Source organism: Microcoleus sp. B3-A4 (genome assembly GCF_036705385.1).
Classification (GTDB): domain Bacteria; phylum Cyanobacteriota; class Cyanobacteriia; order Cyanobacteriales; family Microcoleaceae; genus Microcoleus.
On record NZ_JAUBUI010000044.1, the window covers coordinates 1 to 51,183 of the forward strand.

At 47.2% G+C, this 51,183-nt stretch carries 60 protein-coding genes; 17 read left to right on the plus strand and 43 right to left on the minus strand.

Going from position 1 to position 51,183, the window contains the following annotated elements:
* Window positions 1–293: 293 nt before the first annotated feature.
* Window positions 294–731: a hypothetical protein gene (locus QUB33_RS17760; protein WP_333352043.1), complete on the plus strand. Its 438-nt coding sequence runs from the start codon at window positions 294–296 to the stop codon at window positions 729–731.
* Window positions 732–746: 15 nt separating this feature from the next.
* Here the strand turns inward: QUB33_RS17760 and prfA are convergent, their stop codons facing one another.
* From prfA to rplC, 31 genes are all read right to left on the minus strand, one after another.
* Window positions 747–1,841: a peptide chain release factor 1 gene (gene prfA / locus QUB33_RS17765; protein WP_333045772.1), complete on the minus strand. Its 1,095-nt coding sequence runs from the start codon at window positions 1,839–1,841 to the stop codon at window positions 747–749.
* 337 nt (window positions 1,842–2,178) lie between these two features.
* Window positions 2,179–2,487, minus strand: coding sequence for a 50S ribosomal protein L31 (rpmE, locus tag QUB33_RS17770; protein WP_333059812.1), 309 nt, complete (start codon window positions 2,485–2,487; stop codon window positions 2,179–2,181).
* A 205-nt stretch (window positions 2,488–2,692) separates the two neighbouring features.
* On the minus strand, window positions 2,693–3,106 hold the full coding sequence (rpsI, locus tag QUB33_RS17775) for a 30S ribosomal protein S9 (RefSeq protein ID WP_194067224.1): 414 nt from the start codon (window positions 3,104–3,106) through the stop codon (window positions 2,693–2,695).
* Window positions 3,106–3,561 carry a 50S ribosomal protein L13 gene (rplM, locus tag QUB33_RS17780; RefSeq protein ID WP_015178725.1) on the minus strand — a complete coding sequence of 152 codons (456 nt, stop codon included), beginning with the start codon at window positions 3,559–3,561 and terminating at the stop codon, window positions 3,106–3,108. The genes rpsI and rplM overlap by 1 nt, the downstream gene beginning before the upstream one ends.
* A gap of 139 nt (window positions 3,562–3,700) precedes the next feature.
* Window positions 3,701–4,543 (minus strand): tRNA pseudouridine(38-40) synthase TruA, encoded by an 843-nt coding sequence (gene truA / locus QUB33_RS17785; protein WP_333160331.1) that lies wholly within the window; start codon window positions 4,541–4,543, stop codon window positions 3,701–3,703.
* Between the two features lie 29 nt (window positions 4,544–4,572).
* Window positions 4,573–4,923 (minus strand): 50S ribosomal protein L17, encoded by a 351-nt coding sequence (gene rplQ / locus QUB33_RS17790; protein WP_006634978.1) that lies wholly within the window; start codon window positions 4,921–4,923, stop codon window positions 4,573–4,575.
* Between the two features lie 125 nt (window positions 4,924–5,048).
* Window positions 5,049–5,993 carry a DNA-directed RNA polymerase subunit alpha gene (locus tag QUB33_RS17795; RefSeq protein ID WP_332958426.1) on the minus strand — a complete coding sequence of 315 codons (945 nt, stop codon included), beginning with the start codon at window positions 5,991–5,993 and terminating at the stop codon, window positions 5,049–5,051.
* A gap of 174 nt (window positions 5,994–6,167) precedes the next feature.
* On the minus strand, window positions 6,168–6,566 hold the full coding sequence (gene rpsK / locus QUB33_RS17800) for a 30S ribosomal protein S11 (protein ID WP_006634980.1): 399 nt from the start codon (window positions 6,564–6,566) through the stop codon (window positions 6,168–6,170).
* Window positions 6,567–6,650: 84 nt separating this feature from the next.
* Entirely contained in the window at window positions 6,651–7,034 is a 384-nt protein-coding gene (gene rpsM / locus QUB33_RS17805; RefSeq protein ID WP_006634981.1) for a 30S ribosomal protein S13, read from the minus strand.
* 83 nt (window positions 7,035–7,117) lie between these two features.
* Window positions 7,118–7,231, minus strand: coding sequence for a 50S ribosomal protein L36 (rpmJ, locus tag QUB33_RS17810; RefSeq protein ID WP_015178722.1), 114 nt, complete (start codon window positions 7,229–7,231; stop codon window positions 7,118–7,120).
* A 373-nt stretch (window positions 7,232–7,604) separates the two neighbouring features.
* On the minus strand, window positions 7,605–7,829 hold the full coding sequence (gene infA, locus QUB33_RS17815; protein WP_006276978.1) for a translation initiation factor IF-1: 225 nt from the start codon (window positions 7,827–7,829) through the stop codon (window positions 7,605–7,607).
* A gap of 292 nt (window positions 7,830–8,121) precedes the next feature.
* Entirely contained in the window at window positions 8,122–8,697 is a 576-nt protein-coding gene (locus tag QUB33_RS17820) for an adenylate kinase (protein WP_333352046.1), read from the minus strand.
* A gap of 5 nt (window positions 8,698–8,702) precedes the next feature.
* A complete protein-coding gene (gene secY / locus QUB33_RS17825) occupies window positions 8,703–10,007 on the minus strand; it encodes a preprotein translocase subunit SecY (RefSeq protein ID WP_333215392.1) in 1,305 nt (434 codons plus the stop codon).
* Window positions 10,008–10,109: 102 nt separating this feature from the next.
* Window positions 10,110–10,556 carry a 50S ribosomal protein L15 gene (gene rplO, locus QUB33_RS17830; RefSeq protein ID WP_172190406.1) on the minus strand — a complete coding sequence of 149 codons (447 nt, stop codon included), beginning with the start codon at window positions 10,554–10,556 and terminating at the stop codon, window positions 10,110–10,112.
* A 146-nt stretch (window positions 10,557–10,702) separates the two neighbouring features.
* The gene (gene rpsE, locus QUB33_RS17835; protein ID WP_190745441.1) at window positions 10,703–11,251 is read right to left on the minus strand and encodes a 30S ribosomal protein S5; all 549 of its coding nucleotides are present in this window, start codon (window positions 11,249–11,251) and stop codon (window positions 10,703–10,705) included.
* A 162-nt stretch (window positions 11,252–11,413) separates the two neighbouring features.
* Window positions 11,414–11,776: a 50S ribosomal protein L18 gene (rplR, locus tag QUB33_RS17840; protein ID WP_006634986.1), complete on the minus strand. Its 363-nt coding sequence runs from the start codon at window positions 11,774–11,776 to the stop codon at window positions 11,414–11,416.
* 2 nt (window positions 11,777–11,778) lie between these two features.
* Window positions 11,779–12,327, minus strand: a complete 549-nt coding sequence (rplF, locus tag QUB33_RS17845) for a 50S ribosomal protein L6 (protein WP_333352048.1) — start codon at window positions 12,325–12,327, stop codon at window positions 11,779–11,781.
* A gap of 122 nt (window positions 12,328–12,449) precedes the next feature.
* Window positions 12,450–12,854, minus strand: coding sequence for a 30S ribosomal protein S8 (gene rpsH / locus QUB33_RS17850; protein ID WP_190657976.1), 405 nt, complete (start codon window positions 12,852–12,854; stop codon window positions 12,450–12,452).
* 22 nt (window positions 12,855–12,876) lie between these two features.
* The gene (rplE, locus tag QUB33_RS17855) at window positions 12,877–13,422 is read right to left on the minus strand and encodes a 50S ribosomal protein L5 (protein WP_006634989.1); all 546 of its coding nucleotides are present in this window, start codon (window positions 13,420–13,422) and stop codon (window positions 12,877–12,879) included.
* Between the two features lie 142 nt (window positions 13,423–13,564).
* On the minus strand, window positions 13,565–13,927 hold the full coding sequence (gene rplX, locus QUB33_RS17860; protein ID WP_333215389.1) for a 50S ribosomal protein L24: 363 nt from the start codon (window positions 13,925–13,927) through the stop codon (window positions 13,565–13,567).
* Window position 13,928: 1 nt separating this feature from the next.
* Window positions 13,929–14,297: a 50S ribosomal protein L14 gene (rplN, locus tag QUB33_RS17865; RefSeq protein ID WP_006634991.1), complete on the minus strand. Its 369-nt coding sequence runs from the start codon at window positions 14,295–14,297 to the stop codon at window positions 13,929–13,931.
* A gap of 127 nt (window positions 14,298–14,424) precedes the next feature.
* Entirely contained in the window at window positions 14,425–14,673 is a 249-nt protein-coding gene (gene rpsQ / locus QUB33_RS17870) for a 30S ribosomal protein S17 (RefSeq protein ID WP_015178711.1), read from the minus strand.
* 38 nt (window positions 14,674–14,711) lie between these two features.
* Window positions 14,712–15,026: a 50S ribosomal protein L29 gene (gene rpmC / locus QUB33_RS17875; protein ID WP_333352050.1), complete on the minus strand. Its 315-nt coding sequence runs from the start codon at window positions 15,024–15,026 to the stop codon at window positions 14,712–14,714.
* Window positions 15,027–15,186: 160 nt separating this feature from the next.
* A complete protein-coding gene (rplP, locus tag QUB33_RS17880) occupies window positions 15,187–15,606 on the minus strand; it encodes a 50S ribosomal protein L16 (protein ID WP_332958390.1) in 420 nt (139 codons plus the stop codon).
* A gap of 114 nt (window positions 15,607–15,720) precedes the next feature.
* The gene (gene rpsC / locus QUB33_RS17885) at window positions 15,721–16,449 is read right to left on the minus strand and encodes a 30S ribosomal protein S3 (protein WP_333352052.1); all 729 of its coding nucleotides are present in this window, start codon (window positions 16,447–16,449) and stop codon (window positions 15,721–15,723) included.
* Window positions 16,450–16,563: 114 nt separating this feature from the next.
* Entirely contained in the window at window positions 16,564–16,923 is a 360-nt protein-coding gene (gene rplV, locus QUB33_RS17890; protein ID WP_006634996.1) for a 50S ribosomal protein L22, read from the minus strand.
* Between the two features lie 97 nt (window positions 16,924–17,020).
* Window positions 17,021–17,302, minus strand: coding sequence for a 30S ribosomal protein S19 (gene rpsS, locus QUB33_RS17895; RefSeq protein ID WP_006634997.1), 282 nt, complete (start codon window positions 17,300–17,302; stop codon window positions 17,021–17,023).
* Window positions 17,303–17,415: 113 nt separating this feature from the next.
* Window positions 17,416–18,279, minus strand: coding sequence for a 50S ribosomal protein L2 (rplB, locus tag QUB33_RS17900; protein ID WP_333039612.1), 864 nt, complete (start codon window positions 18,277–18,279; stop codon window positions 17,416–17,418).
* A gap of 157 nt (window positions 18,280–18,436) precedes the next feature.
* Entirely contained in the window at window positions 18,437–18,745 is a 309-nt protein-coding gene (locus tag QUB33_RS17905; protein WP_006634999.1) for a 50S ribosomal protein L23, read from the minus strand.
* Entirely contained in the window at window positions 18,738–19,370 is a 633-nt protein-coding gene (gene rplD / locus QUB33_RS17910; protein ID WP_190657994.1) for a 50S ribosomal protein L4, read from the minus strand. Before rplD ends, QUB33_RS17905 begins: the two co-directional genes overlap by 8 nt.
* Window positions 19,371–19,560: 190 nt before the next feature.
* Entirely contained in the window at window positions 19,561–20,196 is a 636-nt protein-coding gene (gene rplC, locus QUB33_RS17915; protein WP_333039608.1) for a 50S ribosomal protein L3, read from the minus strand.
* Window positions 20,197–20,627: 431 nt separating this feature from the next.
* On the opposite strand from rplC, the gene QUB33_RS17920 reads away from it, so the two are divergent.
* The 3 genes from QUB33_RS17920 to QUB33_RS17930 all read left to right on the plus strand — a co-directional run bounded on the left by QUB33_RS17920 (window position 20,628) and on the right by QUB33_RS17930 (window position 22,386).
* Window positions 20,628–21,104 carry an NAD(P)H-quinone oxidoreductase subunit N gene (locus QUB33_RS17920; RefSeq protein WP_333142829.1) on the plus strand — a complete coding sequence of 159 codons (477 nt, stop codon included), beginning with the start codon at window positions 20,628–20,630 and terminating at the stop codon, window positions 21,102–21,104.
* Between the two features lie 118 nt (window positions 21,105–21,222).
* Complete coding sequence (locus tag QUB33_RS17925; protein WP_333352055.1) at window positions 21,223–21,828, plus strand: VWA domain-containing protein; 606 nt, start codon at window positions 21,223–21,225, stop codon at window positions 21,826–21,828.
* A 72-nt stretch (window positions 21,829–21,900) separates the two neighbouring features.
* Window positions 21,901–22,386 carry a salt stress protein, Slr1339 family gene (locus QUB33_RS17930; protein WP_333352056.1) on the plus strand — a complete coding sequence of 162 codons (486 nt, stop codon included), beginning with the start codon at window positions 21,901–21,903 and terminating at the stop codon, window positions 22,384–22,386.
* A 241-nt stretch (window positions 22,387–22,627) separates the two neighbouring features.
* Here QUB33_RS17930 and QUB33_RS17935 read toward each other — a convergent pair whose 3' ends face one another.
* The 4 genes from QUB33_RS17935 to QUB33_RS17950 all read right to left on the minus strand — a co-directional run bounded on the left by QUB33_RS17935 (window position 22,628) and on the right by QUB33_RS17950 (window position 28,923).
* Window positions 22,628–23,167 (minus strand): dCMP deaminase family protein, encoded by a 540-nt coding sequence (locus QUB33_RS17935; protein WP_333352058.1) that lies wholly within the window; start codon window positions 23,165–23,167, stop codon window positions 22,628–22,630.
* Window positions 23,164–24,693 (minus strand): thymidylate synthase, encoded by a 1,530-nt coding sequence (locus QUB33_RS17940; RefSeq protein ID WP_333352060.1) that lies wholly within the window; start codon window positions 24,691–24,693, stop codon window positions 23,164–23,166. The genes QUB33_RS17935 and QUB33_RS17940 overlap by 4 nt, the downstream gene beginning before the upstream one ends.
* Window positions 24,694–24,791: 98 nt before the next feature.
* Window positions 24,792–26,123 (minus strand): response regulator, encoded by a 1,332-nt coding sequence (locus tag QUB33_RS17945; protein WP_333352062.1) that lies wholly within the window; start codon window positions 26,121–26,123, stop codon window positions 24,792–24,794.
* On the minus strand, window positions 26,116–28,923 hold the full coding sequence (locus QUB33_RS17950) for an ATP-binding protein (protein ID WP_333352101.1): 2,808 nt from the start codon (window positions 28,921–28,923) through the stop codon (window positions 26,116–26,118). Before QUB33_RS17950 ends, QUB33_RS17945 begins: the two co-directional genes overlap by 8 nt.
* A gap of 196 nt (window positions 28,924–29,119) precedes the next feature.
* Between QUB33_RS17950 and QUB33_RS17955 the strand changes: the two genes are divergently transcribed.
* Window positions 29,120–29,269 carry a hypothetical protein gene (locus QUB33_RS17955; RefSeq protein WP_333352064.1) on the plus strand — a complete coding sequence of 50 codons (150 nt, stop codon included), beginning with the start codon at window positions 29,120–29,122 and terminating at the stop codon, window positions 29,267–29,269.
* A gap of 804 nt (window positions 29,270–30,073) precedes the next feature.
* Here the strand turns inward: QUB33_RS17955 and QUB33_RS17960 are convergent.
* Entirely contained in the window at window positions 30,074–30,697 is a 624-nt protein-coding gene (locus QUB33_RS17960) for a Uma2 family endonuclease (RefSeq protein WP_333352066.1), read from the minus strand.
* Between the two features lie 178 nt (window positions 30,698–30,875).
* On the opposite strand from QUB33_RS17960, the gene QUB33_RS17965 reads away from it, so the two are divergent.
* From QUB33_RS17965 to QUB33_RS17975, 3 genes are all read left to right on the plus strand, one after another.
* Entirely contained in the window at window positions 30,876–31,445 is a 570-nt protein-coding gene (locus QUB33_RS17965; protein WP_333352069.1) for an HD domain-containing protein, read from the plus strand.
* Between the two features lie 50 nt (window positions 31,446–31,495).
* Window positions 31,496–32,629, plus strand: a complete 1,134-nt coding sequence (locus QUB33_RS17970; protein WP_333352071.1) for an ABC transporter ATP-binding protein — start codon at window positions 31,496–31,498, stop codon at window positions 32,627–32,629.
* Window positions 32,630–32,977: 348 nt separating this feature from the next.
* On the plus strand, window positions 32,978–33,382 hold the full coding sequence (locus QUB33_RS17975) for a hypothetical protein (protein WP_333352073.1): 405 nt from the start codon (window positions 32,978–32,980) through the stop codon (window positions 33,380–33,382).
* A 75-nt stretch (window positions 33,383–33,457) separates the two neighbouring features.
* Here the strand turns inward: QUB33_RS17975 and QUB33_RS17980 are convergent, their stop codons facing one another.
* From QUB33_RS17980 to rbfA, 3 genes are all read right to left on the minus strand, one after another.
* Window positions 33,458–33,688: a DUF4327 family protein gene (locus QUB33_RS17980; protein ID WP_006635016.1), complete on the minus strand. Its 231-nt coding sequence runs from the start codon at window positions 33,686–33,688 to the stop codon at window positions 33,458–33,460.
* Window positions 33,689–34,174: 486 nt separating this feature from the next.
* Entirely contained in the window at window positions 34,175–35,797 is a 1,623-nt protein-coding gene (locus QUB33_RS17985; protein ID WP_333352075.1) for a glycoside hydrolase family 3 N-terminal domain-containing protein, read from the minus strand.
* A gap of 75 nt (window positions 35,798–35,872) precedes the next feature.
* Entirely contained in the window at window positions 35,873–36,310 is a 438-nt protein-coding gene (gene rbfA / locus QUB33_RS17990) for a 30S ribosome-binding factor RbfA (RefSeq protein WP_333352077.1), read from the minus strand.
* 191 nt (window positions 36,311–36,501) lie between these two features.
* On the opposite strand from rbfA, the gene QUB33_RS17995 reads away from it, so the two are divergent.
* Together QUB33_RS17995 and sipA are read left to right on the plus strand one after the other, a co-directional pair.
* The gene (locus tag QUB33_RS17995; RefSeq protein WP_333352079.1) at window positions 36,502–36,705 is read left to right on the plus strand and encodes a hypothetical protein; all 204 of its coding nucleotides are present in this window, start codon (window positions 36,502–36,504) and stop codon (window positions 36,703–36,705) included.
* Window positions 36,706–36,990: 285 nt separating this feature from the next.
* Entirely contained in the window at window positions 36,991–37,230 is a 240-nt protein-coding gene (sipA, locus tag QUB33_RS18000; protein WP_006635020.1) for a regulatory protein SipA, read from the plus strand.
* Window positions 37,231–37,451: 221 nt separating this feature from the next.
* On the opposite strand, the gene QUB33_RS18005 is transcribed toward sipA, so the two are convergent.
* A complete protein-coding gene (locus QUB33_RS18005; protein ID WP_333352082.1) occupies window positions 37,452–40,817 on the minus strand; it encodes an EAL domain-containing protein in 3,366 nt (1,121 codons plus the stop codon).
* 533 nt (window positions 40,818–41,350) lie between these two features.
* Between QUB33_RS18005 and QUB33_RS18010 the strand changes: the two genes are divergently transcribed.
* Entirely contained in the window at window positions 41,351–41,791 is a 441-nt protein-coding gene (locus QUB33_RS18010; RefSeq protein ID WP_333174688.1) for a pentapeptide repeat-containing protein, read from the plus strand.
* A 152-nt stretch (window positions 41,792–41,943) separates the two neighbouring features.
* Here the strand turns inward: QUB33_RS18010 and crtH are convergent, their stop codons facing one another.
* Window positions 41,944–43,488 carry a carotenoid isomerase gene (crtH, locus tag QUB33_RS18015; protein WP_333352084.1) on the minus strand — a complete coding sequence of 515 codons (1,545 nt, stop codon included), beginning with the start codon at window positions 43,486–43,488 and terminating at the stop codon, window positions 41,944–41,946.
* A 538-nt stretch (window positions 43,489–44,026) separates the two neighbouring features.
* Here crtH and QUB33_RS18020 point away from each other — a divergent pair.
* The 4 genes from QUB33_RS18020 to QUB33_RS18035 all read left to right on the plus strand — a co-directional run bounded on the left by QUB33_RS18020 (window position 44,027) and on the right by QUB33_RS18035 (window position 45,898).
* On the plus strand, window positions 44,027–44,167 hold the full coding sequence (locus tag QUB33_RS18020) for a hypothetical protein (RefSeq protein ID WP_333352086.1): 141 nt from the start codon (window positions 44,027–44,029) through the stop codon (window positions 44,165–44,167).
* A 34-nt stretch (window positions 44,168–44,201) separates the two neighbouring features.
* Window positions 44,202–44,852 carry a uracil phosphoribosyltransferase gene (gene upp, locus QUB33_RS18025; protein ID WP_333352088.1) on the plus strand — a complete coding sequence of 217 codons (651 nt, stop codon included), beginning with the start codon at window positions 44,202–44,204 and terminating at the stop codon, window positions 44,850–44,852.
* Window positions 44,853–45,076: 224 nt separating this feature from the next.
* Window positions 45,077–45,544 carry a TMEM165/GDT1 family protein gene (locus QUB33_RS18030; RefSeq protein WP_333352090.1) on the plus strand — a complete coding sequence of 156 codons (468 nt, stop codon included), beginning with the start codon at window positions 45,077–45,079 and terminating at the stop codon, window positions 45,542–45,544.
* A 60-nt stretch (window positions 45,545–45,604) separates the two neighbouring features.
* Window positions 45,605–45,898, plus strand: coding sequence for a TMEM165/GDT1 family protein (locus tag QUB33_RS18035; protein ID WP_333352092.1), 294 nt, complete (start codon window positions 45,605–45,607; stop codon window positions 45,896–45,898).
* A 564-nt stretch (window positions 45,899–46,462) separates the two neighbouring features.
* Here QUB33_RS18035 and QUB33_RS18040 read toward each other — a convergent pair.
* Complete coding sequence (locus tag QUB33_RS18040; protein WP_190658038.1) at window positions 46,463–46,969, minus strand: DUF4149 domain-containing protein; 507 nt, start codon at window positions 46,967–46,969, stop codon at window positions 46,463–46,465.
* Between the two features lie 322 nt (window positions 46,970–47,291).
* Here QUB33_RS18040 and QUB33_RS18045 point away from each other — a divergent pair, with 322 nt between their 5' ends.
* Window positions 47,292–48,548, plus strand: a complete 1,257-nt coding sequence (locus QUB33_RS18045; RefSeq protein WP_333352095.1) for an MFS transporter — start codon at window positions 47,292–47,294, stop codon at window positions 48,546–48,548.
* 172 nt (window positions 48,549–48,720) lie between these two features.
* Here QUB33_RS18045 and hisIE read toward each other — a convergent pair whose 3' ends face one another.
* Complete coding sequence (gene hisIE / locus QUB33_RS18050) at window positions 48,721–49,371, minus strand: bifunctional phosphoribosyl-AMP cyclohydrolase/phosphoribosyl-ATP diphosphatase HisIE (RefSeq protein ID WP_333352097.1); 651 nt, start codon at window positions 49,369–49,371, stop codon at window positions 48,721–48,723.
* A 332-nt stretch (window positions 49,372–49,703) separates the two neighbouring features.
* Between hisIE and hemL the strand changes: the two genes are divergently transcribed.
* On the plus strand, window positions 49,704–51,002 hold the full coding sequence (gene hemL / locus QUB33_RS18055; protein ID WP_333352099.1) for a glutamate-1-semialdehyde 2,1-aminomutase: 1,299 nt from the start codon (window positions 49,704–49,706) through the stop codon (window positions 51,000–51,002).
* Window positions 51,003–51,183 lie beyond the last annotated feature (181 nt).

Consider the following 51,183-nt stretch of genomic DNA (forward strand, 5'->3'; position numbering starts at 1 on the left):
AGGGACTTCCAAGCGTAAAAAAGCCTTCAAGAACTCGGTCTAAATCCCAATTTTTCCTCTTCCATATTTTCTTTTAGTAACTCAGCCATAGCTGAGTCAATTTATGCTGCTTAGTCTAAACACCAGTAATTACACTTGACACAGAAAATGATTGCAAGTAAACTAATAATTACAAGTTAAGTTTTGATAAACCCAGGGAGTCGCTAAACAAATGGTTCTGAGCGAGGAACCCCACATAAGGGGACAGCCCGATCAAACTTTGAAACCGAAGACAGACATCAGGGAAAGTAAAAATGACCAAGAGACGCAATCTAAAAACTCACCAGCCCAGCCACACCCGTCAAAGCCTTACAGCCTCCGGTTGGCTAAAACCCCAGTGCTGGCAAATCTCCAAAACAGAAGCCGCCGAAGCCCTGAGAATGCCCGTCAAGCGCATAGTCAAAGTCTACCCCAAACAACATCAAGTAATAGTCGTTTACCTGAACAAGAAAGGACAAAAATGCAGTTCTTTTTTCAGCTACAGACTATTTGCCAGATGGCAACAAGAGGCGATCGCAGCAGTTGCCCGTTGGCGAAACCAGCAAATCCTAGCACCCCTAGAAGTCAGTGTACAATACGACCTCGAACATTTCAAATATCCAGTGGCGATCGCCGATGCAATTTGGGAAGCCCTACTCAACCAGATCTCCCGCGTAACAAGGGAACTGAGGCTGAGCAAACAATGCGCTTAGCCCCCCATCACTCCATCAATTAGTAGAAGCCGCCAACTCAGCCAAACGTTCCTGCTGATCCTGAGAAATGCAAGTTTGAATAATCCCCTCAATATCCCCTTCCAAAACACTATTGAGCGAGAAATTTTCCCCCAAACGGTGGTCGGTAGCCCGATTGTCCTTATAGTTGTAAGTGCGAATCTTCTCCGATCGCGAACCAGTACCAACCTGAGCTAAACGCCGCGACTTCACCTCATCCTGCTGCTCCCGCAACTTCATCTCATAGAGCTTAGCCCGCAAAATCTGCATCGCCCGCTCCTTATTCTGCAACTGACTGCGCTCCTCAGTACAGAAAATCCGAATTCCCGTCGGCTTGTGAAACAAATCCGCAGCAGTTTCCACCTTGTTCACGTTTTGACCGCCAGCGCCGCCCGATCGAGCCGTACTCATCTCAATATCCTTCGGATCGATGTGAATCTCCACATCATCAACCTCCGGCATCACAGCCACCGTCGCCGTCGAAGTATGCACCCGGCCGCCAGCCTCAGTCACCGGCACCCGCTGCACCCGGTGTACTCCAGCCTCAAACTTCAGCTTGCTGTAAACGCTATCGCCTGTAATTTCCAGAATTACTTCTTTAAAGCCGCCCATTTCCGCCAGCGACTCGCTCACCAACTTCACCTGCCAGCCTTGAGTTTGAGCGTAACGCGAATACAGCCGCAGCAAATCTCCCGCCCAAATACTAGCCTCATCTCCGCCAGTACCCGCCCGAATTTCCAGCATAATATTCTTGTCATCATTCGGGTCGCGCGGCAGCAGCAAAACCTTCAAACGACTTTCCAAACTCTCCAGTTTCGACTCAAGTTCCTCAACTTCCAGCGCAGCCATTTGCTGCATTTCTCGATCGCCCGCTGCTTCCTTGAGAACCTGTCGCGCGCCCACCAAATCTTCCTGAGTGGTTTTCCACAGAGCAAAAGTATCGACCACTTCCTCCAAGGACGATCGAGCTTTCGCTACCCGTTGAAACTCTTGATTGTCCCTAGCGACATCCGGGTCAGCCATGCGGCGAGTCAACTCATTAAAAGTTTGCTCTACCGACTTCAATTTATCCAGCAAATAAGATTCAGCCATTGTCAGTTGTCCTTTGTCAATCGATTTTAGATTTTAGATTTTAGATTTTAGATTTTAGATTTGAAGAACAGTTGGGATAGAATCTCGATCAAACTCAACTGCCTGCATAGCAAGTCTTCAATCTAAACTCTCCCATCCGAGGGCGGATCGATTTTAGATTTTAGATTTTAGATTTTAGAACTCAAGAGCAGTTAGGATAGAATGTCGATCGAACTCTACTCGCTCGAAGTAAACTGCCTGCATAGCAAGTCTTCAATCTAAAATCTAAAATCCAAGGGCGGTAAGTTGCCAGTAGAAAAAACTACTCTCAACAAACTGCGGACAAATGACAATCCGGCTACTTCTTCTTTTTGCCTTTACCAGCAGCCTTAGCAGCATCTGCTTTCGGGTCTTCCATTTTCAGCGGTCCAGAGGAAGCATCTGCCTTCGGCATTTCTACCTCGGTCATGCCGTATTTCCGCATAAAGCGCTCCACACGACCTTCAGTATCAATAATCTTCTGAGTGCCAGTATAAAAAGGATGATTTCCCGACCAGACATCAACTTGAAGCTTTGGTCTAGTTGAACCCACAGTCATCACAAGTTCCCCGTTGCAATAAACCTGAGATTCGGGATACCACTCAGGGTGAATGCCATCTTTTGCCATTGTTTTTTACTCTCTAATTTTTGACTTTACAACCATTTTAGCTGCCGCAGGACTTGTACACCAACAACAGCACGAATTTTGCCTTATATCTGTTGGAACCAGGAATCAGGAATCGGAAATAAACTTCAAAAAAAGGCAGATATAATCTGGATAGATAATTTTTGCCTTTTCCTGGTTCCTGGTTCCTTCTTCCTTCTTCCCTCGATTACCGCTTCGAGTATTGAGGAGCTTTGCGAGCTTTCCGCAAACCGTACTTTTTCCGTTCTTTGGCCCGCGGGTCGCGAGTCAAATAGCCCTCAGTCTTCAGAGGCTTGCGGTTGTCCGGGTCTAATTGACAAAGTGCTCTAGCCACACCCAAGCGAATCGAGTCAGCCTGACCTGTCAAGCCACCGCCTTCGACTTTTACCAAAATGTCGTACTCATTTTCCAGACCCAAAGTTTCCAGAGGGGCCTTAGCGAGAGCCAAATAAGTAGGATTGAATTGCAGGTACAAATCCCCCTCTTTACCATTGACAGTCAGTATGCCAGTGCCGGGAACCAAGCGCACCCGCGCTACGGAACATTTGCGGCGGCCGGTACCCCAGTACACAGCGCGACCCGATGTATCTGTTGCTTGCATTACTCATTTCCTCCCGGAATCGTGTGAACAATTAATTCTTCTGGTTTTTGAGCTTGGTGCGGGTGGTTGGGGCCAGCGTACACCTTCAGTTTAGTAAACAGTTGTCTGCCCAGAGATGTGTGAGGCAGCATTCCCCGTATAGCTTCTTCGACAATTCTTTCGGGCAAACGTGCTTGTAATTTGGCAAAAGTTTCTGTTTTCATGCCGCCCGGTCTTCCAGAATGGCGGCGGTAGATTTTCTGGGTGCGTTTTTTGCCAGTAACAGCGATTTTGTCAGCATTGATGACAATTACGAAGTCGCCGGTATCCATAGAAGGAGTGTAAGTCGGTTTGTGTTTCCCCCGGAGGTACATGGCAACTTCAGTTGCCAGACGGCCCAGCCGCTGGTCGGCGGCATCGACCACGTACCACTTGTGCTCTAGGGAGTCTTGAGTAGGGACGTAAGTTTTGTTCATTGTTTGTGGTTAGTTGTCTATTAACTGTTAACTGTTGTTAGTTGTCAGTTGTCAGTTGTCAGTTGTCAGTTTTTAATTGTTAGTTGTCCTTAGTTTTTTATTAGTAGTTACCTAATGACTAATGACTAATGACTAATGACTAATGACTAATGACTAATTTTGGCTGAGTGTCGTACCAGACATCTGGAGGAAAGGGAAATTCTGAATAGCCAACCCGCAGCAGGCACAAACCTTGAGCTGGAGCGGCATATTTTACCATTTCTCGGCGTTCGTTGACCCAGATATCTGTGAAATTGTCGATCGGCCTTTCCCCGCGACCCACCTGCACCAGCAACCCCACCAGCAGCCGCATCATCCCGTACAGAAACCCGCTCGCCTGAACCTCAATATATATAAGAGGCCCAGAACGCTGACACTCGGCCGCTTGTACGTCCACCCAGGAATGGGGGCGTGCAGACCCCGCGCGGTGGAAAGCAGCCAGGTGATGCCGCCCGATTAGCGGTGTCAATGCTGTCTGAATCAAAGATTCATCCACAGGGGCGTGATAGCAGTGCCAAGCAAAAGGACGCACAAACAAATTAGGGGTCGGGTCTGTATAAAGGGTGTAGCGATAGCGCCGCCAACTGGCTGAGAACCGAGCGTGCCAGGTAGGTTCCACCTTTGCCGAAGCTCGAATTAAAATATCTTTTGCCAGTCGAGAGTTGAGAACGCTTGCCCAGCGGTGAGCCGGAATTGGGCCCGGGGCGTCAAAATGGGCTACTTGAGCAGCGGCGTGAACTCCCGCGTCAGTTCTCCCGGCAGCGTGCAGCGTTACCGGGCGTTCCAGAACAGTCGATATTGCTGTTTCAATTTCTTCTTGTACTGTACGCTGGTTCGGCTGTCGCTGCCAACCGTGAAAGTTAGTGCCGAGGTATTGGATCACCAGAGCAACGCGCTGTATCGATTGGGGATTGTCGGTTGGGGATTTTGGATTGTCAGTCATAAATCACAAATCTCCAACCCAAAATTGAATTAAACCAGTTCAACGATCGCCATTTCGGAATTGTCTCCTTGACGGGGGACAGTTCGTACTACGCGGGTGTAGCCCCCGTTGCGCGAGCCGTACCGTTCTTGTGCCGCCTCAAACAAGGCGTGTACTAACTGTTTATCGTAGATATAGCCCATAGCTTGGCGGCGAGAGGCCAAGGAGCCATCTTTGGCCAGGGTAATCATCCTGTCCGCCTCTGAGCGCAGCGCTTTGGCGCGCGCAAGAGTGGTCGTGATTTTACCGTGGCGGATTAATTCGGTGGTCAGCGAGCGCAGTAGGGCGCGGCGCTGGTCAGCCGGTTTGCTGAGTTGGGGAACGCGACAGCGGTGACGCATGGCAGTTGGTAATTGGTAATTGGTAATTGGGCGCCGGGATAGTCCGCGAGTTTTGAGCGGTGAATTCTTTAACTTAAAAACTCACCTACTTAAAATTCAGAACTTTTTTATCCGTTACCCGTTGATTAACTTTTAGCTGATTTTTCCTGTGGCAAGGTAATGCCCAAGCGTTTTTGTAAAGCTTCAATCACTTCTTCTGCGGACTTCTGCCCGAAATTCTTGATCTCGAGCAAGTCTTCTTGGGTATAATCCAATAAGTCTGCGACTGAGTTGATCTGAGCCCGCTTGAGACAGTTGTAAGCCCGGACGGACAACTGCAATTCTTCGATCGGAATTTGGCTGGTAGGATCGGCTTCACCGGGATACTCTGGTTTGAGAGAATCTTGGGTGATGTCTTTGAGAGGTGCAAATAAATCTACCAGGATGTGGGCAGATTGACTCAAAGCTTCTTGAGGCGTCACGCTGCCATCAGTCCAGATTTCCATAATCAGCCGGTCTTTTTCGACCGTGCCGCCTACCCTAGCATCTTCAACGCTGTAGTTGACTCTGCGAATCGGCATAAAGATGGCGTCAATTTGGAGAAAATCCAAAGCCGACCCATCATCGCGACTGCGGTCTACTGCTCGGTATCCGATGCCTTTTTCAATTCTGAATTCCATTTCCAGAACTGAGCCGGGCGAGAGAGTTGCAATGTACTGGGAGCGATCGATCAATTCCACCTCAGAGGGCAAATCGAATCGATCGGCCGTAACTGTGACGGGCCCCTCAATCCGCAACCTGCCGATTTGCGGCTGCTGAGAATGAGTTTTGAGGACGACCTCTTTCATGTTCAGGAGAATTTCTAGAACATCCTCACGTACCCCTTCGATCGTGGCAAACTCGTGATTGACGCCCGCGATTCGGACTGAAGTTACTGCTGTTCCTTCCAAATTTGACAGCAGAACTCGCCGAAGCGCATTCCCAACAGTTGTTCCTTGACCGCGATCGAGCGGTTCCAGAACAAATTTTCCGTACTGACTGCGGTCTTTGTCAGTGTTAGACTCTATACATTCAATTTGAAACTGCGCCACGGAGTGACCTCCCTTTTCCACTTTGGATTTTTGATTTTGGATTTTAGATTGCAGAGCATACCCCTGAACGGATTTCGGATTTTGGATGGACGGGGCAACAGTTAGAACCATTAGTTTTTGACTTTAAGCAGTTAGCCATTATCCAAAATCTAAAATCTAAAATCTCAAATCGTTTTAGACTCTACGCCGCTTGGGAGGGCGACAGCCGTTGTGAGGAATTGGGGTAACATCTCTAATCAGGGTGATTTCCAGTCCCGCCCCTTGCAGCGCCCGGATTGCAGTTTCTCTACCTGCTCCAGGCCCGCTCACCATTACTTCTATTTGGCGCATTCCTTGGTCGTTGGCTCTGCGGGCAGCACTTTCTGCTGCTGTTTGAGCTGCAAAGGGAGTCCCCTTCTTAGCTCCTTTAAAACCGCTGGAACCTGCCGATGCCCAGGATATCACTTCGCCGTTGAGGTCGGTAATAGTTACTATCGTGTTGTTAAAGGTAGACTGGATGTAGCCTACCCCATTGGGTACATTCCGTTTCTGCTTTTTTGCACCAGATTTCTTGCCTGTTTGTTGTCGCGCCATATTAGTCTCTTTAACGTTTCTCTCAACTAATGTCCCGAAGCGCTAGGAGCCAGCAGCCCCCAGCGTATTTTTCCAAAAAAGATGTTACTTCTTGGAAGGTGCCTTTTTCTTGCCCGCAACTGTTCGGCGGACGCCACGACGGGTTCTGGCGTTGGTACGGGTTCGTTGTCCCCGCACCGGCAGACCCAAACGGTGACGCCGACCGCGATAAGTTCCGATGTCCATCAGGCGCTTGATGTTCATTGACTCCCAGCGCCGGAGGTCTCCTTCGATTTGGTATGTTGTTTCTACATGAGCCCGCAGAGCTGTCACGTCGGCCTCTGTTAAATCCTTGACGCGAGTGTCAGGATTTACGCCTGTTGCAGCGATAATTTTTTGGGCCCGCGACAAGCCTATTCCGTAAATGTATGTCAGACCTATTTCGACGCGCTTATCGCGTGGAAGGTCTACCCCGGCAATCCGTGCCACACTTTTTGTCTCCCTAGTTTTCCTGTTTGGCTACAATGTTCAATTAGGATGCACCTGCGTGCAGTGCCCAATCTTCCTTTTTTCTAACCTTGGCGTTGTTTGTGTTTCGGGTTAGTGCATATCACCATCACTCGACCGCGACGGCGGATGACGCGACATTTTTCACAAATTTTTTTGACAGATGCTCGAACTTTCATCTTTCTTCCTGCCTGGAGAACCCCGCTCTAGCGGAGAACAGGCACGCTGGGACTGCCCGTAGAGCGGTGGGAGGAGAGGCTGGGCAAGGTGTAGACCTCTCCTCGATTAAATTGTATAAAGTGCGGGTTGTTTCATGAAGGAGCCCGCTTGCACCCACTCCCATTGCTGGGGTAAAGTTCGGCTGCACAGAACAAAAATGTTGGTGAGCGATACTTTTACGGTGTAACAATGACTTAACCCGGTACACCGGTGGGTTGTTGACGCCCTTCTCGGCAACACTACAAACGTAGCATTATAGCATAAATTTGACGCTTTTTACCAAATTCTCTCTAATTAAACTTAGAATTAGTTTTTAGAAAGTTTTATCTAAGCCTATTTTTTCCGAAGGCGATAAGTAATCCTGCCTTTGGTCAAGTCGTAGGGAGTCAATTCGACTTTGACGCGATCGCCAGGCAGAATTTTGATATAGTTGCGGCGGATCTTGCCGGAAATGTGAGCTAGCACGTTAAACCCATTATCTAGGTCAACGCGAAACATCGCATTAGGCAGGGATTCCGTCACTGTCCCTTCCATTTCAATTAAATCTTGCTTAGACAATTTGGTATTTACCTCAACTCTACATTTGATTAACTAGGAGTGTCCCGCTGTTTACCTCAACACCTATTTACTGGTAGGAGTGAAACGGGAAACGGGGCAAGAATTCGGGCGACTCGATCAACTTCTTGACTCAACCAACGGCTCGCTTTAGCTTTACTTGAGTAAAGTTGTGGCAATTAGTATTGAGTTCAATCCGGTCTCTAGCAACCCTCACAAAACCTAATAGCACAAAAAGCTCCTAGTTAACATATCTTAGCAAAAGCTTGCGAGTAACAAGCTGTATTGAGAGGGTTCAAGAGTCGCCCGAGAGAACTTGTTGCAGTTCGGCTGTCACTAATTCCATCGCTCGATCGCCATCAACCGCAACTAACTGTTGGCGGCCGCTGTAAAAATCAATCAAAGGCTCAGTTTGCTCGCGATAAACTTGCAATCGGCGGCGGATTGTCTCCTCATTATCATCCTGACGCCCCCGCGACAGCAGGCGAGCCACCAAAACATTGTCAGGAACGTCCAAATTGACAGCTCTGAGAGCGCAGTCCTTTCCAGACGTACTTCCTTCAACATGGCAGAGCAGTTTGTCAAAAAAAGCTGCCTGCGCGACTGTGCGGGGAAAGCCGTCGAGAATCCAGCCAGCACGAGCATCTGGCTGATTCATACGTTCTTGCACGATATCCATCAATAACTCGTCAGGAACCAACTCTCCCCGATCCATGTAGGATTGTGCCTTTTGACCCAAGTCAGTTTTGGCAACTACGCAGGCGCGTAGGATGTCACCTGTAGAAATGTGGGGTATTTTCCAGAGAGCTGCTAAGAGCTGAGCCTGAGTTCCCTTTCCTGCCCCTGGAGGCCCCATAAAAATCAATTGCATTGCGATTACTTCACCATTCCTTCATATCGCTGGGAGATGACGTAAGTTTGAATTTGCTTAGCAGTTTCGATCGCGACACCTACTAAAATCAGTAGGGAAGTTGCGCCAAAACCTCTAAAAGTTTGCACTCCGATCGCGCTTTCTACAGCAGTTGGTACAATGGCCACCAGACCGAGAAATATCGCTCCCAAGAAAGTCAAACGGTTCAAAACCTTCTCCACATAATCGCTGGTTTTCTGACCGGGACGAATTCCAGGAATGCTGGCACCCATTTTCTTCAAGTTCTGAGACATATCTACGGGGTTGACAATCAACGAAGCGTAGAAATAGCTGAAGAACAGAATCAAAGTCAGATAAAACAGCGCGTAAGCCCAAGGGGTCGGCCCATTCGGACTCAAAACATTAGCAACTTGAACCAAAAACGGGTTATTGAGAGACTGAGCGAGGAAAGAAGGCACAATCAAAACCGAAGATGCAAAAATAATCGGCATCACTCCGCCTTGATTCAAGCGCAGGGGCAGATAGCTCCGGCTCTCCCGATAAACTTTGCGGCCGACTTGGCGGCGGGCCGAAATAATCGGAATGCGGCGAGTACCTTCCTGAACAAAAACAATCCCAACAATAGTCACCAAAAAGACCAGCAGCAGAACTACTACACGGCCGACAACTTGCGTGTCCCCACTTTGAGCCAATTCAAAAGTTTGTCCCAAAGAGCGCGGCAATACCGACACAATATTGATAAAAATCAGTAGCGACGCTCCGTTCCCGATACCTCGTTCCGTCACCACTTCCGATATCCACATTACAAACATTGAGCCTGCCGTCAAAGCCAAAGCAGTTTGTGCTATGAATAAAGGCGATGGAGATTGAGCAAAAGGGCTGACCCAAATCGCAATGCCAATACTTTGCAGAATTGCCCAGCCCAAAGAAACGTAGCGAGTAATTTGAGAAATCTTGCGCCGCCCTGCTTCTCCTTCATTTTTCTGCAAGTCTTCTAAGCTTGGCAGAGCCGCAGTTAGAAGTTGCACAATAATTGAAGCATTAATGTAGGGCAAAATCCCCAGCGCGAAAATCCCCAAAGCTGACAAGCCACCTCCTGAGAACAAATCCAAAAAGCCAATTAAAGGGCTATTTTGGACGTTTTGGGCAAAGGCGACTCGATCGATGCCGGGGACTGGCAAGTGGACACCCAGGCGTACTAAAATCAGTAAGCCAAGGGTTACGAGGATGCGGCCTCGTAAACCAGCAGCTTGAGCCATCTGCATGAACGTCTCTTGTGCAGTTGGCGCTTTTTCTCTACTAACGTCCATAGTTACGATTTTGGATTTTAGATTTGGGATTTTCGACTAAATCATTTTCTGATAGCAAGCTTGAGGATTTGAGATTTGGACAGACTCTCAAACCTCAAATCTTCACGCAACTAATTCGCAACTTCCGCCTGCAGCTTCAATTTTGGTGCGAGCACCTGCGGTAAAAGCCGAGGCGCGCACTTGCAAAGGTACATTCAGTTCACCATCTCCTAAGATTTTCAGCGGCCCGTCGTCTGTGGTGACAATTTTTGCTTGGATCAAAGAGGCGAGAGTAACTTCTGTGTTTGCTGGCAGTGATGCTAATTTACTTACATTAATGGTAGTGTACTCTTTGCGGTTCACTAGAGGGAAGCTTTTCAACTTGGGGAGACGGCGGTAGAGAGGATTTTGACCTCCTTCAAAACCCGGTCTAGTGCCGCTACCGGCTCTAGATTTTTGACCGCGCATCCCTTTGCCGGAGCTCGCGCCTTGACCGGCAGAAATACCTCTGCCCAAGCGTCGGGGGCGCTTTTGGGAGCCTGCCTTGGGTCGGGCGTCTTGCAATCTCATAGTTTTAGTAATTGGTAGTTGGTAATTGGTATTTAGAGAGGGGGTACGCAGTAGTTTTGAGTGCGTGAGTTTTAAGTTGCGGATTTTTTTATTTTCAACGCAAGCACTTAACACTCAAAACTTACAGTTTCCCATTCTCGCGTGCCCTAACCGTAGAGGTTTTCTACTGGAATTCCGCGCTCTTGAGCAACTTCGGACAAGGTGCGGAGGGTGGAGAGGGCATTGACTGCGGCTCGGGCGTTGTTTAAGGGATTTCCAGAACCTAGCTGTTTGGCTAAGATATTGCGGACTCCTGCTAGTTCGAGAACAGTTCGCACTGCTCCCCCTGCAATTACCCCGGTTCCCGGAGCGGCCGGCCGCATCATCACTTTAGCTCCGCCACCGTCACCGTTGATGGGGTGAGGGATGGAGTTAGATTTGGTGAGGGGGACTTCAATTAGGTGCTTTTTGCCGTCAGCGACGCCTTTTTTAACGGCACCGATTACGTCGCTAGCTTTGCCGACTCCTACTCCAACTTGACCGCGTTCGTTGCCGATAATGACTATGGCGCGGAAGCTGAGTTTTTTACCACCTTTGACTACTTTGGTAACGCGCCGAATCTGAACAACCCGTTCTTGCCATTCGGATTCTTTTTCGCGCCCTTTGTTGTTGCTGCTGCTTTTTTTCTTGTTGCGCTGTTCTTTTTGTTCTGCCATAGTTTTGTCCTGTGGGAATTAGTAATTGGTGAAAGGCGATCGGCAAGTGGTAATTGTTTGAGTAAAAAGTAAAAATAGAAGAAATCTGGATTTTGCCTTTTAACTTTCAACTTTTGACTTTTTACTTTTTAATTACTCATTACCCGCTACCCATTACCCCCTCTAGAAGTCTAACCCCGCTTCGCGAGCTGCTTCTGCGAGGGCTTTGACACGACCGTGATAGAGGTTGCCCCCCCGATCGAATACGACTTTGACTATGCCAGCGCTGGAACAGCGTTTGGCAATCAACTGACCGACTTGCACGCTCGCGGAGCAGTTGCCGCCAGAACTGAGAGTTGACTTCAATTCGGGGTCGAGGGTTGACGCGGCGGCCAAAGTGTGCTGGGCGGTGTCGTCGATTACTTGAGCGTAGATGTGCTGCTCTGAGCGAAATACTGCTAGTCTGGGACGTTCGGATGTGCCGAACACCTTGCGCCGAACACGGCGGTGTCTGCGCTGGACTGATTCTTTGCGAGTAAGCTTCATTGTTACTTCTTACCTGTTTTGCCTGTTTTACCAGCTTTGCGCCGGACGACTTCGCCGCTGTAGCGAATGCCTTTGCCCTTATAGACTTCGGGCGGACGCACCGCGCGGATGCGGGCTGCTGTATTGCCTACGAGTTCTTTGTCAATGCCGGAGACAATGACGTTGGTGTTGCCTTCAACTGCCATTGTGATGCCTTCTGGAGGGGGCATTTCAACGGGTTTGCTGTAACCGACGTTTAAAATCAGGTTCCGTCCTTGAACCTGTGCCCGATAACCTGTGCCGATAATTTCGAGACGCCGCTGAAAACCTTGAGATACACCTTCGACCATGTTGGCGACTAGGGTGCGGCACAAGCCGTGCAGTTGTCTGGCGACGCGAGATTCGTCTCTGCGGGTAACGAGTAAAGTCTCGCCTTCAATTCCCATGACGATTTCGGCTGGGATAACTCGGGAAAGTTCACCTTTAGGGCCTTTGACGGCTACTTTTTGACCGTCTAGGGTGATGGTGACTTTATTGGGAATGCTAATCGGACGCTTGCCAATTCGCGACATAGTTTTTTGTCCTTTGTTTTTAGTTATTAGTCCTTGATTATTAGTGCTTAGTTATTAGTCCTTAGTGATTGATTTTTGAGTCTGTTGCCAACGACCAGTGACTAATGACTAATGACTAATGACTACCAAACATAACAAAGCACTTCACCGCCCAAACCTTGGCGTCGGGCTTCTCGATCGGTCATAATGCCGCTGGAGGTAGAAATAATGGCTATGCCAATTCCGCCTAACACTCTGGGCAATTCTTTACGGTTCGAGTAAACGCGCAGTCCTGGTTTGCTGACTCGCTTAAGTGCCGTGATAATGGGCTTGCGAGTTTTACCTTTGTACTTTAGAGAAAGCACTAAATGTCGCTTGACCCCTTCTGCTTCTGCTTCTTCAAATTCGCCGATGAAGCCTTCACTTTTGAGGACTTGGGCGATGCTGCGGGTCATTTTTGTAGCTGGAATTTGCGTTGTTTGGTGGCGCGCCATGCAAGAATTGCGAATGCGCGTCAACATATCTGCTATGGTATCGTTAGCTGCCATCTTTTGCTTCTTACTCTAGTGCTTAGTTGTCCCGGAACGGCATTCCCATTTCTTTAAGCAAGGCGCGTCCTTCTTCGTCGGTGTTTGCTGTGGTGATAATTGAAATGTCCATGCCTCGAATTTGATCGATGCGGTCATATTCTATTTCTGGAAAAATTAGCTGTTCTCTCAGACCCAAGCTGTAGTTGCCGCGACCGTCGAAGCTTTTGGGGCTGATGCCGCGGAAGTCGCGGATTCGGGGGAGTGCGAGGTTGATGAGCCGATCGAGAAAATCGTACATACGATCGCCGCGCAGCGTCACCATAACGCCGACGGGTACTCCTTTGCGGATTTTGAAGCCTGCGATCGCTTTTTTCGCCCGCGTCACCACTGGTTTTTGACCGGTGATGATGCCAATTTCGTTGATCGACGAATCCAGTGCCTTAGCGTTTTGAGATGCTTCTCCCAAACCGCGGTTCACTGTGACTTTGACGAGTTTGGGAACCTGATGGATATTAGTATATTTAAACTGATCCATCAGTGTGGGAACGATTTTTCCTTGATAAAGAACCTTGAGTTTGTCCGGCATAGTTTTTGTGTTTCGTTAACTGTCCCTGGGCTTGGTCAGGGAATTTGTCGATTGTCCGTCCCACCGATGTTAGCTGTTAGTTATGAGTTTAAAAGTCACTTGTCAGAAGGCAGACTAATGACCGATGACTGATAACAAATCACTATTGATCGATGATTTCTCCAGTTTTTTTGAGCTGTCGCAGTTTCCGACCGTCTTCGCTAAATGTATAGCAAACGCGGCTAGCTACTTTTTCTTTTTCTGAATAGTGCATGACATTTGAGCTGTGAATGGGAGCCTCAAACGTGAGTATTTTCCCGGACTCTCCCTCTTGCTGGGGCTTGACGTGCTTGGTTCTGATGTTTACACCTTTAACAATTACTTTGCTGACTTTAGGATATGTCTTTAAGATTTCTCCGACTTTTCCTTTCTCTTTGCCAGTAATTATTTGCACGGTGTCGCCTGCTTTGACGTGCATTCTGTAGCGCTGCGATTCGCTAGTTGGTTTACCCTTTTTTCCGTACATTTTAAAGTACCTCCGGGGCTAAGGAAACGATTTTAGTAAAGTTTTTGTCGCGCAGTTCGCGGGCGACGGGGCCGAAGACGCGAGTGCCTTTGGGGTTGCCGTCTACGTTGATAATAACGGCGGCGTTATCGTCAAAACGAATGCTCATGCCGCTGTCGCGGCGCAGGCCTTTGCGGGTTCTGACAATGACGGCCCGGACGACATCTGATTTTTTGACTGCCATATTGGGGATGGCGTCTTTGACGACGGCAATGATGACATCGCCGACTCCGCCGTAGCGGCGGTTGCCGCCTCCCAATACGCGGATGCACATCAGTTTGCGGGCTCCGCTATTGTCGGCGACATTGAGGTATGTCTGGGGTTGAATCATGGTGATTGGGGAAAAGGTAATTTGATGCTTGCTAACTGCTAACTGCTAATTGCTAATTGATGGGTAATCACAGAGTCGATCGATTGATTAGACGATCGCACACTTCAAAGCAATTAATAATTAACTGTTAGCCATTTTTTGCACCGAAAATCTCAGCAACCGTCCAACGTTTGGTTTTGCTCAGTGGGCGAGTTTCAGTGATGCGGACGCGATCGCCCGATTTACACTGATTTTCTTCGTCGTGAGCTTTGTACCGCTTGGTGCGGACTACAATTTTGCCGTATTTGGTGTGGGAGGAGCGGTTTTCGATTGCTACCACGACGGTTTTATCCATCTTGTCGCTGACTACTACGCCAACTCGTTCTTTAATTGCCATAGCTACCTATTTTTGTTGTGCAATTGACTTTTTTTTAGCTACTGTGCGATGATCGTCGGCTCGGCTGCTTCTGACTCTTGGCTGACTGCTGGGGTTGGAGCAGGCTGTGCTACCTGTTTAGATGCGGCTAATTTTTCTGCCGCTTCTTTCTCAGCAACGATTTGGCGCTCGCGTTCAACTGTCATCAATTGAGCTAGCCGGTGTTTGGCGTGCTTGAACAGGTGAGGCTTTTCCATGCGACCAGTAGCTTGCTGGAGCCGCAATTCCATTAGTTGGCGCTTGACGGCTAAAATTTGCTCTGCTACTTCAGCATCGCTTAATTCTCTAGCTTCTTTAATCTTGGTCAAAGACATAATTGTGTGCTTTCTCGTTAGCGATCTCGGTATGACAGAAGACAGAATTGTCTAGATGGTGAATGTCGAAGGAAAGAAAAGTTATGAATGACCGATTTTAAATTGCTGTAGCCGTTTAAAATTTTGACCAATGCCGACCTACTTCTACCTTCGATTATCGCTATGACTGGTCTTCTTCGCGAGTGATGAACTTGGTTTTAATTGGTAACTTGAAAGATGCCAAACGCATGGCTTCGCGGGCAGTTTCTTCACTTACACCGCCAATTTCAAACATTACCCGGCCCGGTTTGACCACGGCAACCCAAAACTCTGGTGCACCTTTACCAGAACCCATCCGGGTTTCTGCGGCACGCTGGGTGACTGGTTTGTCGGGAAAAATACGAATCCAGATTTTGCCGCCCCGGCGGATATAGCGGGTCATGGCGCGGCGTCCGGCTTCTATTTGGCGGGAAGTGATCCAGGCGGGTTCGACAGCTTGTAGGGCGAAGTCGCCAAAGCTAACTGTATTGCCGCGGGTGGCAACACCGCTCATTCGCCCGCGCTGTTGTTTGCGGAATTTGGTTCTTTTAGGGCTTAACATGGCTTTGGGAGTTGGGTAATTGGTAATTGGTAATTGCTAATTGGTGATTGTTAATTGCTAATTGGTTTGGAACAACTCACACTTAACAAATGACAACTAACAGTTAACAATTAGCTAGCCTTCGTTCGATCTATCTTCAAAGTTCTGGCGGCGGCGCTTTTGTTTGGTGCGGGGCACTGCTGCATTTGGTGCAGATTCTGGTTCTTGTCCGGGAATAATTTCGCCTTTGAAAACCCAAACTTTAATGCCGAGAATACCGTAGATGGTTTGAGCAGTGCAGTAGGAGTAGTCGATGTCGGCCCGCAGCGTGTGCAACGGAACTCTTCCTTCGCGTGTCCATTCGGTACGAGCGATTTCTGCGCCGTTGAGGCGTCCGCTGACTTGAATTTTGATGCCTTGGATGCCGACTTTTTGAGCGCGGGTGATTGCTTGGCGGACGACTCGGCGGAAGGATACGCGCCGTTCTAGTTGCTGAGCAATGTATTCAGCGATCAGTGTGGCATCGGCGTCTACTCGCTGAACTTCGACGACGTTGATGCGGATTTGGCGGTTGCTACCGAGTTGCTGCTGCAAACCGACGCGCAAGGTTTCGATGCCTGCTCCGCCGCGACCGACGACAACGCCTGGTCTGGCGGTGAACACTTCTAGGTCGATTTGATCGGCTTTACGCTCAATTTTGACCGAGGAAATGCCCGCATTGTTGAGCGTTTTACGAACGTACTTGCGAATTTTATAGTCTTCTTGCAAGAGTTCTGGATAGTTTTTGGGATCGGCAAACCAACGAGAGCGGTGCTCTTGGGTAATGCCGAGACGAAAACCAATTGGATGTATTTTTTGGCCCATAATAGTTGATGAGTTAATTGGTAATTGGTAATTGGTAATTGGTAATTGGTAATTGGTGATTACCCATTTTTTTCAACTTTAAGCTGTTTATTACCTATTACGTTTTTCCCTGGTTTAGTTTTCTACGAGCGGAGCTACTACTACGGTAATGTGACAGGTTGGCTTGCGGATTTGGTAGGCGCGACCTTGAGCGCGGGGTCTAAAGCGTTTGAGGACTGGGCCTTGGTCTGCGTAAGCTTGAGAAACTACCAGCTTGGATTTATCCAATCCTGCGTTGTGTTCGGCGTTGGCTACTGCCGATCGCAAAACCTTGACGATTGGTTCGCAGGCGCGGTAGGGCATGAATTCGAGCAAAATCAGCGCTTCTTGGTAGCTTTTGCCGCGAATTTGGTCGAGGACTCGGCGCACTTTGAAGGGGGATGTCCGGATGTAACGGGCGATCGCCTTAATTTCGGATGTGGTATCTATAACCATTTCGATTTGGGTAATTGGTAATTGGTAATTGGGAAAAAGGTAATTGGTAATTGGGAAAAAGCTTGTCCGACTACCTCTTACCTGTCACCTAATTCGGCTATCTTTTTGCCTTTTTATCACCACTTTTAGCGTGACCTCTAAAGGTACGAGTGGGGGAAAATTCTCCGAGTTTGTGACCTACCATTTGGTCGGTCAGGTAGACGGGTACGTGCTGTCTGCCGTTGTGAACGGCGATCGTGTGACCTACCATTTGGGGCAGGATTGTGGAAGAGCGCGACCAAGTTTTAATTACTTGTTTTTGGCCGGCGGCGTTGAGTTTTTCGATTTTTGTCATCAGAGCATCTGCGACAAAGGGCCCTTTTTTTAGCGATCGAGACATGATTTTTTTAGTAATTCAGGAGTCATTAGTCAGCTTTCAGCAGTCATTGGTCATCAGTCCTCAGTCATTAGTTAGCAGTTAATAACTAAGCACTGAAGACTGCTGACTGATGACTAGCTTTGTCTACCGCCCTTGCCGCGCTTGGAAGATTTGCGGCGGCGGCGGACGATTAAAGCGTCGCTGCGCTTGTTTTTGCGTCGAGTTTTTGCACCCAATGCTGGTTTACCCCAAGGAGTGACAGGCCCCGGACGTCCGATGGGAGCTCTGCCTTCGCCACCGCCGTGCGGGTGGTCTACCGGGTTCATGACACTACCGCGAACGGTGGGTCTGCGGCCTTTCCAGCGGGTGCGACCTGCTTTGCCGAGGCTGATGTTTCTGGCGTCTGTGTTGCCGACTTGACCAATAGTGGCATAGCAGTCGGCGCGGACTTTGCGCTGTTCGCCAGATGGCAGTTTAAGGGTAACGTAGCTACCTTCTTTTGCCATTAGCTGAGCGCTGGAGCCGGCGGAGCGAACGATTTGTCCGCCTTTTCCAGGTACTAGCTCGACGTTGTGGATGCTGGTACCGAGGGGAATGTTCTTCAGGGGCAGGGCGTTACCGATCTCGATCGGCGCGTCTGGGCCTGAGACAATTACTGTACCGACGTTTAAGTTGAGCGGGTGCAGGATGTACCGTTTTTCGCCGTCTTTGTAGAAAAGGAGGGCGATGCGGGCGTTGCGATTGGGGTCATATTCGATCGCCTTAACGGTAGCGGGAATGCTGTGTTTGTCGCGGCGGAAGTCGATGTCTCTATACAGCCGTTTGTGACCGCCTCCCCGGTGGCGACAGGTGATGACGCCTCGGTTGTTGCGGCCTTGTTTGGTGTGCTTGTTGCTAGTTAGAGACTTTTCTGGTTCTGATTTGGTAATTTCAGCGAAGTCCGAGACGGTTTGTTCTCGGGTGCTGGAGGTATAAGGTCGGTAAGAACGGATGCCCATAATCGATTTTAGATTTTAGATTTTAGATTTGGGATTTTGGACTTGGCGGTTTTGGATTTTAGATTTGGGATTATCAGTTAACTTGCTACCTTTCTGGGTTTGGTATTTTCACCAGTTAACCGCAATCTAAAATCTAAAATCTAAAATCCAAAATTGGCTAAACTTCTGGGAATAGGAGTTTGCGGATCGAGTCTCCGTCGGTCAGAGTTACGGTTGCTCGCTTGTAACAAGGTTTAAAGCCGACGAATTTGCCAACTCGACGCTTTTTGCGCGGCGGGTTTTGGGTATTGACGCCGATGACTTTGACCTTAAATAGTTCTTCGATTGCAGCTTTGATTTGAGGCTTCGTCGCTTTGGGGGCTACGTCGAATGTGAATTGATTTAATTCCATCATTCGGGTAGCTTTCTCGGTGAGAATCGGACGCTGGATCAAATCTGCGTAGTCGCGGGGGTCGATTTTACTCACCGTAAATCTCCTGAATTTTAGCTATGGCTGTAGATGTGACGATAATTTTGTCAGCCGCGAGAACGTCGTAAACATTCAGGGAGGTTGCCAAGATGACGTTTACTAATTCGATGTTGCGTCCTGATAAGTAGACGTTTGGTTGCGGTTCTGGCAAGATTAACAGAACTTTTGTATCGGGTTCGATGCCCCAGCGGGCGATCGCACTCAGCAATTCTTTGCTTTTCGGTCTAGGAAATTGCTCTGCAAATTCTTCAACCACAATGATGTCTTCGGTGCGACTTTGGAATGCTGTCCGCAAAGCGAGACGGCGTTCCTTTTTGTTCATTTTGACTTCAAAGTCTCTCGGTTTTGGTCCGAAGATGACACCGCCGCCCCGCCACAGCGGAGAACGGATAGAACCTGCTCTGGCTCGACCGGTGCCTTTTTGACGCCAGGGTTTGCGGCCACCGCCTCTAACTTCCGATCGAGTTTTGGTGCAAGCATTTCCTTGACGGGCGTTATTCAGTTGCCGCGTCAATGCTCTGTGAACGATGTGAGAAGCATTTTCTTCTTTGGCTACGCGCAGTTCTAAAGTTGTTTCCCCAACTTCTTCGCCTTGCCAATTTCGGACTACACAATTAACCATATCTTTTGTCCTTTGTCTGTTGTTAGTTGTCTGTTCTTAGTTGTCTGCCGTCTGTTGTCTGTCGTCTGTTGTCTGTTCTCAGGTCTTAGTTTTTAGCTCTTAGTTTTCAGCTTTTAGTTCTTAGTTATTGCTTGCTACTAACGGCCAACCACTATCTACTGACTGCTGACTACTGACTAATGACTACTGACTAACGTCCTACTTTTTTCTCAGGCACAACATTGACTAAGGCGCCAGCTTTGCCGGGAACTGCTCCCTTAATTAGCAGCAAATTCTGCTCTGTATCCACCCGGACAATTGTTAGTTTGCGGACGGTGACTTGAACGTTGCCCATACGTCCTGCCATTCTTTTACCGGGATAAACGCGACCAGGAGTAGTTCCAGGCCCGATCGATCCAGGCTCGCGGTGGTTCTTGGAACCGTGAGACATCGGGCCTCGTTTAAAGTTGTGGCGCTTTTGAAAACCTGCAAAACCTTTACCGATGCTGGTACCGATGACATCTACTATTTGTCCCGGTGTAAAGGTATCTGCTTTTAGTTGTTGACCTAATTCAAATGAACTGGTGTCTTCCAATCGGTATTCCTGCAAGTGGCGCAATGGATTCGCCCCCGACTTGGCAAGGTGTCCCAGTTCTGGCTTGTTGAGAGCCTTTGGTTTGACTTCGTTGTATCCAACTTGAACGGCACCGTAGCCGTCAGTTTGTTTTGTTTTGATTTGAGTTACTGTACAAGGCCCTGCTTGTATGACGGTGACGGGGATGGCTCTCCCTTCGGCGTCAAACACTTGAGTCATGCCTAGTTTAGTGCCAAGAATGCCTACAGACACGGATTTTCTTCCTTTTATTTACGCAAGAGGTTTCGGATTGCAAAGTTTTCGTCAATCCGCTTGCTCTTGTGCAGAAACATTTATTTCAGTGTTCCTGCAATTAACTGTTATCAACCAACAGCCTTCCTCGGTGTTTAAAATTGGAGTTTTAAATTTGGGAGCGAGCTTGTGGAAGTCTTGCAAGGGTTGAGATTCGCGGCTTTTTACCGACTCTATCTCCGAGTTTTGTCTCGGTCTTGCTTGTTTGCGCCAGGACTTGAGCAGCAAACTACTCAGTATCCTTTACGGCGACAATTCACAATAGTACATGAAGTGTTTGCCGTTTGTCAAGGCCGCGATGAGAATTTTTCGCCTCAACTTTAGGATTTATAATATTTCCAGCTCGCAAGCAGCGATCGACCAAATTTTGATACAGCAGGAAACACAAATTTATGGGACTGATTACGACGGGATCTGATCTGATTCGGGATTTGGAAAAGTCGGGGTCGCTGGCCCTGTACGTTCCTTTAGAAGGAGGATTTGAGGGGCGCTACCTCCGCAGGCTGAGGGCTGCCGGCTACGGTGGGTACACGATTTCGGCGCGGGGTTTGGGAGATTTGGCGATGTATTTAACGGGGGTTCACGGGGTGCGGCCGCCGCATTTGGGCAAGAAAACTACTGGCAATGAAGGGGCTGTGGGTTATACGTACTATGTGCCGCCGATTTTGCAAACTCAATTAGACAATTTGCCACCTAAAGCAAAAGGACTCGTGCTGTGGATTATTGAAGGGCAGATTTTGTCGAGTCAGGAGATTGAGTATTTGACTGTTTTGCCGACCTTAGAACCGCGAGTTAAAATAGCAGTGGAGATGGGGGGCGATCGAGCTTTTAGCTGGAAGCCACTTAAAGACGCTTTAGTTGCAGCTTAAATTCCGCTATTTGCGATCGCAAATCAACTAAAAAACGCAGCGAGCAACTAAAGCTCAACAGCTTCTGCTCGCTGGTTTTGATATTTTTGGGAAAAACTTAATTAACAGGAAAAATCTTATGCTTCAGAATCGCGATTATACCATAATCATTGACAAAAGCGGCAGTATGTACACAAAAGACCAGATGGGCGGTAAAACTCGGTGGGCGCTCATGCAAGAATCAACGATCGCATTGGCGAATAAATGCGAAGAACTTGATTCTGATGGCATAACAGTTTATGTATTTTCCGGTCGCTTCAAGCGATATGACAACGTAACATCAGCTAAAGTCGTGCAAATTTTCCAAGAAAACGAACCTTCTGGGACTACGAATTTAGCTGCTGTTCTGCAAGACGCTCTGAACAACTTTTTTCAGCGCAAAGCATCCGGTAAGACTAAGCAAAATGGGGAAACAATATTAGTGGTGACGGACGGGGAACCGGACGATCGCAAAGAAGTGATGAAAACGATTATAGAGGCTTCGCGGAAGCTCGATCGAGATGAAGAGTTGGCGATTTCTTTCATTCAAGTAGGGAATGCGCCGGAAGCTACTAAGTTTCTCAAGATATTGGATGACGAACTGCAAAGCGCCGGGGCTAAATTCGATATCGTTGATACTGTCACGATGGATGATATTGAAGGAATGACCCTGACGGAGGTATTGCTGAACGCAATAACTGATTGAGGGACGGGCGAAGTTCACGCGATTATATTTATGCCAGTTGGCTAAGCAGCATTTTTTAGAGGGGTTTAAGTTATGGAGTCAATCAATCGCCTGTTAGCTGAACTTAAGGCAGAGTATCAAGCGTCTCAAAAAATTGCTGACTTAAAAAGTCAGGCGTCGGTGCAAGCGCAAGCGCCGTCAACTCGAACATTTACAACATCAGATATAAATTTGTCTGCTCATCCTATGGATAAGGATTTAGCTCAAATTAAGGCTGAGTACGAAGCGCAAAATAAAGCTCAGGAAGTGGCTTCACTGGAACCGCTTAAGGCTGAGCACGAAGCACAAAATAAAGTTCAGGAAGTGGCTTCATTGGAACCGCAGCCAGCAGGAAAAGTCGCGGGGCCGCAGTTGGACGTACAAACGCACAGACAGAAAGTTAGGCAAGCTCAGGTTTGGCTAAAAAAGTTGGATAAGAATTCCGATGAGGGATATTGGTTCGATCAGTTTGCTTTTAGGTATTCTTCGAGGATAGATGCGGCGATCGACTATTTGCAAGCTGTGAATGAGTTTGATTGATTTAACTACACGTTATTCACAAATCGCCAGGACGTTTTTTGGTTAATTCCCCTTTCTATTTGTTGTAAAGACACGGCAGTGCCGTGTCTTTACAAAACGTACAATAAATATCCTTTGTATCACGCGGGATTCAAGATAAGGCACTGCCGTATACCTACAAATTGCCAGCAAATAAATATCATTTATAGGAACACATCACAGTTATTTCCTGTGGCTGCGACAACCACGGGGAGGATTTATCCTACACTAATTTTTGGGTCACAGATGTAGGATTCAACAAAAACCAAGCCGCCTTTCTTGCTGTATCTTCAGATAGCTGAATTTGTTTTAACTCAACAATACCTTCACTGATAAAAGTATCTCTCAAAGCAGCTTTTTCTCCACTGTTAAAAGTCGTTTCGTAAAACACTTCTCGAATTCCAGCCGCAATGACTAATTTCAAACAATAGATGCAGGGTTCTAAGGTGACGTAAATACTAGCCCCAGCAGTAGATATACCGTGTTTAGCAGCTTTGGCGATCGCATTTGCTTCCGCGTGAACCGCCCTTGATGGCAAAATTTTACTGGCGTCGCAGCTACTCAAACCAGGATAGCAGAAGCCTTGAGTTGTACAGTGTGCCGAACCTGACGGCGAACCGTTGTAACCCGTTGCTAAAACTTGCCTGTTTTTAGTTATCACTGCGCCTACAGGAAAAGCCAGACAAGTCGATCGAGTAGCGGCCAATTTTGCCAACATTAAGAAGTATTCGTCCCAACTCGGTCTTTCTTCTTCTAAATTCATCGTCTATCCTGGATGTATTGCTTGCTCGTTTTCAGACACTCGGCAGCCTTCTGCAATTCAATTCCCAAATAACCAATATGCTCGCCTTTGATAGCCGGGGAAGCCGCACAAATTTCTCGCACTAACTTGAGAGGGTTTTTTCCAGAATAACAGGTGACAACTTCGCCGCTGCCGGGGGTTGTTTGCGTGACAACTATCTGATTGTCAGCTACTTCAACTAAAAAATTGCCCGCTGCATCGAAAAAGTCTCGATCTTCGCAGATTTTAGCATATTGGGTTTGAATTAGTCGATCGGCATTTTCAAAGGTATCGTCATACAAGTGAGCCGATTGACTCAGCGTTACCAACGGGCCCATTGTCAAATTATAATCGGAACGCCTCGCAATTTCATCGCGAATGTGCTGCTGCAAAGCCCGCAAACCCATTGCGTTTGCCGGCCAAGCCGCAAACATATCGTTACTGCGGAGAGTTGCTGTTAGCGATATTTCCTCATCCACAACTCGCACCCAAATGTGATTTAAACAAGGACTGCCGCTGTGCTGGTGGTCCGAGGAACCGTCAGACCTTCTGTTAATATTTCCGCCGGCATCCCACAAACTAATTACAGCACTTGCTGCGTCAATTTCCTTAATTAGTTTGACAATAACTTCTTCAATTTGATCGCGTCCGAACCACGACCTCATTCGCTGTGCGTAGGTATATTTAATGCCTTCGCTATACGGGGCATCTTCCAGCATTTGCGGTTTGTACTGTTCGAGGAAATCACGGTCTATTGGTAAGTAATTCGGTTCAGGAAAATAGAACTCTGCAGGTTCATCTGTAATAACTGCCATTAAGTCGATTAATTCTTGCCACTGTCCGTCGTAACCAGTCGGCCGCAAAGTGCCGGTGGTCTTAATTCGGTGGATAATTTTTACCCAAGTTTCGGCGATAGTTTTGCCTTCGATTCTATGTCCGTATTTCTGACCGGGGAGTACAGTCGGGACGATTTCGACTAACGGAAAAGTTACGGTTTCTCCCCAAGGTTCAACAGATTCTTTTTGGGCAAAAGACTTGACAATAGTCACTGTTTCTGCTATGTTTTTGGCTTCTTTCCATTCTATTTTATGACGCAATAGTTCTAAGGCTTCTGCTGCTATTTCAATATCAATGTAGCCAAATATTGAAGATTTAATTAGCCAGCAATCTCTACCAGTATCGCTTTTGCCTGCTTCAAAGCCGTTGCGAAAAAAGTCGAGCAAGCACGCTGCCGCACCCGAATTGCGGTCTTCTTTGGTAGCGTTGAGAATTACTAAAAAGCGGACGTGGGGATTGCACAGCAAGTTTCTAATTAAGAAGTTGATGCCGCGAGTAGGAGAGTACAGTTGTCCGATGACCGCAAATTCGTTGGGTTGTAAATGTTTGCCGATCGCACTTTTGACTGTCCAGCCACTGACAATGGCTGTTTGCCCCGTTCCGCAAATTAATTGATTTGGTTTGTATAGGGGTTTGTACTCAAATTTATTGACGAGATTTGTGGCTGTCATGGTTTACCGTTTTTTGAACCGCGTACTACTATATCAATAGTTTGGATGGTTTGAAGGGGCGCTATCAATCATCTTTATGCTGCCGCTGCAATGATTTGTTATGCTGCGTCAACGCTGATCGTTGCCTGAATGTCTTTTACAGCGATCGCCTTCAGCGGAATTGAAATCACAAACTCTGTACCTTCACCTAAAGTTGAGTTAACTTCTAGAGTTCCAGAGTGTTTCTGGACTACGATTTGACGAGCGATCGCCAATCCTAGGCCTGTTCCTTGCCCCACGCCTTTGGTGGTAAACAGATGCTCAAAGATTTTTGGCTTCACCGCATCCGTCATCCCAATCCCATTATCCTGAATTTGGATCACTACCTGAGATTCCGACAATTGGGTCTTGACAGTAATCTGGTTGGGTTTGGCTTTGATCTGAGCAAAACTTCGTCCTTGATTTGATTCCTCAAGGGCATCGATCGCATTTGCCAGCACATTCATAAATACCTGATTCAACTGTCCCGCAAAGCATTCTACCTGGGGCAGATCGCCATAGTCTGTGATGACTTGAATTTCCGGGCGACATTCGTTGGCTTTGAGGCGATGCTTGAGAATCAACAGCGTGCTGTCAATGCCGTCGTGGATATTGCAAGTAATTGGGAGTTCGCAATCCGAACGCGAGAAGGTTCTTAGACTGGTGCTGAGTGTGCAAATGCGATCGACTCCTTCTTGCATCGAATCGATTAACTTGGGTAAATCCTCTTGTAAGTATTGCAAGTCTATTTCCTCCAGGAATGCCTGTAGCGTGGCACTTGGATAAGGGAGTTCTTTTTGATAGAGAGCGATTGCTTGAAAGAGGTCTTTAATATAGTCCTGAGCGGGTTTCAGATTGCCAGCAATAAAGCCAAGCGGGTTATTAATCTCGTGCGCGACACCCGCCACTAAATTGCCCAAAGCAGACATCTTTTCGGTGTGGACTAAGTGACACTGAGACTGTTGCAGTTGTGTGAAGGCTGCTTCTAAATCAGCCGTTTGCTCAGCTACACGCTGTTCAAGATTTTTAGTTAACTGCCGTAGCTGCAAATGAGTTTTCACCCGTGCTAGCATCTCCTTTTCTTGAAAGGGTTTGGTGATGTAGTCCACAGCACCCAAGTCAAATCCTTTCTCCTTACTATCGGCATCGGAGAGAGCAGTCATAAAAATGATCGGAATGCTGGCTGTGGTGGGATCTGCCTTCAGACGTTGGCAGGTTTCAAAGCCGTCAATTCCTGGCATTTGAACATCGAGCAAGATCAGATCGGGACGATAAACTTGGACTCGCTTAAGAGCGCGATCGCCGTTGATTGCGGTTGCTACTTCGTACCCCGCATCACTTAAAGTTTCACAAACCACTTCTAAGTTCGCAGGGGTATCATCCACCACCAGAATTAATTCAGGACTAGACATCGGCTTTTTTCTCTGTGAGGTGTTGTTGTAGCAACTCTTCAATTTCTTCGTCTTTAAATTGCTTGGCAAGCTGAAGAATTTGTGATGCAAAATCAGCGTAGCGAGGGTTAGAGCGAGCAAGATGCTCTGCGTGTTCTCGTAGCCGTTTTAAGTTGCCTTGCTGTGCCAGTTGTAGTAACGCCCTTAACTCTAAAGTCGAAGGAATAATCCCTTCAGGCTTCTCTAATGCAGTCGTTGGAGTGGATAACCCTGAGTCGTTTGAGGCTGTCATTTCATATTTCCACTTTAATTCCAAATGAGTGGCTAAGAGGTTAAATAATTCACTGACTTCCACTGGCTTGGCCAGGAAATCATTTCCCCCTGCATCTAAACTCATCTGTTGATAGGCTTGTGATACTGATGCAGAAGAGACAAGGATCTTCTGGTGTTGCAAATCATTTGCACTGCGAATTTGTTTGAGCAGTTCAAAGCCATCCATGACTGGCATTGCCAAGTCTGTAATCACTAAGTCAGGTTGAGACTGTCGTATTTTTTCCAATCCTTCTTGTCCATTTTCGGCCTCACTAACTTGGAATCCTAGTGGCTCTAACAAGTTGAAGAGAACGGCTCGGTTTTCCCACCGATCGTCTACAACAAGAATGCTGCGTCGTTGTCCTTCGTAACCAATAATTTGTTTTCCAGTTGTGAGGGAGTTTTGCTCGGCCCAATCGGTGGCGATCGCCATTTCCACCTCAAAAAAGAACTCACTGCCGACTCCGGGTTGGCTTGTAACTTGGATTTTTCCGTTCATGAGTTGGACAATCCTTTGGCTGATCGCCAATCCTAAACCCGTACCCTCGACTTGGCGCTGGCGATCGCCCACTTGTTCAAAAGCCTGAAAAATTTTATCCAAATGATCGGGCGCAATTCCTACGCCCGTATCCTCAACTTGAAATTTGAAAGAGCGAGTGGACGGATTGGGATGATTCTCAACTACGGCAACCTTGAGCGTGACACAACCTTTGTCGGTGAATTTAATCGCATTTCCCACCAAGTTGAGTAACACCTGACGCAGCCGTTTTTCATCGGCAAAAATCCCTTCAGGCAACTGCGGAGCGGGCTGGTAAACGAAGTTAATGCCTTTTTGGTCGGCACGAATGCCGCAGATTTCAGCGACACCTTGGAGGAATGAGGGAAAGTGAATCCCTTTAGGTGTGAGTTCTAATTTGCCGGCTTCAATTTTGGACAAGTCCAACACATCGTTAATCAGCGTCAGCAAATGAGAACCGCACTGGTGAATGATTTCTACCCCATGACGTTCTTTTGCTGGCAATGCGCTGCTGCGGTTGAGGATTTGAGCATAGCCCAAAATACCGTTGAGAGGAGTGCGAAGTTCGTGGCTCATGTTGGCGAGAAATTCGCTTTTTGCTTTGTTGGCATTGTCTGCAGCTTCCTTTGCATACTTGAGTTCGGCGGTGCGTTTTTCAACTCGCTGTTCAAGCTGCTGGTTAGTTTGCTCTAGGGCGGTGAAGGAATCGCGCAACTGCTGCGCCATTCGGTTAAAAGATTGAGCAAGTACACCCAGTTCTTTAACGCCAGAGGTTTCGACGTTTTGGTCGAGTTTTCCTTCGGCGATCGCTTCCGATGCGTGACTTAGCAGCAAAATGGGTCGAGCAATCCAGCGCGAGGTGTAGATACCCAAAACGGTTGCCAGCCCTAATGCGCCTAAGCACAGCCAAATCGTGTTGACTGTGTTGGCATTAATTCGTCCCATGAAATCTGATTCCGGCATGGCGACTACTACGAGCCAGTCCAATCCCCATTCGTCCTGCCAGGGAGTTACTTGAACAAACTCCCGCTCACCCTGGAGCTGAAAGTCTAGGCGCTGGATGGTTTGAATGGTTTTCAGATCGCCGAAGCGATCGCGGAGATACTTGGACGTGGCTTGAATTAGGGCATCCTTACTCTCAAAGCCCCGCAGTCGCTGAGGTTTGCCGTTGGTCACTGAAAACACGGGCGCATCGCTAGAGCTGGCAACGATTAATCCGTTGCGCTCCAGAATGAACACTTTGCTGGATTGACTAACCTTAATTCCACGTAAAAAGTCACTAATTTGCGAAAGGCGCTGCTCCACCCCCACGCTGCCGATCAACTGACCATTCTTGTCATAGATGGGGCGACTCGTGGCGATCGACAACGGGTAGTTATTAGTCTCCCATTGATAGATCTCGCTCCACCCTGGCTTGCCCGTCTCGACACCTTTGGCGTACCAGCCTTCTTTCTGGAACTGATACGCTTTGGTGATTTCAAACATTTTAGTTGGCTTGCTTTGGTCATTCGTAATGTAGTTGTACAAATCTGGATTGCCGTACCGCTTCGGTAGCACCAGGCTAATGTCAGGATTGCCGTGGTTCGGGATGGTTGACTCGCGGTAATATCCCGATGCGATAAAGTCCCCCGTTTTAGACCCGTACAGGATATAGCCAACGTTGTAGGTTTTTACCTGCTTGGCAAAGAATTGAGCTAGGCGATCGGCATCCTGTAAGTTCAACAATCCCAAGTCAATTTGCTCGCCGTTGATTTGGGTCAAATAGCGGGTTGCAGCGGCATAGCTGTCGAGGTGCTGATCCACACGGTTACTCACCTCGGTTTGCAAGTTAGTCGCTAGCTCATTCACTGCTTTTTGTCCATTTCGCAGCGACAGATACCCTGTTAATCCTACGGCTGCGAAGATTTGCAGGATGAATGGAACAACCAGACCAGTTCGCAGGGGAACCTTACTAAAGCCTTTAGGCGCAGCAATTGTGGACTTCGACAGCATAGCGTTCAAAACAGTAAAGATAGGGTACAGGCCTGAGAGTTCCCAAACTTGGTTTAGAGGCACCAGATTTTATCTGCAATAAACAGGAAAAATATCGGCTTCGGTTGGATTTGTAAAAAAGCATTGCGGTTATAGTTTTCTAGCGTCAAATTCCGCACCGCTTGGTAGCGGAAATAGGCACCGACGCTAACAATTAATGTCCTACCTCCAACGACCCGTCGCATTAGCAAGTTGCGAGTCGCTTTCTCTTTTTCACGGAGAGCAACAATGGCTGAGTTGGATGTGCCGTTGGTTGGTGGAGTGGCTGGGAGACTGCGATCGGCTCGGATCTATTAGCCGAGTGTGATTTTTAGTAAATCCGGCGATCGTTCTGGCTCAAATTTAAAGGCGATCGCACTCCACCAAAAATCTCTCAACCCCATCCCAGTCGAAGACTACCACTTATAGAAAATCGCATAGAAAGGCCAGGACTTCTAGTTGTGGGATGAATCTGCTGACCCTCAAGGATCAGTTCTTTTCAGTCTACGCCTCAGTCCCCTAATCAGAGCTCTTAGCACAACAGGTTTGATTTCTCACTTCTGGGTCGCAATATTTCTTTAGTAATTCCTTCTCTTCTTGAGTGAGGCCAAACGTAATAAATATATCGGGCTTGGGCATGGACAGATACCACAGTTATAGATACCTTAATTATAGTGGTTAAGGTATTAAACCACTTTACAATCTAGAAACAACTCTGTATTTGTAGGTGCGGGAGAAAAATAATTAACTGTGATCCCCCGGGCTCAGACCTCTTTTGCAAACACCCCTGTTAACAAGTCTAGCGCTGCTTTGGTTGCTAAGTAAACGCCATAATTCGGCAACATCAAACTTGTAACAGACGAAGAAAAATGGATTACCCGTCCATTATCATGAAGTCAAGTTGCCGCCTCTTTCCAACCCAGAAAAATGCCTTTGCCGTTGATTTGAAAAAGCGGCACCTTATATATCAATTCCGAGCGACTGTATCAATACTTTAAAGTTACTTTTAGCTCTATCTTAAACTCGCTTTGTTCGCTCCCACCTTCTGATTAACCCCAGTCTTAAGCTAAAATTTCTCACCTTTAGTTGCTCTTTTTATGGTTTTAATAAATTAGTTTAACAAATACCTCACTCAAGCCAACAATTCACTGACAGCTACGCTAAAACCTGCAAGCACACTTTGAGTGTTAACAACTTCATCCGCATTAAACAGCCGCCAGCGTTGCCCTGCATTCACAAATATTAATCTAGCTTCAGGAAATAGCAACCAAACCTCTAAACATCCCGATTCCAAATATTCCTGACCTTTCGCAAATAAATCTTCGCCGCTATCTTCGGGGGAAGCAACTTCCGCTATCAAAGGGAAGCTTTGGGAAAATGCTGTAAAATTGCCCGATGGCGGCAGGAGGTCAGGAGTGATGTAAGCAACATCGGGACGGCGACCCTGTTTGTTAGTGCGGCAAAGTATTTCGGTAAGAACTTCTCCTCCCTGTCCGCTGGAGTCTTTATAATTTCCCCAGAAACGGGCTAATTTAGATTGAGCTAGACTGTGCTTGAATGTCATGCCTGTTTTCTCCACTAAGTTGCCGTCAACCCACTCCATTCTATCAGCAGGCTTGACTAAAAACTTTTCGAGAAATATGACTTTTTCAGGTGCAGATTCTGGCTGATTCTCTGCTATAATTTCTGATTTTTGCAGTAATTCTGGCTCTAACTTTTGGTCGGCATTTTGGGGCGAAATTGTAGTATCTGTCACAAGCGCAACCTCTATTTAATGATTTTAAGTTTACACACGATCGCTCTCGCTCGCATCTTTATGATCTTATTGAATTTGGCAGGGCGAGTGGATATCAGCTATCTAGAAAAAACAATTTTTGTCTTTTCAACTTAGCCCTACAATTTATATATCATAGCAATTGACAAAGGTGACTTTCATGATTCTCTCAAACCGTTTTTCTGAAGCCCTCACCTATGCCGCCGAATTGCACGCTACCCAAGTTCGCAAAGGTTCCGGCGTTCCCTACATTGCCCATTTGTTGGGCACGGCTAGTATAGCTTTAGAATATGGGGCAAATGAAGATGAGGCGATCGCAGCTTTGCTTCACGATGCGATCGAAGATCAAGGCGGCGCCACCACCCGCGAAGCCATCCGCCGCCGCTTTGGCGATACCGTCACAGCGATTGTAGACGGCTGTACTGACAGTGACGAGACGCCGAAACCCCCTTGGCGACAGCGAAAACAAGCTTATATCGATCGCATTTCTACAGCTTCTGCCTCAGTGAGATTAGTCTCGGCTGCTGATAAACTTTATAATGTTCGATCGATCCTGAAAGATTCCCGTCAATTGGGCGACGTTGTTTGGGAACGCTTCAAAGGTGGCAAAGAGGGTTCTCTCTGGTATTATCGTTCTTTAGTAGAAGCATTCCGCCAATCGGAGTTAACGCCTATAGTGGAAGAATTAGACCGCACAGTTTTAGAACTGGAACAGTTTTCTGAAAGCTGAAGGCTGAAGGTAAAAAGCACTAATTATCAATTACCAATTACAATTAAAAAATGGCAAATGTTCGCTTAGAAAATATTACCCGACGCTACCAAAACGTCACCGCGATCGAAAATATCAGTTTCAAAATCCCGGACGGAGAATTTTGGGTATTAGTCGGCCCGTCCGGCTGCGGTAAATCGACAATTATGCGGACAATTGCAGGTTTAGAAACCGCCACTTCCGGCAATCTTTACATCGGAGATAATTTAGTTAACAACATTCCGGCGAGACAGCGGGATGTAGCAATGGTGTTTCAAAATTACGCGCTTTACCCGCACATGACTGTCGGCGAAAATCTGGCTTTTGGATTGCGGATGCGGAATGTTGACCCGACTACAATTCAAGAACGAGTCGAAACAGTGGCGCGATCGCTCTCGATCGACCACCTCCTCAAGCGCAAGCCCAAACAGCTATCAGGCGGACAGCAGCAGCGGGTAGCACTGGGAAGGGCGATCGCCCGCGAACCGAAAGTATTCCTTTTAGATGAACCGCTTTCTAACCTCGATGCTCAACTGCGAGACGACACTAGAGCAGAACTCAAACAACTGCATCAACGGCTGGGAATTACCACAATTTACGTCACCCACGACCAAGTGGAAGCGATGACTTTAGCTGATAAGATTGTAGTCTTAAATGGGGGAAAAATTCAACAAATTGGAGACCCACAAAGCATTTATGCCAAACCAGCTAACCGCATGGTTGCCACATTTTTAGGCAATCCCGCCATGAACATTTTGCCTGCAATTTATACTAACGAATCCTTTCAAGTGGGAAATCAATATTTACCCTGTCCGCCCTCCATTCAGAAAAAATTGCAGGCGAGAGAAGGACAAGCATTTGATTTGGGCATCCGTCCAGAAAATATAGAAATCTTTACCCCACAAAGAGTAGAAGATGATGATTTGAAAACAGATGTTTGGGCCTTAGAAAAAGTCCCCCTCGATGTAGAGGTAAAAGTAGTGGAACCTCTGGGGCGAGAAACTTTAATTCGGGCGAGTTTGCCTTTGGTGAGCGCTGAAACTACTGTACAGGTGCAAGTACCTGCGAGTGTTCGCTTGCGATCGGGCGATCGGCTGAAGGTACAGCTTGACTTTGATCGACTATTTATATTTGACCCTTCCACCGGTGAAGCGCTGTATCCTTAACGGGCTTTAACAGGACTTACCCACAGTTAGTCAGCAACCAGGTTTTTATTAGTCGCAGTGGGTAAGTTCTGTTCAATCTCAAATCTCAAATAGACTGAGCCTTCCACTGGGAAAGTCTCGATTCCTAGTTACAAAACTTTACACTTGACATTTATTAATTTACGAAGTAATGATACAATTAGTATTAGCACAACGGAAAAACGTCCCTCCAAAAGCCGATCTTTCCTGACTCAGGGCGATCGCGACTCACAACGCAAGGATCTTCCCGCTAAGAAGCGACTTTACGCCCTCACTTGGGAGCAACTAGCGAACCAAAAACTCAGAAAAACGTTCTAGCGGCATTTTTAGATGAACCCCGACAACCTGCCTCAAATGCTGCACACAGGATTTCACCTAACTTTAGGTGCAACTTCCTTTTTAATTGAGACATTGCAAGATCCCCTGAAGCGAGAAGAAAATCTTGACAAACTGAAGTCAGATTTTGGCCAGCTAGCCGATGAGCTGCTGGAAAAAGGAGAAATGACTGAGCGAGAAGCCCGGAATTTTGTAGATACTATTTTCTCTCAACCGGACGATCGGGAGAATGCAGAGAGCGAATCTGTCTCGCCCAAGCAATCGGATGAAACGACTGATGCTCCTCCCGAGTCGGTTGTACAGCCTAACGTAAAGCTAGAGATTGAAGAATTAACTGCACAGATGGCAGCGCTGAGGACCGAATTGGAAAATTTGCGTGTCAAAAATTCCCAGCATTAAAGAATCAAGAGTCTTTAATACAGCCGGAGTTTACTTGCAAAGTGATTTGCAAACTTATTAAAAAAAAACCAAACTTTAGTCATTGTCCCAGTTTTCAGAACCGATCAGGTCGGCGATGCGATCGCGCAGCAAGAAGTCGCATTTTTCTAGCTCGCACTCCACGCAAGCCCATTCCCGGGGCGGGATGAATTGGCAGAGCGTGTAGATAGGCTGTTGGCGGCTCAGCACGCCCTCGTGTACGAGGTGACGGGCTTCATCCTGGATGACATCTAAAGAGTATTTGATTTTGATAGTGGACTGAATCATAATGCGCCCTCAAGGTTTTAGTAAAAAAAAAATTATGACCTTTGTAATAATATAATCCAAAATTCCGGATATGTAAGTAAAATTTTGTCAGTATAGAGGTATACAATTCACTACGGTTAAGTGAGAAAAATTCTAGCAATGAGGAATAAGTGATCGAATCAGTCTTGGGAGGTAGAGACGCGGCACATTTTTCCTGCTAACAGGTGGATCTGTTGCAAAGCTCATACCCTTCTATATTTCAGACCTCAGTCGAGCGATTTTAGATTTTAGAACTGGGAATGAATGACTGGATATGGGTTTGTAGCTGGCCTACAGTTGCATTCTTTTTTGAAATTGGTATCCATTCGGGAGTTACGGATTAAAGCCCGATTCCCGGTTTCTGGATGCTTCTCCCCCCAAAGGCAGAATTTCTCGCAAGAAACCGGGTTGAGGAATTTAAATCTTGAGGTAGCAAGCAGCAAAGGAAAGATTCAGGAGTCCGGCAACTCAAGCATTACCAGTTTCGTTAATGCCGAAGAGCAATTCTAGAGCGAGAGATTGCGCGGCCGGCATCTGCCCAAAACAGAATACATAAGGAATACTCGGAGGCAAGTGTGGCAAAAATTGCTCTAAAACGTAGGGGCTTCCGTAAATTAATACAGCTTGCAGTTCACCCGTCTTTAATAATTTCTTAAACCAATCTTGAGCTGCTTCGGTCAAACCAGCACTGCCTCGGAAGCAATTGCCGCGAATGAAAATTTGCAGCAGCGTCGGAGAAAAATGCTCTGCACCTGTATTTTCAGCGATCGCGCCTGTGCGATCGTCAATTAGTTGCAATTCGTAACCAAACTTAGCGGGAAGGGCGATCGCCGGAGTGTGGTTGCCCAAAAACTCGCACCCCAAAACATCATCTACAACAATCAAATTCCGCAAAAGCTGGTTTTCTGAGGGCTTTTTCGCCACTAAAGGCAGAGAACCTCCAAATTTCAAAGAATCTCGCAAAATATCCGCAGCAGTTGCCCTTGCCTCTGGGTTTGCCAGCAAACTTAAGTCGATCGAGTCGATCGATGTTGAATTTACTGCTTTTTCCTTTTCCTTTACTAACAAACCGACTTTAGCTTTAGCCGACCAAATTCGCTTGACCGATTCCTTGATTTGTGATATAGAAAGCCGCCCTTGAGTGACAGCTTCGCAGACAGCCAGAATCGCGCCTTCCGGGTCAAGTGGCATCAGCAAAACATCAGCACCAGCCTCAGCCGCCAAAACAGCAGCTTCATTAGTGCCGTACTTATTGGCGATCGCACCCATCACCAAAGCATCCGTCACGATCAAACCTTCAAATCCCAACTCTTCTCGCAGCTTCCCGATCAAAATTTTGCGAGAAAGAGTAGCAGGAAACTCAGCATCCCAAGCCGGAATCAGCAAGTGAGCACTCATCACAGCATCGGCCCCAGCGGCGATCGCCTCGACAAAAGGAGGCAACTCCACCTGGGCCAATCTCGCTGGCGAATGCGGCAAAACCGGCAATTGCAAGTGAGAATCAACCGCCGTGTCTCCGTGGCCGGGAAAATGCTTAGCTGTAGTCAAAACCGGGTGTTGACCTGCGCCCCGAATAAAAGCAGCGGCTAATTTCCCGACAATTTCCGGTGTCTCGCCAAAAGCGCGGACGTTAATCACAGGATTGTCGGGATTGTTGTTAACATCAACCACTGGTCCGAAAATCCAATTTAGACCGATCGCCCTAGCTTCAATCGCAGTGACAGCGCCCATTTGTTCAGCATATCGATCGGCTTTACCTGCATCGTGTCGCGCCACTTCAGCAATCGCCATCGGCGGCCCGAACCAAGTCGCCCCCGCGAACCGCTGGCCGACACCTTCTTCAATATCAGCCGCCAGCAGCAGCGGAAACTTAGCCCAAGACTGCAATTGGTGCGATCGAACCGCTAACTCCGCAGCACTTCCCCCCACCAAAATTACCCCGCCGACGCCCAAATTTTCCAGATAATAGCGGAGCTTGCTAGCGGTTGGTTCCCATTCGGGATAGCGAATTTGGTGGTCGAACAAGCAGCCAGAAGCGCGAACCACGAACATCTGGGCCACAAGTTCTGGTAAGGAAAGATTGTCAATCATGGGTAATGGGAAATTGTGGACTGTTGACTGTGGACTGTTGACTGTTTAATGTTGACTGTTGACTACCTTCAGACACTAATCATCGTCTGCTTCTAAATCATCATCATCATCATTTTCATTGCCATCCGCCAATTCTTCGTCATCAAACATACCTGGTTTGCGATCGGCAGAAAGCTGATTCAGCAGTATCAACATTTTATCGCCCCGTTCCAAAGAATGGTCTTCGAGAAAAATCACTTCCGGCGTGCGGCGCAGTTGCAATCGTTGGCCCAACTGGCTGCGGACGTAGCTAGTTGCTGATTTCAAACCCTCCATAGTCTCAGCCTTTGCCTCATCATTACCGTAGATGCTGACAAAAATTTTTGTATGCTGAAGGTCTCCCGAAACAATTACATCGGTAACGCTAACCATACCGGCACCTACCCGGTCGTCCTTGATTCCATTCAGCAACATCAGGCTGACTTCCCGTTTAATCATTGAAGCTACACGCTCAATGCGACGACTTGTAGCCATAACACCTACTCCTCTACTTTCCTAATCAGCCATTTTCATCCCGATTGACAATTGTAGCGCGATCGGTCAGGGGTGTTACGGGCGATCGTCCGAGTTAGGGGTGAGATACAGCTTAGAGGAAGAAAAATGTTTGATTGCCTATAGGTGAATATATAGCTAATCTAGAGTGAGAGACAGCTTAGAGGAAAAAAATGTTTGATTGGATTGTCAAAACCGCAGCCGATGCTTCAGGGGTAACTAACCAGCTAAAGATAGCTGAATGGGCAAGATTGAACAGGACTAACCCTTTCGATATGGGAGCCAAAAACTACCAACGATGTCTTCATGACTTAAGGTTAGGAGGAAAATATCATGAACTTGAATATAACGAAGATGGCAGCCTACAATATCAATAATTTTGGCGGTTATTCCCTTAATTACGCTTCATAATTTTCCCTTTTCTTATCGATCCCTAATCCATTAATCAATCAAACAGAAACATTTTTTTCCTATCCGCGCCAACGGGCGAAAGGTGACACACTACCTTTTCCGCCTTGGGGAATGAAATTTGTTTGAATTTATAGAATAAACCCAAACTTGTAAAACTCCCTAACATTGGACAGATAGTAAGATAATTAAATCCATCCGCGTATCCGTGTTAAAATTCCTTTATCGCCGTGTTTTTTTAGGGAATAAAGGTCATGGAAAAAGAATTTACAATCGGTCAAAAAGTCCGAGTTGTGGCGATGCCGCCTTACGTCAAAACTGCCGAACCGATGCCGATGCTGCGGCCTGCGAATTTAATTGCGATCGGCGCTGAAGGCGTTGTGATCGATCGGCGTCCCGGCAATTATTGGGGAATTCGCTTTGAAAAAGGTGCTTTTTTGTTAGACAGTCAGTACATTGAAGCGGCGGAAAGTAATGTAGAAGGTAATGGGTAGTGGGGAATGGGGAATTGATCTGATATCCAATTCGTTGGTATCAGAATTATTCACCTCTCTCTTCTGGAGACTCAGCGCCCTCTGCATTGTCTGCGGTTAAATCATTTTGAAACAACAGTAAACGATGTGAGAACTTAAAATCTCCCTTTTCCTTCATCCCTCCACATCCCTCCCTTAAATCCGTTAAATCCCATTGCTTGCTCGTTGCCCAACTTCCTTCTTCAACAAGCCAGCTTAGCCTCAAAAGCCAAAGAATTAACAGGAAACTCCCCCAAAAGTTCTTCTAAAATAGGAGATGTGAAGTTACAAGGCTGAGGTTTTCCCAAATGATAGCCTTGAGCGTAATCTACCCCTAGTTCATTGATTTTATCCATAATTGTTTGATTTTCAACATACTCGGCAATAGTTTTAATTCCCATGACGTGAGCGATTTTGGTAATAGCTTCCACCATTGCGATATCAATAGGATTATCGACAATATGCTTAATAAAATTGCCGTCTATTTTGAGATAATCAACCGGCAAGCTTTTCAGGTAAGCAAAGGAAGACATCCCGCTGCCGAAGTCGTCCAAGGCAAACTGGCAGCCTAGTTCCTTGAGTTGCCAAATCAAGCTGGCTGCCTTACTGAGATTACCGATCGCCACGGTTTCTGTAATTTCAAAACAAATTATTTGCGGCGGTATTTGATGGATGGAAAACTGTTCCTGAATAAACTCGATAAACTTTTCTTCGTTGAGGCTGTCCCCAGAAAGGTTGATTGAATAAAGGCTGGGATATTTGCCAAAGGAGGATTGCGGATTAGACAAAAGAGAGCAAGCAGGGAAGGTAACTATTTTATCGCTGTCTACCCCGGGGTTTTGGACTAATAAATTGGCTGTGAAAATTTTAGATAAATTGCGAAATAAAGTGCTAATTACCCAGCGATCGATCGCGTGCATCAAGTTGTAGCGTTCTGCAGCCGGAATAAACGCCATCGGCGACACCAACTCACCAGTTTCAAGCTGGAGGCGCAGGAGGATTTCGCAGTGGGTTCCGGTGTTTGGAGAGTTGAGCAAAGGTACGATCGGCTGAGAGTACAAGCAAAAGCGATTCTCTTCTAAAGCTTGATGAATTTGCACCACCCACTCGGTGTCGCCATGCTGTTTGATTAATTCTCGATCGCCGGCTTGATAAACCTGCACCCGGTTGCGACCTTTATTTTTAGCAGCGTAGCAAGCCATATCGACCGCGCTCAAAATCGCAGATGTCGAGGCTGTTTTGGGATTGATTGCTACCAAACCGATACTGACGCCGATCGAAAAAGTTTTGTCCTGCCACCCAAACCGGAATCCCTGAATGCTTCGCAGCAGCGTTTCAGCAACATTCAATCCTCGTTCGACGGGACAATGGTACAGGAGTACGGCAAATTCATCACCACCCAGACGCGCCAACATATCGGTTTTGCGGATATTGCTTTTAAATAGCTGGCTGACTTGGCGCAGCAGTTCGTCCCCTGCAGCATGACCGCAGGTGTCGTTAACTATTTTGAAGCGATCGAGATCCAGGTAAAGCATCACGTGTTCTTGCGCGTAACCTTGAGCGCCGTGTAGGGCGTGCTCTAGCTGGTACTCAAATTCCCGGCGGTTGACTAATTGCGTCAGGGGGTCATGAGTTGCCTGCCAGGTGAGTTGCCGCGCTTGAGTTCGCACTTGCGTGACATCTCGAAACACAACGACGGCCCCGACAATTTCGCCGCTGCTAGCGTGGATGGGGGCGACGCAGTGGTCGATCGCAAATTCGGTGTTGTTGCGGTCAATCAGCAAGCTGTTGTGTCCTTGGTCAACAATCCGACCTTCGCACAAAGCGATTTCGGCGATATTTTCGGTCGGGCGCCTGGTAGTTTCGTCAACTATTCTCAGCACACAGGCCAGGGGCAAACCTTTAGCTTCCAATGTAGACCAACCAGTGAGTGTTTCGGCAACTGGATTCAGGGTGGAAATGTAGCCGTCGGCGTCAGTAGTGATGACGCCATCGCCGATCGATTGTAGAGTAACCTGAGCGAGTTCTTTTTCTTCAAAAAATGCTTGTTCCATGCGCTTGCGATCGGTAATATCTCGCTGCACCGACACCCAGTGGGTAACGTTCCCGGAGGTGTCGGCAATGGGTACGCTGTTGAGTTCCACCCAATAAGTTGAACCGTCTTTGCGGTAGTTAATCAATTCTAGGCGTAGGGGTTCTCGGCGAGAGAAAGTACGGCGAATTTTAGCGACTTGGGTGGGGTCGCTTTCTGGGCCGCGCAAGCAACTGGGGGTTTGTCCGATGATTTCTTCGGGTAGGTAGCCCGTCATTTGGGTAAAAGCTTCGTTGGCATAGATGATGGTGGGGTCGGAGATATCGCTGTCTCCGGCATCCATAATCACGATTGCGTCGTTAGCGTTCACTACAGCAGATTCTAAAAGGTGAAGCCTGGCCTCAGCCCGCACGCGGGTAGCAATTTCCCTTTCTAGTCTGGCGTTAGTCAAGCTGAGGGATGCGATCGCTTTTTGCAATTCCTTAGTCCTTTCTGCTACTGAATCGTGCAGAACATCGATCGCCCCGGACATTTCCATCGGGTCAAGTACGCGAAGTATGTTGGTTTGAGTAACTATTCCCAGGAGTTCTCCCTGTTCCCCCGTTACTACTAACCTGCGGACTAAACGCTGGTGCATTTCCTGATGAGCTACCCACAGCGAGTCTTCTTGCTTGAGGCTAAATAAGGGGGTACTCATCACAGTTTGGGCGATCGTTTTCGACAAATCTATATCTAAAGCTTGAAATTCGACAATATCCCGTTCTGTGACTATACCTACTGGAATGGGGAACGGTAAATTTCTCGATAATTCTGTTGATTCGGTAATTACTACGCAGCTAACGCGGTGCTGCGCCATCAACTCGGCTAAACTCCTAACTGACGCAAAGCGAGGTGCTTGAATGACTTGTGCGGTCATTACTTCTTTCACGCGGCGCATTTTTAAAATATTTGCCGGTTTCAGCATGGCTTGGCGAATGCTTTCCGGGGTAATTACTCCTAAGAGTTGACCTTCACTATCCAATATTGGTAAATGCTTAGTTCTTCGTTGCCCCAGCAGAATTAGGGCGCTGAAAATGTCTTGAGTCTCTGATTTTGTGAGAGTTGCAGCAGGCTGCCTCATTACTTCTGCAATGGTGATACCTTTTAAGTTTTTGCCCGAGGCAATCAAATCGACAAGATCCCTTTCTGTGAAGATTCCTTGCAATTGAGAATGTGGAGCAGAGTGGGAGGATAATTTTTCTAGGGATTCTTCCACTACAAAGACGCAGATACCTGTCGCGTCTCTAAATGCGCTTGAGGTGGGGGGATTTGCTATTTCTGTTAGTGGCTGATAGATATCGGTTGGTGGAATGTCTGGGTTTAGAGAGCAAGTTCCGCGCCGTTGACCCATCAGGGTAATTACTTCTGCTAGTGGGGTATCGGGTGCAACTGTCAAGGGGTAGCGGTCAATTACTTGAGCTAAGGTTGGCAGATACTTGGATGAATCGTTTTTGAGCATATTTAATTGAGTTTTGCGATCGCGTGGACTCTGCGACATTCCAAAAAAGTGCTGATTTCCAAGCACTAGGTGGATTTTTACGGCGCTGCTGAGACCTAATTAAAATTTATTGTTGTTAAAAATGCAGCCGAGATTGGACTGGGGATCAAGCCAGTGACTGCTTTTCCTCTACCTATAAAGGTATAAGCTTATCTTTATTTTAAATTAATTTTTCAGTCTCGTGACACTTTTATTAAAAACAAAGTATTTTATGTAAACTTTTTGCGATAGGATCATCCCTAAAATCATCCCTCGTATTGCGAATCATCTCCATCTTCAGAAAGACGCATCGGTTGGCTATATTAGCTAACCTAGAAAAGGTTACTACAAAAGCGCACTGTATTAAATTCGGCAGTGTTAAGTTTTGCGAAATTATGTTTTGCGAGCTTGTCGAGACCATCTATGCGTTGTTGAGGGCAATCGATATCACAGCCCCTCTGTGAATTAGATCGCAGCTTCCGAAAACAACCGTGGTAAGATTGTAGATATCAAGACAAGAAGTTAAATACAGAGTCAGGTGAGGAAAAGGGATTATGAAACGCAATCTATTAGCCGCTACTTTTTTAATTACTCCCCTACTGTTGGCCGGCCCGGCTCGCGCTGAAAATCCCGCTCACGTCAAACAGTTATTGTCAACCGGGCAATGTTTTAAGTGCGACTTGTCAGGAGCAGATTTAACGGGAGCTCATTTAATTGGTGCTGATTTGAGAGAAGCAAATTTACGAGGAGCAAACCTATCTAGTGCCAACCTCGAAGGTGCTGACTTGACGGGTGCTAACTTGACGAGTGCTAACTTAACCCAAGTTTTCCTGACTAATGCCAGTTTAAATGACGCAGACCTCGATCGGGCAAATCTGACCGCAGCCATCATTAACACCGCTGACGTATCCGGCGCATCAATGGAAGATATGACCATCACTAATGCCAAAATCTACAATACCCAAATCGGCGTCGGCGGCAGCTACGACCAGTAAACTCGTTAAAAGAATGGAAAACACCAATTTTGAGGTTATAAACCCGGTTTCTCTCCAGAAACCGGGTTTTTAGTCTTTTTGTAGGCTGCCCCGAAGACTCACATTTTATGTCGTATTTCAAGCGAACAATCTGACGCACCCTACTACGACCGCTAAAAACCCAAATCAACCGCAATTCGGTGCGCGCAAGCAAACCCAGAAAATGCCACCGCATTTAAACCCTGTCCGGGAAACGTACTGTCGCCCACACAATACAAACCAGGCATAGAAGTTCGATTAAACGGCATTCCCAGCAAACCCATTAGCTTCTGTCGCGGAATCGGGCCGTAAGTTCCGTCTTCGCGCCCCAAAAAGCGACGGTGAGAGCGCGCAGTCCCAACTTCCATATAATCCAAACCGGCATCTAAACCGGGAAAAATCTTTTCTAATCTTTCAATAATTCTCCCTCCCGCCTCTTCCTTTTTCTCCTCGTATTCCTGCTGCGAAAGTCCTTCCCACTCTTCCATCCAACTCGAAGTAAAAGCGTGAACGATGTGATATCCTGCGGGAGCTAAATCCGGGTCGAGCACGGTCGGGATTGACACCAAAACAGTTCCCTCCGGCGCTTCCATTTTGTCCCAATCTTCTAACAAAATGTGGTGGCAGGCACTACCCGCAGGGATTACGCTTGCTTCCACTCCCAAATGCAAACTCAAGAAACTGGGGGCTTTTTGATAGCGCTGCTGCCATTTCTTCTCGCTAGCGGGCATCTCTTCTGCAGGCAGCAACTTCTCGAAAGTATCCCATCGCGTGGCGTTAGAAACTATCCGCTTTGCGCGGTAAACTTCGCCGGTTGCTAGCTCGACTCCGACAGCGCGACCGTTTTCTGTGATAATTTTTTTCGCTTTAGCTTTGTATTGAATTTTCCCGCCGCATTTTTCTAATCCTTCTACTAATTTTTGGGCGATTTGACCGACTCCGCCTTTGGGATAATTTATGCCGCCGTAATGTCTGTCGGAAAATACCATGCCGGCGTTAATCATCGGCGTCAAGTCTGCGGGTACTACAGACCAGTAGTAGCATTCCATGTCGATAAATTTCAGCAAAGTAGGGTCTTTTATGTAGCGCCGCGCAATGTCGCCAGTATTTTGAGGGAGATATTTTACTAATCCCAAACAGGCTAAAGGATTCTGAAAAAAGACTCGGACTAGATATCCGGGTTCTTCTAGGGATAGCAATTCCATCCCGTTGAGGCAGTTAAAGACGTTCCAGCATTCGCCGTAAAATTTGTGGATTCCTTCGCGTTCGTGAGGGAACCTGTCTGTTAATTCTTGCAAGTATTTATCATAAGCCTGGGGAACTTCAAGTTCTAAGCCGCTGGGTAAGTGATAGTGAAGCTGTACGGGGTCGGGAATCGTTTCTAAGGTGACGTTGACTGCTTTCAGGGCGCGGGTGAGGAGGTTGGTGGTGCCGCGCTGTCCGAAGCCAAAAATCATGGAGGCGCCGACATCGAATCTGTAGCCTTCTCGATCGAAATATCCAGCGCTACCCCCCGGAATTGTATAGCTTTCGAGCACTAAAACTTTGGCTTTCTTAGCGGCTAGCTGGGTGGCAGTCACCAGTCCGCCAATGCCGGAACCGATGACAATTACATCAAACTCTTGCTCTGTAGGGCGGGAGTTGGAAGAAAATAACTGGGATTGGGTAGGAGCTGACATTCGGTTAAAAATCTTAATATTTCTATGATTTTACAGTCGATCGCTCCCCAAGCAAGAAGTTCGGCAACAGATTATGTAGCGGATGTAACGGATGTCAGGAAGACCGAAGTTCGGCAATGCCCAATATCCAATATCCAATGCCCGATGCCCAATGCCCGATGCCCAATGCCCCAGCTTCAAAAAAAAATGCGGGAACAGTCTACCATTGCCGACTGCCCCCGTCTGCCGATCCTTTGAGAGGAGAACACTAAAAATCACTATAGCCTTGTTGCTAATTACTGTCAATACTATTGGAAAAATATTTCAATAAGCTGATGGAGGTCGATCGGCGAATGGGTTCTAACTCATATCTGGCACAATTCTCGCTTAACAGGCTTTCCGGCCTGTTCCACAAAGAGTGAGTTTTTTTGTGGGGAGTAGGGGTTGGGCAGGAGAGCCGGCCCGTGGAAGGCTTATTAACAAGGGTGCAAAATGTCAGTTCTAACCGATGGCTGGTGGTTGTTGCAATAGTCCGGTAGTCCGGCGGAGGTTTGAACCCGTGACGGCAATCTTAAAAATAGTGCAAGATGTCGATTCTCAATCTCTGGCTTGTATGCGCCCTCAAGGATGTGATAAGTTGCACAGAGCGATCGATCGCCGGTTGGCGAAGCCCTCGAAGAAGATCGATCGCACCGCATAAAATCCTCAAACCTAGCACTCTCCCCAATTTCCTAATGTCCCTGCAACTGCGCGTTTACGTTCCCCCGCATCCGTTAATTAAACACTGGCTGGCTGTCGCCCGCGACGCCGCCACCCCCTCGGTACTTTTTCGTTCTGCGATGACAGAATTGGGAAGGTGGCTGGCTTACGAGGCAATTCGAGAATGGCTGCCGACAGTGGAAACAACGGTGCAGACCCCTGTGGGCGAATGTCCGGCGACTTTTATCAACCCGGAAGCTCCGTTAGTTGTGGTACCGATTTTGCGGGCGGGTTTGGCACTGCTCGAAGGAATTCAGACGGTTGTACCGCTGGCTTCGGTTTACCACCTCGGCATGGCAAGAAATGAGGAGACGCTGCAACCGACTTGTTATTTGAACAAATTGCCGGCGCAGTTTAACCCGGACACGCGGGTGATAATTAGCGAGCCGATGCTGGCGACTGGCGGCACGATTATAGCGACAATGCAGGAATTGACGAAGCGGGGAATTGACCCGAGCTTGATTCGGATTATCTCTGTGGTGGCTGCTCCTCCGGCTTTGAAGAGGCTGAGTGCAGAGTACCCGAGTTTGATGATTTACACGGCAACGATCGACGAAATAGTCAACGAACAGGGCTTTATTGTACCTGGTTTGGGAGATGCGGGCGATCGAACTTACGGCACATGAACAAGTCCGTCAGTCAATTTTAGATTTTAGATTTTAGATTTTAGATTGACTCGACAGATAAATCTGGGGGCTTGTATCCCTTTGTGGGTGAGGTGAGTGGTTCCAGGAATCAGTTGCTGAAAGCTGGGGGAAAAAGATGACCCTGGTTTGGTAAAAGCAGGCACAGAGAGAGTTAGAATCAAAAGTACAAGTCAAAAATAAATAGCTTTTAGCACTCATTGCCCGTGAAACTTGATTCTGTTCCGCCAAGCTTGTCTGCTTCTGACTCAGTAAACCTCAATTATGATTTGCCACAACAGGTACAACTACAAATAAAAGAGGTTACTGATATTTGTGCTGCTTTAACCCCGGAGCCCGCTGAACTCTCAGGGACTGTAAATCCCGATATTTGTCAGGAACAAAAGAAACTGAAGCCCAAGCACTGGGCAGTTTTTGCTTCGACTTTTGCAACTATTTTTTTAGCTGAAATAGGAGACAAAACTCAGCTCGCGATTTTGCTGATGACGGCTGAATCTCGAAATCCTTGGATCGTTTTTGCGGGTGCGGGTTCGGCTTTGATAGCAACCAGTTTGCTGGGGGTGTTGCTGGGAAGGTGGCTGGCGAGTCGGATTGCTCCGAGAACTTTGGAGAGAGCAGCCGGAGTGATTTTGCTGGCAATTTCGGCAGTTCTGCTGTGGGAAGTGCTGGGTTAATTGTCTGCCTGTCGGTAAGTCGTAGATTTCTACAAGAGCTAACTAAGAACTGAAAAAAATATGGACTGGCAACTTTTGGGAATCAGTTTTATTACAGTGTTTTTGTCAGAATTGGGAGACAAAAGTCAATTAGCTGCGATCGCCTTGGGCAGCAGTTGTAACTCGCCGCGGGCTGTATTTTTCGGTACGGCGTCGGCGCTGCTGCTGGCGAGTTTAATCGGCGTGGCGATCGGCTTCAGCACTGCAGAGGTGTTGCCGGAACGACTGGTAAAGGGGCTCGCAGGGATCGGATTTGCGGTGATGGGCTTGCGCCTGCTGTGGCCAAAAACTGATTTACCGGAAGCATCCGAGTAAGGCGTGCCATCGGTCGATTTTAGATGTTAGATTTTAGATTTTAGATTTACCCCACAGATGAATCTGGGAGTTTGAACAAGAGTCTAAAATTTTGAGTTCTCCACAACAGGAGTCGTTCGCAAGTATCCGTTTTTGGGCGGATCAGGAAACTGGACAGTATAGTTATATCAAATCTGTTTGCATCGGAATGATGCCTATCTCTCTTCTCGACCTCTGCGTGAATTAGCGTCAATCCATTGTCATCTGCGGTTAATACATTCTCTTTTTTTAACCGCCGATGAGGACAGATTTACACAGATTAACGCAGATGAATTCTATCAATTCCGGTTGCAGCGTCAGTGATTTTTGACTGTTGACTGCATTTTACGCCTGACGATGCTAACAGATTTCATATTATTGGATAAATGTTTGATTGATAGGGAAACCGCCGATGCAACGCAGGTCCATTTCAAGCCTAGTTTACGATCGCGTTAAAATTTAAAAAATTAGCGGGGGGCGTGAATTCACGCCCCCCGCTGCTGGTTGAGTTTTTTTTCTGCACTCAACATTTCAGCATTGTGTCGATTAAACTTGGTTTTGGTAGCACCAGCCCAGCAGCGTACCGGCGACAGCCAACTTCAGCGCTTCCAATGCAAAATAGCCTTGGTGCAGTAGATTCATCCCGGCGGGCACTTCTGCTGTTTCACCGAACAGATTTAGCTGGATTCCTAGGGCGCTCATTTGGGGTGTCAGGCCGTAGGTGTCAATCAGGGCGATCGCCAGAAGTACCAATGATAATAAGATTGCTGTGCGGCTGCGCTTGCCGAAGTCACCGACTAAATTGCTCAAAACCATCAAACCCGTTGCCACCAGGCCCGAACAGATTAACTCAACCCGGTTGAATCCCCAGAACATTAGATTTCCGGCCGTTGTAAACTCGGGAGATGTCATCATGCCAGATACGTAGAGACTGGGCATAATTACTAGATCCAAAATCAGGCTAACGCTGAGCCAGAAAATTAGGGCCACCATGACAATTGCTTGCCAGCGCGGTTTGATTGATTCCACTCTTGATGTTGTAATAGCTGTCATATAATTCGACCCTCTAAAATTTTCTTCTGCCTTTTCTAGAGTTTAACTAACTTTTTTCTAAAATTCTGTTAAGTATTTTTAAATTAATGGTAACTTTTGTGTAACATACCCTGAAGAATTGTTAAGCTCACTTATGCTGGTCATTACCTCCGTTAACTAATACTAATTCGGAAAAAGTACGGAATAAATTAATAATTACTCGCAGGAATTATGCACCGCGACCAAAGACATCTGTTGTTGACCCCGATCAAACACCGTAACGTATTTTTTTTATAAAAAACCCGGTTTCTGCGTTCAGAAATAACTCCTAATTTAACTGTAGATGCCTAAATTTCAATTATCCTCTTGGTTGCCCCGTCTCCCCCCTCAAGTCTGGATTCTTGCTGCCGGCAGATTCCTCTCCCAAAGCGGCACCGGTTTTACTTTATTTTACGCGCCGATATTTTTTGTCGATCGCGTGGGTTTATCTGCTACTGCTGTTGGGATTGGTTTGGGTAGCGGTTCAGTTTCGGGAATATTCGGCAGAATTTTGGGCGGTTCTTTTTGTGATTCAAAATTTTGGGGAAGGCGGCGAACTTTATTGATGGCGGCAGTTATTTGTGCTGTGGCTTCTTTTGTACTGGCGGCGACTAATGATTTCGTTGGCTTAATTGCGGGCAATTTACTGATGGGTTTTGGTGTGGGTTTGTATTGGCCTCCAACCGAGACGATGGTGGCGGATTTAACGGAGGGCGAACAGCGACAGGAGGCTTTTGCTTTGACGCGGCTTGCTGATAATTTGGGTTTGCAAGTTGGGATTATTTTGGGCGGTTTGTTGATTGAGTTAACGGGGAACTATCGATCGCTCTTTATTATTGATGGTATCTCGTTTTTAGTGCTGTTTGCGGTGGTGGCGATCGCGATCGCCGAAACCTACAAACCAGCTAATCCAGGGGATAGAGGCAAAAAAAATCGGGAAAATGGTTGGATGGTGGCGCTGAGCGATCGAAGTCTTCTAGTTTATGCTTTAGTAAATACCCTGTTCACATTATATATTTCCCAAATCCAAACCACAATGCCGCTCTACTTTAGCAAGTTTGTCGCGGTAGGGACGAGAACAGGCTTTTCAACAGGTACAATTACCGTTTTGTTTGCTTTTAGCACGTTTTTAACTGTGGCTTTGCAACTGCCGATTGTTAAAGCTTTGAGGCCATTTTCCCATCCTAAAGCTTTGATGATTTCTGCGCTGCTGTGGGGAATGGGATTTATCGCGATCGGCTTGACGGGAATGGCTGCAACTGGCAATCTATTTTTAGCTGTTTTAGGCTTGAGCTTTTTGTCGGTGGCGACTGTTGCTTATACGCCTTTTGCTTCGGCTTTGGTGGTGGATTTAGCGCCAGAGTCTTTGCGGGGCGTGTATTTGGCCGTTAGTTCTCAGTGTTGGGCGATCGGCTATTTAATCGGGCCGCCGCTGGGCGGTTTGGCTTTGGATGGAGGTAAATGGGCGGCGGATAATTTTTGGTTGGGTTTAGCTTTGAGTGTCGGCGCGGCTATTTTTATTTTGCAAAAGCTCGATCGAATGTTGAAAAGTAGAATCTAATATTCAGTTGTTCGTTTAGAACTAAGACAAAAAACCCGGTTTCTGCGTCAATATCTCTCGGTTCGATACCATATTTTTCAGAGAAACCGGGTTTGTTAGTCCGCGTGCGTCCAAGACTTTAGTTGTTAGCATTAACAGTCAACAGTCAACAGTTAACCGTCAACTAACTAATTTATTTTCGTCGATCGCCCAATTTGCTGTAAACTGCTCTCAAATCAACTTGATGGTGAGCCAAAGCAACTAAAGCGTGATAAAATAAATCCGCCACTTCCCCAGCAATCCCCTCTTTGTCGTCATCTTTGCAAGCCATCACAACTTCCGCCGACTCTTCGCCAATTTTCTTGAGAATCTTGTTGTCGCCGCCTTCAAACAACTTGCAAGTATAAGAACTTTCGTTAGGATGGTCGCGGCGATCGCAAATTACCGCAAATAATTGAGATAACATATCCCCTGGTGGCGGTGAAATTTCCCCATCAACTTGGTGAAAACAACTTCTTTCTCCCGTGTGACAAGCAATATCTCCGACTTGTTCGACAGTCACCAGCAAAGCATCGCTATCGCAGTCGTAACGCAGCCCTTTGACATTTTGAACGTGTCCCGAAGTTGCGCCTTTTGGCCACAATTCGCAACGAGAACGACTCCAGAACCAAGTTTGCCCGGTAGAGAGCGTTTTTTGCAGCGACTCCCGATTCATCCAGGCCATCATTAACACCGTACCGTCCAAATAATCTTGGACGATCGCAGGTACTAAACCGCGATCGTCGTAACGAATCTTTTCAATTGGGATCGATCGGCTCAAACTCGATAAATCAGTAGTAGACATAATTTTATTTCAACTTTGTAATATAGATTAACGCTTTCCTGTCGGAGATTGTTTTTTTATTAACCGCAGAGAACGCAGAGGACGCAGAGGAAGAGAAGAGAGAAGATTGAGCAAGGGATGGGTAAATTGTCAAGAACTCTTTTACAAAAAATTACACTTTAGGGCAATCGATGCGGGTGCTACAAAGCCTAAAAAACCCAAGCTACTATTGCTACTCATTGGTTTGTACCTTAAAATCTATTAACATAGTTTCCTTGAATCGACCTAACCATTATCCTGAAGTCGCTATAAAAGTATCCTACCAACAACAGACCTTCACTAAGGAGAAAACATTGGTTTCCACAACCTTGAAAACGACCAAATCCGAAGAAATTTTCGCCGCTGCCCAAAAGTTGATGCCAGGTGGCGTCAGTTCCCCCGTCCGCGCCTTCAAATCTGTAGGCGGACAGCCCATTGTATTCGATCGAGTCAAAGGAGCCTATGTTTGGGACGTTGACGAAAACCAATACATCGACTATGTAGGCACTTGGGGCCCGGCCATCTGCGGCCACGCCCACCCGGAAGTCATCAAAGCGCTGCACGAATCTTTAGAAAAAGGTACGAGTTTCGGCGCACCATCGGTGTTGGAAAACGTACTGGCGGAAATGGTCATCGATGCCGTTCCCAGCATTGAAATGGTGCGATTTGTCAACTCCGGCACCGAAGCCTGTATGGCCGTTTTGCGGCTGATGCGAGCTTTCACCGGACGCGATAAACTGATCAAATTTGAAGGCTGCTATCACGGGCACGCCGATATGTTCTTGGTAAAAGCCGGTTCCGGCGTCGCAACTCTGGGCCTTCCCGACTCCCCGGGCGTCCCGAAATCCGTTACCGCCAATACCCTCAACGCTCCCTACAATGACTTAGAAGCAGTCAAAGCTTTATTTGCCGAAAATCCAGGCGAGATAGCAGGCGTAATTCTCGAACCAGTGGTGGGGAATGCCGGTTTTATTACCCCGGATGCAGGTTTTCTCGAAGGTTTGCGGGAAATTACTAAAGAAAACGGCGCTTTGTTAGTTTTTGATGAAGTAATGACCGGTTTCCGCATCGCCTACGGCGGAGCTCAGGAAAGATTCGGCGTTACACCGGATTTGACTACTTTGGGTAAAGTTATCGGTGGCGGTTTGCCGGTGGGAGCTTACGGGGGAAGGCGGGATATTATGGGGATGGTGGCTCCTGCTGGGCCGATGTATCAAGCGGGTACGCTTTCGGGAAATCCTTTGGCGATGACTGCGGGGATTAAGACTTTGGAATTGCTGCAAAAACCCGGCACTTACGAACAGTTGGATAAGATTACCAAAAAACTGTCGGATGGATTGCTAAAAATTGCTAAGGAAGCCGGACACGCGGTTTGGGGCGGCCAAATTAGCGGGATGTTTGGCTTGTTTTTTGCGGCTGGCCCGATTCACAATTACGAGGATGCGAAGAAGTCGGATTTGACGAAGTTCAGCCGCTTTCACCGGGGAATGTTGGAGCACGGTATTTATCTTGCTCCTTCGCAGTTTGAGGCGGGATTTACTTCTTTGGCTCATACTGACGAAGATATCGATCGAACTTTGGCTGCCGCGCGTGAAGTGATGGCAAGTATTTAACGTTTGCAGTAAGGATGTTCGTCCTTAAAACTCAGGAATAAATAATTAAAGTCCTTGCTGTTTGTTGGCAGTAAGGACTTTAATTTTTAAATGCTTTATCTAAATAGGGCTTGCTGAATAATCGATCGCTTTCCCAATAACAGAAGCGATCGATATATTCAACCAGAGTTAACTATGAGTT

Coding starts and splice junctions, on each gene's coding strand:
- QUB33_RS17760 (WP_333352043.1), top strand. CDS start 294: ATGACCAAGAGACGCAATCTAAAAACTCACCAGCCCAGCCACACCCGT.
- prfA (WP_333045772.1), bottom strand. CDS start 1,841: ATGGCTGAATCTTATTTGCTGGATAAATTGAAGTCGGTAGAGCAAACT.
- rpmE (WP_333059812.1), bottom strand. CDS start 2,487: ATGGCAAAAGATGGCATTCACCCTGAGTGGTATCCCGAATCTCAGGTT.
- rpsI (WP_194067224.1), bottom strand. CDS start 3,106: ATGCAAGCAACAGATACATCGGGTCGCGCTGTGTACTGGGGTACCGGC.
- rplM (WP_015178725.1), bottom strand. CDS start 3,561: ATGAACAAAACTTACGTCCCTACTCAAGACTCCCTAGAGCACAAGTGG.
- truA (WP_333160331.1), bottom strand. CDS start 4,543: ATGACTGACAATCCAAAATCCCCAACCGACAATCCCCAATCGATACAG.
- rplQ (WP_006634978.1), bottom strand. CDS start 4,923: ATGCGTCACCGCTGTCGCGTTCCCCAACTCAGCAAACCGGCTGACCAG.
- rpsK (WP_006634980.1), bottom strand. CDS start 6,566: ATGGCGCGACAACAAACAGGCAAGAAATCTGGTGCAAAAAAGCAGAAA.
- rpmJ (WP_015178722.1), bottom strand. CDS start 7,231: ATGAAAGTTCGAGCATCTGTCAAAAAAATTTGTGAAAAATGTCGCGTC.
- QUB33_RS17820 (WP_333352046.1), bottom strand. CDS start 8,697: ATGCAATTGATTTTTATGGGGCCTCCAGGGGCAGGAAAGGGAACTCAG.
- secY (WP_333215392.1), bottom strand. CDS start 10,007: ATGGACGTTAGTAGAGAAAAAGCGCCAACTGCACAAGAGACGTTCATG.
- rplO (WP_172190406.1), bottom strand. CDS start 10,556: ATGAGATTGCAAGACGCCCGACCCAAGGCAGGCTCCCAAAAGCGCCCC.
- rpsE (WP_190745441.1), bottom strand. CDS start 11,251: ATGGCAGAACAAAAAGAACAGCGCAACAAGAAAAAAAGCAGCAGCAAC.
- rplR (WP_006634986.1), bottom strand. CDS start 11,776: ATGAAGCTTACTCGCAAAGAATCAGTCCAGCGCAGACACCGCCGTGTT.
- rplF (WP_333352048.1), bottom strand. CDS start 12,327: ATGTCGCGAATTGGCAAGCGTCCGATTAGCATTCCCAATAAAGTCACC.
- rpsH (WP_190657976.1), bottom strand. CDS start 12,854: ATGGCAGCTAACGATACCATAGCAGATATGTTGACGCGCATTCGCAAT.
- rplE (WP_006634989.1), bottom strand. CDS start 13,422: ATGCCGGACAAACTCAAGGTTCTTTATCAAGGAAAAATCGTTCCCACA.
- rplX (WP_333215389.1), bottom strand. CDS start 13,927: ATGTACGGAAAAAAGGGTAAACCAACTAGCGAATCGCAGCGCTACAGA.
- rplN (WP_006634991.1), bottom strand. CDS start 14,297: ATGATTCAACCCCAGACATACCTCAATGTCGCCGACAATAGCGGAGCC.
- rpsQ (WP_015178711.1), bottom strand. CDS start 14,673: ATGGCAATTAAAGAACGAGTTGGCGTAGTAGTCAGCGACAAGATGGAT.
- rpmC (WP_333352050.1), bottom strand. CDS start 15,026: ATGTCTTTGACCAAGATTAAAGAAGCTAGAGAATTAAGCGATGCTGAA.
- rplP (WP_332958390.1), bottom strand. CDS start 15,606: ATGTTAAGCCCTAAAAGAACCAAATTCCGCAAACAACAGCGCGGGCGA.
- rpsC (WP_333352052.1), bottom strand. CDS start 16,449: ATGGGCCAAAAAATACATCCAATTGGTTTTCGTCTCGGCATTACCCAA.
- rplV (WP_006634996.1), bottom strand. CDS start 16,923: ATGGTTATAGATACCACATCCGAAATTAAGGCGATCGCCCGTTACATC.
- rpsS (WP_006634997.1), bottom strand. CDS start 17,302: ATGTCTCGATCGCTAAAAAAAGGGCCCTTTGTCGCAGATGCTCTGATG.
- rplB (WP_333039612.1), bottom strand. CDS start 18,279: ATGGGCATCCGTTCTTACCGACCTTATACCTCCAGCACCCGAGAACAA.
- rplD (WP_190657994.1), bottom strand. CDS start 19,370: ATGGTTAATTGTGTAGTCCGAAATTGGCAAGGCGAAGAAGTTGGGGAA.
- QUB33_RS17920 (WP_333142829.1), top strand. CDS start 20,628: ATGGGACTGATTACGACGGGATCTGATCTGATTCGGGATTTGGAAAAG.
- QUB33_RS17925 (WP_333352055.1), top strand. CDS start 21,223: ATGCTTCAGAATCGCGATTATACCATAATCATTGACAAAAGCGGCAGT.
- QUB33_RS17930 (WP_333352056.1), top strand. CDS start 21,901: ATGGAGTCAATCAATCGCCTGTTAGCTGAACTTAAGGCAGAGTATCAA.
- QUB33_RS17935 (WP_333352058.1), bottom strand. CDS start 23,167: ATGAATTTAGAAGAAGAAAGACCGAGTTGGGACGAATACTTCTTAATG.
- QUB33_RS17940 (WP_333352060.1), bottom strand. CDS start 24,693: ATGACAGCCACAAATCTCGTCAATAAATTTGAGTACAAACCCCTATAC.
- QUB33_RS17945 (WP_333352062.1), bottom strand. CDS start 26,123: ATGTCTAGTCCTGAATTAATTCTGGTGGTGGATGATACCCCTGCGAAC.
- QUB33_RS17950 (WP_333352101.1), bottom strand. CDS start 28,923: ATGCTGTCGAAGTCCACAATTGCTGCGCCTAAAGGCTTTAGTAAGGTT.
- QUB33_RS17955 (WP_333352064.1), top strand. CDS start 29,120: ATGTCCTACCTCCAACGACCCGTCGCATTAGCAAGTTGCGAGTCGCTT.
- QUB33_RS17965 (WP_333352069.1), top strand. CDS start 30,876: ATGATTCTCTCAAACCGTTTTTCTGAAGCCCTCACCTATGCCGCCGAA.
- QUB33_RS17970 (WP_333352071.1), top strand. CDS start 31,496: ATGGCAAATGTTCGCTTAGAAAATATTACCCGACGCTACCAAAACGTC.
- QUB33_RS17975 (WP_333352073.1), top strand. CDS start 32,978: ATGAACCCCGACAACCTGCCTCAAATGCTGCACACAGGATTTCACCTA.
- QUB33_RS17980 (WP_006635016.1), bottom strand. CDS start 33,688: ATGATTCAGTCCACTATCAAAATCAAATACTCTTTAGATGTCATCCAG.
- QUB33_RS17985 (WP_333352075.1), bottom strand. CDS start 35,797: ATGATTGACAATCTTTCCTTACCAGAACTTGTGGCCCAGATGTTCGTG.
- rbfA (WP_333352077.1), bottom strand. CDS start 36,310: ATGGCTACAAGTCGTCGCATTGAGCGTGTAGCTTCAATGATTAAACGG.
- QUB33_RS17995 (WP_333352079.1), top strand. CDS start 36,502: ATGTTTGATTGGATTGTCAAAACCGCAGCCGATGCTTCAGGGGTAACT.
- sipA (WP_006635020.1), top strand. CDS start 36,991: ATGGAAAAAGAATTTACAATCGGTCAAAAAGTCCGAGTTGTGGCGATG.
- QUB33_RS18005 (WP_333352082.1), bottom strand. CDS start 40,817: ATGTCGCAGAGTCCACGCGATCGCAAAACTCAATTAAATATGCTCAAA.
- QUB33_RS18010 (WP_333174688.1), top strand. CDS start 41,351: ATGAAACGCAATCTATTAGCCGCTACTTTTTTAATTACTCCCCTACTG.
- crtH (WP_333352084.1), bottom strand. CDS start 43,488: ATGTCAGCTCCTACCCAATCCCAGTTATTTTCTTCCAACTCCCGCCCT.
- upp (WP_333352088.1), top strand. CDS start 44,202: ATGTCCCTGCAACTGCGCGTTTACGTTCCCCCGCATCCGTTAATTAAA.
- QUB33_RS18035 (WP_333352092.1), top strand. CDS start 45,605: ATGGACTGGCAACTTTTGGGAATCAGTTTTATTACAGTGTTTTTGTCA.
- QUB33_RS18040 (WP_190658038.1), bottom strand. CDS start 46,969: ATGACAGCTATTACAACATCAAGAGTGGAATCAATCAAACCGCGCTGG.
- QUB33_RS18045 (WP_333352095.1), top strand. CDS start 47,292: ATGCCTAAATTTCAATTATCCTCTTGGTTGCCCCGTCTCCCCCCTCAA.
- hisIE (WP_333352097.1), bottom strand. CDS start 49,371: ATGTCTACTACTGATTTATCGAGTTTGAGCCGATCGATCCCAATTGAA.